The 54771-nt window shown below is 67.2% G+C and carries 58 protein-coding genes (2 of these 58 cut by a window edge); 18 read left to right on the forward strand and 40 right to left on the reverse strand.

Features of this window, described 5'->3' with window-relative positions; all coding sequences use genetic code 11:
• From ACIGFL_RS19340 to ACIGFL_RS19360, 5 genes are all read right to left on the reverse strand, one after another.
• Window positions 1–477: the 5' end (the start) of an FUSC family protein gene (locus ACIGFL_RS19340; RefSeq protein WP_397498232.1), read on the reverse strand. 1509 nt of this gene lie to the left of the window's left edge; 477 of the gene's 1986 nt are visible here — the first part of the coding sequence; the start codon lies at window positions 475–477; the stop codon falls past the left edge of the window.
• 177 nt (window positions 478–654) lie between these two features.
• Window positions 655–771: a cytochrome c oxidase subunit CcoM gene (ccoM, locus tag ACIGFL_RS19345; protein WP_397498233.1), complete on the reverse strand. Its 117-nt coding sequence runs from the start codon at window positions 769–771 to the stop codon at window positions 655–657.
• Between the two features lie 200 nt (window positions 772–971).
• Complete coding sequence (locus ACIGFL_RS19350) at window positions 972–1133, reverse strand: hypothetical protein (protein ID WP_021445693.1); 162 nt, start codon at window positions 1131–1133, stop codon at window positions 972–974.
• Complete coding sequence (locus ACIGFL_RS19355) at window positions 1130–1729, reverse strand: alpha-ketoglutarate-dependent dioxygenase AlkB family protein (protein ID WP_397498234.1); 600 nt, start codon at window positions 1727–1729, stop codon at window positions 1130–1132. The genes ACIGFL_RS19350 and ACIGFL_RS19355 overlap by 4 nt, the downstream gene beginning before the upstream one ends.
• A gap of 36 nt (window positions 1730–1765) precedes the next feature.
• On the reverse strand, window positions 1766–2059 hold the full coding sequence (locus ACIGFL_RS19360) for a hypothetical protein (RefSeq protein ID WP_021445691.1): 294 nt from the start codon (window positions 2057–2059) through the stop codon (window positions 1766–1768).
• 163 nt (window positions 2060–2222) lie between these two features.
• On the opposite strand from ACIGFL_RS19360, the gene rapA reads away from it, so the two are divergent.
• Window positions 2223–5063, forward strand: coding sequence for an RNA polymerase-associated protein RapA (rapA, locus tag ACIGFL_RS19365; RefSeq protein ID WP_122107510.1), 2841 nt, complete (start codon window positions 2223–2225; stop codon window positions 5061–5063).
• A gap of 116 nt (window positions 5064–5179) precedes the next feature.
• Here the strand turns inward: rapA and ACIGFL_RS19370 are convergent, their stop codons facing one another.
• The gene (locus ACIGFL_RS19370) at window positions 5180–6433 is read right to left on the reverse strand and encodes an RNA polymerase sigma factor (protein WP_397498235.1); all 1254 of its coding nucleotides are present in this window, start codon (window positions 6431–6433) and stop codon (window positions 5180–5182) included.
• Between the two features lie 163 nt (window positions 6434–6596).
• On the opposite strand from ACIGFL_RS19370, the gene ACIGFL_RS19375 reads away from it, so the two are divergent.
• The 4 genes from ACIGFL_RS19375 (at window position 6597) to cmoB (ending at window position 9662) form a co-directional block, all read left to right on the forward strand.
• Entirely contained in the window at window positions 6597–7232 is a 636-nt protein-coding gene (locus ACIGFL_RS19375; RefSeq protein ID WP_397498236.1) for a lysoplasmalogenase, read from the forward strand.
• An 80-nt stretch (window positions 7233–7312) separates the two neighbouring features.
• Entirely contained in the window at window positions 7313–7885 is a 573-nt protein-coding gene (locus ACIGFL_RS19380) for a hypothetical protein (RefSeq protein WP_397498237.1), read from the forward strand.
• Window positions 7886–7953: 68 nt separating this feature from the next.
• Entirely contained in the window at window positions 7954–8697 is a 744-nt protein-coding gene (cmoA, locus tag ACIGFL_RS19385) for a carboxy-S-adenosyl-L-methionine synthase CmoA (protein ID WP_397498238.1), read from the forward strand.
• Window positions 8694–9662 (forward strand): tRNA 5-methoxyuridine(34)/uridine 5-oxyacetic acid(34) synthase CmoB, encoded by a 969-nt coding sequence (cmoB, locus tag ACIGFL_RS19390; protein ID WP_397498239.1) that lies wholly within the window; start codon window positions 8694–8696, stop codon window positions 9660–9662. The genes cmoA and cmoB overlap by 4 nt, the downstream gene beginning before the upstream one ends.
• Before the next feature lie 33 nt (window positions 9663–9695).
• Here cmoB and ACIGFL_RS19395 read toward each other — a convergent pair whose 3' ends face one another.
• Entirely contained in the window at window positions 9696–9959 is a 264-nt protein-coding gene (locus ACIGFL_RS19395) for a hypothetical protein (protein ID WP_397498240.1), read from the reverse strand.
• A gap of 117 nt (window positions 9960–10076) precedes the next feature.
• Here ACIGFL_RS19395 and ACIGFL_RS19400 point away from each other — a divergent pair, with 117 nt between their 5' ends.
• Window positions 10077–10961, forward strand: a complete 885-nt coding sequence (locus tag ACIGFL_RS19400) for a LysR substrate-binding domain-containing protein (protein ID WP_397498241.1) — start codon at window positions 10077–10079, stop codon at window positions 10959–10961.
• 64 nt (window positions 10962–11025) lie between these two features.
• Here ACIGFL_RS19400 and pdxJ read toward each other — a convergent pair whose 3' ends face one another.
• From pdxJ to rpoE, 12 genes are all read right to left on the reverse strand, one after another.
• A complete protein-coding gene (gene pdxJ / locus ACIGFL_RS19405; RefSeq protein ID WP_397498242.1) occupies window positions 11026–11772 on the reverse strand; it encodes a pyridoxine 5'-phosphate synthase in 747 nt (248 codons plus the stop codon).
• On the reverse strand, window positions 11765–12454 hold the full coding sequence (recO, locus tag ACIGFL_RS19410) for a DNA repair protein RecO (RefSeq protein ID WP_397498243.1): 690 nt from the start codon (window positions 12452–12454) through the stop codon (window positions 11765–11767). The genes pdxJ and recO overlap by 8 nt, the downstream gene beginning before the upstream one ends.
• A gap of 55 nt (window positions 12455–12509) precedes the next feature.
• A complete protein-coding gene (era, locus tag ACIGFL_RS19415; RefSeq protein ID WP_397498244.1) occupies window positions 12510–13409 on the reverse strand; it encodes a GTPase Era in 900 nt (299 codons plus the stop codon).
• On the reverse strand, window positions 13402–14091 hold the full coding sequence (rnc, locus tag ACIGFL_RS19420) for a ribonuclease III (RefSeq protein ID WP_021444828.1): 690 nt from the start codon (window positions 14089–14091) through the stop codon (window positions 13402–13404). The genes era and rnc overlap by 8 nt, the downstream gene beginning before the upstream one ends.
• Window positions 14088–14465, reverse strand: a complete 378-nt coding sequence (locus ACIGFL_RS19425; RefSeq protein ID WP_397498245.1) for a DUF4845 domain-containing protein — start codon at window positions 14463–14465, stop codon at window positions 14088–14090. The genes rnc and ACIGFL_RS19425 overlap by 4 nt, the downstream gene beginning before the upstream one ends.
• An 87-nt stretch (window positions 14466–14552) precedes the next feature.
• Entirely contained in the window at window positions 14553–15407 is an 855-nt protein-coding gene (gene lepB, locus ACIGFL_RS19430; RefSeq protein WP_122108661.1) for a signal peptidase I, read from the reverse strand.
• A 6-nt stretch (window positions 15408–15413) separates the two neighbouring features.
• Entirely contained in the window at window positions 15414–17213 is a 1800-nt protein-coding gene (gene lepA / locus ACIGFL_RS19435) for a translation elongation factor 4 (protein ID WP_021444825.1), read from the reverse strand.
• Between the two features lie 150 nt (window positions 17214–17363).
• On the reverse strand, window positions 17364–18788 hold the full coding sequence (locus ACIGFL_RS19440; protein WP_397498246.1) for a DegQ family serine endoprotease: 1425 nt from the start codon (window positions 18786–18788) through the stop codon (window positions 17364–17366).
• 34 nt (window positions 18789–18822) lie between these two features.
• The gene (locus ACIGFL_RS19445) at window positions 18823–19278 is read right to left on the reverse strand and encodes a SoxR reducing system RseC family protein (RefSeq protein ID WP_397498247.1); all 456 of its coding nucleotides are present in this window, start codon (window positions 19276–19278) and stop codon (window positions 18823–18825) included.
• Window positions 19275–20222: a MucB/RseB C-terminal domain-containing protein gene (locus ACIGFL_RS19450; protein WP_397498248.1), complete on the reverse strand. Its 948-nt coding sequence runs from the start codon at window positions 20220–20222 to the stop codon at window positions 19275–19277. Before ACIGFL_RS19450 ends, ACIGFL_RS19445 begins: the two co-directional genes overlap by 4 nt.
• A gap of 8 nt (window positions 20223–20230) precedes the next feature.
• A complete protein-coding gene (locus ACIGFL_RS19455) occupies window positions 20231–20803 on the reverse strand; it encodes a sigma-E factor negative regulatory protein (RefSeq protein WP_021444821.1) in 573 nt (190 codons plus the stop codon).
• A gap of 30 nt (window positions 20804–20833) precedes the next feature.
• Complete coding sequence (rpoE, locus tag ACIGFL_RS19460) at window positions 20834–21415, reverse strand: RNA polymerase sigma factor RpoE (protein WP_003245473.1); 582 nt, start codon at window positions 21413–21415, stop codon at window positions 20834–20836.
• 376 nt (window positions 21416–21791) lie between these two features.
• On the opposite strand from rpoE, the gene nadB reads away from it, so the two are divergent.
• Window positions 21792–23414: an L-aspartate oxidase gene (gene nadB / locus ACIGFL_RS19465; protein WP_397498249.1), complete on the forward strand. Its 1623-nt coding sequence runs from the start codon at window positions 21792–21794 to the stop codon at window positions 23412–23414.
• Here nadB and ACIGFL_RS19470 read toward each other — a convergent pair.
• Window positions 23377–23835, reverse strand: a complete 459-nt coding sequence (locus ACIGFL_RS19470; RefSeq protein WP_397498250.1) for a protein YgfX — start codon at window positions 23833–23835, stop codon at window positions 23377–23379. The two genes, nadB and ACIGFL_RS19470, sit on opposite strands and share 38 nt — an antisense overlap.
• Window positions 23819–24073, reverse strand: coding sequence for a succinate dehydrogenase assembly factor 2 (locus ACIGFL_RS19475; RefSeq protein WP_021444818.1), 255 nt, complete (start codon window positions 24071–24073; stop codon window positions 23819–23821). The genes ACIGFL_RS19470 and ACIGFL_RS19475 overlap by 17 nt, the downstream gene beginning before the upstream one ends.
• A 145-nt stretch (window positions 24074–24218) precedes the next feature.
• Here ACIGFL_RS19475 and ACIGFL_RS19480 point away from each other — a divergent pair, with 145 nt between their 5' ends.
• The 3 genes from ACIGFL_RS19480 to ACIGFL_RS19490 all read left to right on the forward strand — a co-directional run bounded on the left by ACIGFL_RS19480 (window position 24219) and on the right by ACIGFL_RS19490 (window position 26868).
• Entirely contained in the window at window positions 24219–25160 is a 942-nt protein-coding gene (locus ACIGFL_RS19480) for a YgfZ/GcvT domain-containing protein (RefSeq protein WP_397498251.1), read from the forward strand.
• A 46-nt stretch (window positions 25161–25206) separates the two neighbouring features.
• On the forward strand, window positions 25207–26043 hold the full coding sequence (locus ACIGFL_RS19485) for an HDOD domain-containing protein (protein ID WP_397498252.1): 837 nt from the start codon (window positions 25207–25209) through the stop codon (window positions 26041–26043).
• Window positions 26044–26112: 69 nt separating this feature from the next.
• Window positions 26113–26868, forward strand: a complete 756-nt coding sequence (locus ACIGFL_RS19490; protein WP_397498253.1) for a substrate-binding periplasmic protein — start codon at window positions 26113–26115, stop codon at window positions 26866–26868.
• On the opposite strand, the gene ACIGFL_RS19495 is transcribed toward ACIGFL_RS19490, so the two are convergent.
• The gene (locus tag ACIGFL_RS19495) at window positions 26851–28245 is read right to left on the reverse strand and encodes a sensor histidine kinase (RefSeq protein WP_397498254.1); all 1395 of its coding nucleotides are present in this window, start codon (window positions 28243–28245) and stop codon (window positions 26851–26853) included. The two genes, ACIGFL_RS19490 and ACIGFL_RS19495, sit on opposite strands and share 18 nt — an antisense overlap.
• Entirely contained in the window at window positions 28242–28913 is a 672-nt protein-coding gene (locus ACIGFL_RS19500) for a response regulator (protein ID WP_397498255.1), read from the reverse strand. The genes ACIGFL_RS19495 and ACIGFL_RS19500 overlap by 4 nt, the downstream gene beginning before the upstream one ends.
• A gap of 261 nt (window positions 28914–29174) precedes the next feature.
• Between ACIGFL_RS19500 and ACIGFL_RS19505 the strand changes: the two genes are divergently transcribed.
• The 5 genes from ACIGFL_RS19505 (at window position 29175) to ACIGFL_RS19525 (ending at window position 34488) form a co-directional block, all read left to right on the forward strand.
• Window positions 29175–30440 carry an OprD family porin gene (locus ACIGFL_RS19505; protein ID WP_397498256.1) on the forward strand — a complete coding sequence of 422 codons (1266 nt, stop codon included), beginning with the start codon at window positions 29175–29177 and terminating at the stop codon, window positions 30438–30440.
• Between the two features lie 31 nt (window positions 30441–30471).
• A complete protein-coding gene (locus tag ACIGFL_RS19510) occupies window positions 30472–31449 on the forward strand; it encodes a tripartite tricarboxylate transporter substrate binding protein (RefSeq protein ID WP_021443499.1) in 978 nt (325 codons plus the stop codon).
• A 67-nt stretch (window positions 31450–31516) separates the two neighbouring features.
• The gene (locus tag ACIGFL_RS19515; protein ID WP_021443498.1) at window positions 31517–31960 is read left to right on the forward strand and encodes a tripartite tricarboxylate transporter TctB family protein; all 444 of its coding nucleotides are present in this window, start codon (window positions 31517–31519) and stop codon (window positions 31958–31960) included.
• A gap of 1 nt (window position 31961) precedes the next feature.
• On the forward strand, window positions 31962–33482 hold the full coding sequence (locus tag ACIGFL_RS19520; RefSeq protein ID WP_021443497.1) for a tripartite tricarboxylate transporter permease: 1521 nt from the start codon (window positions 31962–31964) through the stop codon (window positions 33480–33482).
• The gene (locus ACIGFL_RS19525; RefSeq protein WP_397498257.1) at window positions 33466–34488 is read left to right on the forward strand and encodes an AbrB family transcriptional regulator; all 1023 of its coding nucleotides are present in this window, start codon (window positions 33466–33468) and stop codon (window positions 34486–34488) included. The genes ACIGFL_RS19520 and ACIGFL_RS19525 overlap by 17 nt, the downstream gene beginning before the upstream one ends.
• Before the next feature lie 94 nt (window positions 34489–34582).
• Here ACIGFL_RS19525 and ACIGFL_RS19530 read toward each other — a convergent pair whose 3' ends face one another.
• Entirely contained in the window at window positions 34583–35464 is an 882-nt protein-coding gene (locus ACIGFL_RS19530) for a pseudouridine synthase (RefSeq protein WP_397498258.1), read from the reverse strand.
• Between the two features lie 129 nt (window positions 35465–35593).
• Between ACIGFL_RS19530 and ACIGFL_RS19535 the strand changes: the two genes are divergently transcribed.
• The 3 genes from ACIGFL_RS19535 (at window position 35594) to ACIGFL_RS19545 (ending at window position 39282) form a co-directional block, all read left to right on the forward strand.
• Complete coding sequence (locus ACIGFL_RS19535; protein ID WP_397498259.1) at window positions 35594–36265, forward strand: COG3650 family protein; 672 nt, start codon at window positions 35594–35596, stop codon at window positions 36263–36265.
• A gap of 314 nt (window positions 36266–36579) precedes the next feature.
• Complete coding sequence (gene gap / locus ACIGFL_RS19540; RefSeq protein WP_397498260.1) at window positions 36580–37587, forward strand: type I glyceraldehyde-3-phosphate dehydrogenase; 1008 nt, start codon at window positions 36580–36582, stop codon at window positions 37585–37587.
• Window positions 37588–37668: 81 nt separating this feature from the next.
• Window positions 37669–39282, forward strand: a complete 1614-nt coding sequence (locus tag ACIGFL_RS19545; protein ID WP_397498261.1) for an NAD(P)/FAD-dependent oxidoreductase — start codon at window positions 37669–37671, stop codon at window positions 39280–39282.
• 123 nt (window positions 39283–39405) lie between these two features.
• Here the strand turns inward: ACIGFL_RS19545 and ACIGFL_RS19550 are convergent, their stop codons facing one another.
• From ACIGFL_RS19550 to ACIGFL_RS19625, 16 genes are all read right to left on the reverse strand, one after another.
• The gene (locus ACIGFL_RS19550) at window positions 39406–39738 is read right to left on the reverse strand and encodes a Na+/H+ antiporter subunit G (RefSeq protein ID WP_021442606.1); all 333 of its coding nucleotides are present in this window, start codon (window positions 39736–39738) and stop codon (window positions 39406–39408) included.
• Window positions 39739–39761: 23 nt separating this feature from the next.
• Entirely contained in the window at window positions 39762–40031 is a 270-nt protein-coding gene (locus ACIGFL_RS19555; RefSeq protein WP_021442607.1) for a K+/H+ antiporter subunit F, read from the reverse strand.
• The gene (locus tag ACIGFL_RS19560) at window positions 40016–40519 is read right to left on the reverse strand and encodes a Na+/H+ antiporter subunit E (RefSeq protein ID WP_021442608.1); all 504 of its coding nucleotides are present in this window, start codon (window positions 40517–40519) and stop codon (window positions 40016–40018) included. Before ACIGFL_RS19560 ends, ACIGFL_RS19555 begins: the two co-directional genes overlap by 16 nt.
• The gene (locus ACIGFL_RS19565; RefSeq protein WP_021442609.1) at window positions 40516–42021 is read right to left on the reverse strand and encodes a monovalent cation/H+ antiporter subunit D; all 1506 of its coding nucleotides are present in this window, start codon (window positions 42019–42021) and stop codon (window positions 40516–40518) included. The genes ACIGFL_RS19560 and ACIGFL_RS19565 overlap by 4 nt, the downstream gene beginning before the upstream one ends.
• Window positions 42018–42347, reverse strand: a complete 330-nt coding sequence (locus ACIGFL_RS19570; RefSeq protein ID WP_021442610.1) for a Na+/H+ antiporter subunit C — start codon at window positions 42345–42347, stop codon at window positions 42018–42020. The genes ACIGFL_RS19565 and ACIGFL_RS19570 overlap by 4 nt, the downstream gene beginning before the upstream one ends.
• Before the next feature lies 1 nt (window position 42348).
• Entirely contained in the window at window positions 42349–45141 is a 2793-nt protein-coding gene (locus tag ACIGFL_RS19575) for a monovalent cation/H+ antiporter subunit A (protein ID WP_397498262.1), read from the reverse strand.
• 287 nt (window positions 45142–45428) lie between these two features.
• Window positions 45429–45890 (reverse strand): hypothetical protein, encoded by a 462-nt coding sequence (locus ACIGFL_RS19580; protein ID WP_122108679.1) that lies wholly within the window; start codon window positions 45888–45890, stop codon window positions 45429–45431.
• 96 nt (window positions 45891–45986) lie between these two features.
• Window positions 45987–47114, reverse strand: coding sequence for a glycerate kinase (locus ACIGFL_RS19585; RefSeq protein ID WP_397498263.1), 1128 nt, complete (start codon window positions 47112–47114; stop codon window positions 45987–45989).
• 55 nt (window positions 47115–47169) lie between these two features.
• Window positions 47170–48537 carry a GntP family permease gene (locus tag ACIGFL_RS19590; protein ID WP_397498264.1) on the reverse strand — a complete coding sequence of 456 codons (1368 nt, stop codon included), beginning with the start codon at window positions 48535–48537 and terminating at the stop codon, window positions 47170–47172.
• A 209-nt stretch (window positions 48538–48746) separates the two neighbouring features.
• Window positions 48747–49859: a CdaR family transcriptional regulator gene (locus ACIGFL_RS19595; RefSeq protein WP_397498265.1), complete on the reverse strand. Its 1113-nt coding sequence runs from the start codon at window positions 49857–49859 to the stop codon at window positions 48747–48749.
• A gap of 107 nt (window positions 49860–49966) precedes the next feature.
• On the reverse strand, window positions 49967–50476 hold the full coding sequence (locus ACIGFL_RS19600) for a ProQ/FINO family protein (RefSeq protein WP_021442373.1): 510 nt from the start codon (window positions 50474–50476) through the stop codon (window positions 49967–49969).
• A gap of 161 nt (window positions 50477–50637) precedes the next feature.
• Window positions 50638–51534: an EamA family transporter RarD gene (gene rarD, locus ACIGFL_RS19605; RefSeq protein ID WP_397498266.1), complete on the reverse strand. Its 897-nt coding sequence runs from the start codon at window positions 51532–51534 to the stop codon at window positions 50638–50640.
• Between the two features lie 36 nt (window positions 51535–51570).
• Window positions 51571–52506 carry a LysR family transcriptional regulator gene (locus ACIGFL_RS19610; RefSeq protein WP_397498267.1) on the reverse strand — a complete coding sequence of 312 codons (936 nt, stop codon included), beginning with the start codon at window positions 52504–52506 and terminating at the stop codon, window positions 51571–51573.
• A gap of 256 nt (window positions 52507–52762) precedes the next feature.
• The gene (pdxH, locus tag ACIGFL_RS19615; protein ID WP_021442376.1) at window positions 52763–53410 is read right to left on the reverse strand and encodes a pyridoxamine 5'-phosphate oxidase; all 648 of its coding nucleotides are present in this window, start codon (window positions 53408–53410) and stop codon (window positions 52763–52765) included.
• Window positions 53411–53444: 34 nt separating this feature from the next.
• On the reverse strand, window positions 53445–54098 hold the full coding sequence (locus tag ACIGFL_RS19620; RefSeq protein WP_122108685.1) for an OmpA family protein: 654 nt from the start codon (window positions 54096–54098) through the stop codon (window positions 53445–53447).
• A gap of 72 nt (window positions 54099–54170) precedes the next feature.
• On the reverse strand, window positions 54171–54771 hold the 3' portion of the coding sequence (locus ACIGFL_RS19625) for a serine hydrolase domain-containing protein (protein WP_397498268.1). It continues 545 nt past the right edge of the window; only the last 601 of its 1146 coding nucleotides appear in the window; the start codon falls outside the window, past its right edge; the stop codon is at window positions 54171–54173.

Consider the following 54771-nt stretch of genomic DNA (forward strand, 5'->3'; position numbering starts at 1 on the left):
GACTGCGGTGGCGCAGACAATCCCCAGGCAGATTTCCGTGCAGCGCGCCACCGCCTGATCGAACACCGTCAGCGGCGCGTCGATGGCCGGCAGGCCGATGATCGCCACGGTGTAGCCGGCCAGCACGAAGGCATAGCTCCAGGCGCTGTGCAGCATGCTCGAGGCGGCAGTGCACAGCCCCAGCCAGAACGCCAGGGCGAGCAGGAACAACCAGGGCGCCTGGGCGAACAGCGCCATCAGCAGCACCGCCATGACGGTGCCGACCAGGGTGCCGAGCAGGCGCGCCAGGCCCTTCTGCACCACCATGCCGGACAGCGGCTGGGCGACGATAAAGGCGGTCATCAACGCCCACTGCGGCTGCGGCAGATCGAAACGGAAGGCGAACCACAGCGCCAGGCCGCCGCCCAGCAGGGTCTTGATCGCAAACTGAAGGGCCTGGGTACTGGGCGCCACGAAGGCCAGCAGGGCATCGCGCATGGAATCGGCTTCAAGGACTGGGCGAGGAAAGCGTAGACGAGCGTCATAGCGCCCTACGAAACAAGCTAATTATTAGCTAGCTACGTAGTTTGCGTCCAGCCCCGCCCGACGCACGCCCATAAAAAAGGGCGACCGAAGTCGCCCGAATTGCCTTGCGTGCCCTGTAAACCGAAAAGATCAGCTCGGCTTGCGCTTGTGCGAATCCTTCCAGATGAAGTAACCGACCCCGCCGAAAAAGGCGAACATCAGAACAACCGTGCCGACTCCGGCGAGAACCACTGTATCGACGAACATGGCTGCCTCCTGTTGTGCCTGTCTGTCTGGGATGGCTTCACGTTACCAGCGGCGGCGGGAGGACAATTGATCTGGGTCAATGCGCGACGGCGGCCGCCGCCCCGGAGGCGGCAACACTGATCCAGGTCAAGCAATCGAGGGGCACGGAGCGAGCGGACACGCCAGTAGCGCCGCCCAGGGCGGCAAAGGGGCAGGAGGCTTCAGCGCTTCTTCGGTTTGTGCTTGGGCTTCTTCTTCGCCTTGGCCAGCGGCAGGGCCTGCTCGAAGGCCTGGCGCATCTCGTCGAGACGCTTGTCATTGAGGTCGTGGATGCGCTTGCCGCGTTCGGCGGCGAAGTCGATCAGCTTGTCGTCGTTGCTCATAGCGGAAACCGGATCAGGCGAAAGGTCAGGTTCAGACGCGGCGCGCAGGGCTGGCGCGTCTTCGCCACTTGGTGCTGCCAATGATGCTGGGTCGGCCCGCGCATGACCAGTAGCGAGCCGTGTTCCAGGGTCAGCGAATGGCCGATGCGCGTGCTGCCGACCCGGCGCAGGTCGAAGCGCCGGCTGCCGCCGAGGTTGAGCGAGGCGATCAGCGGATTGCGCCCCAGCTCGGCTTCGGCATCGCTGTGCCAGCCCATGGAATCCTGGCCATCGCGGTAATAGTTGAGCAGCACGGCATTAAGCGGCTGGCCTACGGCCTTCACGATCTGCCGGCGAATCTCATCGAGCAACGGCGTCCAGGGCAGCGGCTGGTGAAGCTTGCCGGAATAGCGATAGCGCGCCTCGGGCTCGCCGTACCAGGCGGTCAGGCGCGGCACCCGGTGGTAATGGCCATGGATGAACAGCTCCGGCTGCTGCCAGGGCGTCTCGTCCACCAAGGCGGCGAGCCAGGCATCGGCCACGGCGGCGTCGACCCAGCCCGGCTGGTAGTCCAGCTCGGCATCGGCCAGCTCGGGCAAGGAATCGGCAAACAGCATGATCAGACTCGGAGAAAGACACAGGCGGCCAGTCTGTCAGACTTCCACATCCACCCATAATCCCTGGCGCGGCAGATCGCCCAGCGCCTGCTCCACCTCCTCCGGCTCGGCCGCGGCCAGCTGTTCGGGGGTGTAGCCGCGGCGCTGACGGCGGCGCTGCTCTTCGCGCAGCAGTTCCTCGGTTTCCTGCGGGTGGCGCTTGTCCAGGTTCAGCGCGCTTTCCTTGGCGCTGGCCTCGGCTGGCGTCACCGGCGGAATCTCGGGCTTGGGCTTGATCACGTCTTGCGAGGCAGTGACCGGCACCAGGCTGTGGGGGATAGGTGGTAACACGTAATCGCACCTCCTTTGGTCAGGCTGTCGGCCCCGCAAGCCGCGACTTTAGGCGGTGCTCGCTACACTTTCGACTGAGTCGAACGGCATAAGTGCCATGGCCGCTTTGGCCCGGGCAGCGCATCCGTTACCATAGCCGGCTTTTTCACGCGGGGAGACAGGCATGCAGTATCAACCGGGGCAACGCTGGATCAGTGACAGCGAGGCGGAATTGGGGCTGGGCACCATCCTCGCCGAGGACGGCCGCCTGCTCACCGTGCTCTACCCGGCCACCGGCGAGACGCGCCAGTACGCCACCCGCAACGCCCCGCTGACCCGCGTGCGCTTCGCCCCGGGCGACGAGATCACCCATTTCGAGGGCTGGAAGCTCACCGTGCAGGAGGTCGAGGACATCGACGGCCTGCTGGTCTATCACGGCCTCAACGGTCAGCACCAGAGCGTCACCCTGCCGGAGACGCAGCTGTCGAACTTCATCCAGTTCCGTCTGGCCAGCGACCGCCTGTTCGCCGGGCAGATCGACCCGCTGGCCTGGTTCGCCTTGCGCTACCACAGCCTGGAACACAACAGCCGCCTGCTGCAATCCTCGCTGTGGGGCCTGGGCGGCGCGCGCGCCCAGCCGATCGCCCACCAGCTGCACATCGCCCGCGAAGTCGCCGACCGCATCGCCCCGCGCGTGCTGCTTGCCGACGAGGTGGGCCTGGGCAAGACCATCGAGGCCGGCCTGGTGATCCACCGCCAGTTACTCTCCGGCCGTGCCGGCCGCGTGCTGATCCTGGTACCGGAGAACCTGCAGCACCAGTGGCTGGTCGAGATGCGCCGGCGCTTCAACCTGGACGTGGCGCTGTTCGACGCCGAGCGCTTCATGGAAAGCGACGCCAGCAACCCCTTCGAGGATTGCCAGCTGGCGCTGGTCGCCCTGGAGTGGCTGAAGGACGACGAGAAGGCCCAGGACGCGCTGTTCGCCGCCGGCTGGGACCTGTTGGTGGTCGATGAAGCCCACCACCTGGTCTGGCACCCGGAGCAGGCAAGCGCCGAGTATTCACTGGTCGAGCAACTGGCCGAGGTCATCCCCGGCGTGCTGCTGCTCACCGCCACCCCCGAGCAACTCGGCCAGGACAGCCACTTCGCCCGCCTGCGCCTGCTCGATCCGGCGCGCTTCCATGATCTGGATGCCTTCCGCGCCGAGAGCGGCCAGTACCGCCCGGTGGCCGAGGCGGTGCAGGAACTGCTCGACCACGGCAAGCTCAGCGCCCAGGCGCGCGACGCCATCGGCGGTTTCCTCGGCGACGAGGGCCGCGAGCTGCTGGACGCCATCGACGGCGGCGACGAAGCCGCCCGCGCGCGCCTGGTGCGCGAGCTGCTGGACCGCCACGGCACCGGTCGTCTGCTGTTTCGCAACACCCGCGCCGCGGTGCAGGGCTTCCCCGAGCGCGAGCTGCACCCCTACCCGCTGCCCTGCCCGATCGAGTACCTGGAATTGCCGGTCGGCGAGCATGCCGAGCTGTACCCGGAAGTCGGCTACCAGGCCCAGGACGAGGTGGACGAGGAGCAGCGCTGGTGGCGCTTCGACCCGCGCGTCGAGTGGCTGATCGACACCCTGAAGATGCTCAAGAAATACAAGGTGCTGGTGATCTGCGCCCACGCCGAGACCGCCCTGGACCTGGAAGACGCCCTGCGCGTGCGCTCCGGCATTCCGGCCACGGTGTTCCACGAAGGCATGAGCATCCTCGAGCGCGACCGCGCCGCCGCTTACTTCGCCGACGAAGAATTCGGCGCCCAGGTGCTGATCTGCTCGGAGATCGGCTCCGAAGGCCGCAACTTCCAGTTCGCCCATCACCTGGTGCTGTTCGACCTGCCGGCCCACCCGGACCTGCTCGAACAGCGCATCGGCCGTCTCGACCGCATCGGTCAGAAGCACCGTATCCAGCTCCATGTGCCCTACCTGGAGAACAGTCCGCAGGAGCGCCTGTTCCAGTGGTATCACCAGGCGCTGAATGCCTTCCTCGCCACCTGCCCCACCGGCAACGCCCTGCAGCACCAGTTCGGCCCGCGCCTGCTGCCGCTGCTGGAAAGCGGCGACGACGGCCAGTGGCAACAGTTGATCGACGAGGCAACCGCCGAGCGCATTCGCCTGGAAGGCGAGCTGCACAGCGGCCGCGACCGTCTGCTGGAACTCAACTCCGGTGGCGCTGGTGAAGGCGAGGCGCTGGTCGAAGCCATCCTCGAGCAGGACGACCAGTTCAGCCTGCCGATCTACATGGAAGAGCTGTTCAACGCCTTCGGCATCGACAGCGAAGACCACTCCGACAACGCCCTGATCCTGCGCCCCAGCGAGAAGATGCTGGACGCCAGCTTCCCGCTCGGCGACGACGAGGCGGTGACCGTGACCTACGACCGCGACCAGGCCCTGGCCCGCGAGGACATGCAGTTCCTCACCTGGGAACACCCCATGGTGCAGGGCGGCATGGACCTGGTGCTGTCCGGCTCGATGGGCAACACCGCGGTGGCGCTGATCAAGAACAAGGCGCTCAAGCCCGGCACCGTGCTGCTGGAGCTGCTCTACGTCAGCGAAGTGGTCGGCCCACGCAAACTGCAACTGGGCCGCTTCCTGCCCCCGGCCGCCTTGCGCTGCCTGTTCGACGCCAATGGCAACGACCTGGCCGCCAAGGTCGGCTTCGAAACCCTCAACGACCAGCTGGAAAGCGTGCCGCGCGCCAGCGCCAACAAGTTCGTCCAGGCCCAGCGCGACGTGCTGACCAAGCAGCTCAACGACGCCGAAGCCAAGGTCATGCCGCGCCACGTCGAGCGCGTGGCCGAGGCCAAGCGCCGCCTGATCGCCGAGCTGGACGAGGAACTGGCGCGCCTGGTCGCCCTGCAGGCGGTCAACCCCAGCGTGCGCGACAGCGAGATCGAGGCCCTGCGCCAGCAGCGCGAGCAGAGCCTGGCGATGTTCGACAAGGCTGCCCTGCGTCTGGAAGCGATTCGCGTGCTGGTGGCCGGTTAAGTGCTGAAAAGCCCCTCTCCCTCAGGGAGAGGGTTCAATGCCGGCCCCCTGTTATGCCTGTCCGGGCGACGAACTGTGGCAAATGGTGCGCACAGCCTAGGCGGCCCCGCGACCCCCTAGGGCTTGTCGTCCGCCTCGCGTGCCTCCAACTCCTCCAGCCTCTTCTGCAGAAACTGCCGATCCGGCCCCTGCTGCGCCAGCGCCAGGGCCTGGCGGTAGGCGGCACGCGCCTGTTCGCGGCGGCCCAGGCGGCGCAGCAGGTCGGCGCGCGCGGCATGGGCCAGGTGGTAATTGTCCAGCTCGCCGGCCGCCAGCAGCCGGTCGACCTGCGCCAGCCCCGCCTCGGGGCCGTCGCGCATGGCCAGGGCCACCGCGCGATTGAGCTCGATCACCGGCGAGGGCGTCAGGCGCAGCAGTTCATCGTACAGGCCGACGATCTGCGCCCAGTCGGTCGCCTCCAGGCTCGGCGCCTCGGCATGCACCGCAGCAATGGCCGCCTGCAGGCTGTAGGGGCCGAAGCGTCGCGAATGCAGCGCCTGCAGCACCAGCGCCTCGCCCTCGGCGATCAGCTCGGGGTTCCACAGACCGCGATCCTGCGCCTCGAGCAGAATCACCTCGCCATCGACGCCGCTGCGCGCGGCGCGGCGCGACTCGTGCAGCAGCATCAGCGCCAGCAACCCCTGCACCTCCGGCTCGGGCAGCAACTCCGCCAGCAACCGCCCCAGGCGAATGGCCTCGTCGGACAGCTGACTGCGGGTCAGCGAATCGCCGGAGCTGGCGAAGTAGCCCTCGTTGAACACCAGGTAGACCACCCGCAACACCGCCTCCAGGCGCTCGGGTAGCTCGCTGCGCCCCGGCACCTCGTAGGGAATCCGCGCCTCGCGGATCTTGCTCTTGGCGCGAACGATGCGCTGGGCCAGGGTCGCGGGGCTGGCAAGAAAGGCGCGGGCGATCTCCTCGGTGGTCAGGTCGCACACCTCGCGCAGGGTCAGCGCCACCTGGGCATCGCTGGCCAGCGCCGGGTGGCAGCAGGTGAAGATCAGGCGCAGACGGTCGTCTTCGAGCAGCTCGCCCTCCTCCAGCGGCGCCTCGTCGGGCAGCTCGGCCTGCTCGTCGAGCGGCTGGAAACGACGCTGGCGGCGCAGGTTGTCGATCGCCTTGAAGCGCCCGGTCGACACCAGCCAGGCACGCGGATTGGCCGGCACGCCCTCCTGCGGCCACTGTTCCACCGCCACGCGAAAGGCCTCGTGCAGCGCCTCCTCGGCCAGGTCGAAGTCGCCCAGCAGGCGGATCAGGGTCGCCAGCACGCGGCGCGACTCCTCGCGATACAGGCGTTCGATCAGGGCGCCGATCTCGCTGGGTGTATCCATTGCAACGGCCTCCATGGCGACGACGAGGCTCAACAATGCCCGCTAAGCGGGCAATGGTCGAGAGGCGGCACGATCCGCCACTCAGCCTGGCACGCTGCGCATTGGCAGCGCCACGCCTGCCCGGCATAGTGCCGGCCATTCGATCATTGGATGGAGCCTCACTATGCGCTGGTTGTTGCTCGGCTTGGCGGGAGCCGCGATCTTTCTCTACGGCCGGATCAGCGGCGATGCGCAACTGAGCCTGCTGACCAAGGGCATTCCGGTGATCGCCCTGCTGCTCTGGCTGCGCCAGGCGCCGGCCGGCACTTACCGGCGCTGGATCGGCATCGGCCTGCTGTGCTCCCTGGCCGGCGACATCCTGCTGGACTGGCCGGGCGATCTGTTCGTGTTCGGCCTCGGCGCCTTCCTCCTCGGCCACCTGGCCTACCTGCGCGCCTACTTCTCCGACACCCGCCGCCCGGCCCTGCCCGCCCTGCTGCTGGCGCTCGGCGCCGGCGGCGCGATGTTCGCCGTGCTGGCCGGCAGCGGCCTGGGCCCGCTGTTGATTCCGGTGGCCTGCTACGCCCTGGTCATCAGCCTGATGCTGTGGCGCGCCCTGGCCCGCCTCGGCAACCCCGAGCTGCAGCCGCGCTCGACTTATCTGGCCGCCGCCGGCGCGGCGCTGTTCGTGCTGTCCGACAGTCTGATCGGCATCGATCGCTTCGTCGCCAGCTTCGCCGCCGCGCCCTACGCCATCATCCTCAGCTACTGGGCCGGCCAATGGGGCATCACCGCCTCGGCCTTCGCCCGCCGCGCCTGAGCTGTTACGCCGATGAAACAGCAGGACGGCGATAAATCGACTATAGGAGTTACAGGGCAGTCCACTTCAGGGTGAGCGATATGGCAGGGTGCGTGCGGGTAGTCGGCCTGGTGTTGGTATCGGTTGCGCTGGTGGGCTGCGGCAGCCTATTGCCCAGCGAGCGGGCCGAATCGCTGTCGCCCTTCGGCGACTACCTCGACGCCGAGATGCGTTACTCGCAGGCGGTGCCGGGGCTGACCGACCGCGCCGACCTGTTCTCCCTGGGCTTCGACCCGCTGGCCCATGGCAACGGCAAGATGCTCTCGTTCATCGATGTGCGGCTGATGTTCGTCCAGCCCAACGTGCCCATCGCCTACCTGCCGGACGGCCTGGTGCGCTGCCTGGAGGCCAAGGACCGCTGCGTCGGCTACGCCTTCGAGTTCACCAAGACCGATACCCAGCGGGTCGGCAGCTTCTGGGCCGACGTGCTGAACTTTCGCAAGAACCGCGAGCTGCAGGGTTGGGTGTTCCGCGCGGTGTTCGTGCTGGTCGACGACAAGCTGGTGCACAAGGTCAGCAACGGCGAGCCGAACATCCGCCGCCTGGAGGTCAAGCGCAATCCGCTGGGCCCGCTGCAGGGCGCCGGCGAATTCTTTTCCGACCAGTTGAAGTAGTGCCTGTTCAGCCCGGCCGCGCTCTTGGCTAAAATGCCGGCCTTTTCCGCTGCCCGTTGCGACCGCCCGTGAGCCAAGAACCCGACCGTCTATTCGCCCAGCCGCTAGCCGAGGTGCCCGATTTCGTCTTCAACGAGGACGTGGTGCGGGTGTTCCCCGACATGATCAAGCGCTCGGTGCCCGGCTACCCGACCATAGTCGAGAACATCGGCGTGCTCGCCGGCCAGTTCGCCCAGCCACAAACTGTGCTGTACGACCTCGGCGCCTCGCTCGGCGCGGTGACCCAGGCGCTGCGCCGCCACGTGCGCGTCGATGGCTGCAGGGTGATCGCGGTGGACAACTCGCCGGCCATGGTCGCCCGCTGCAGCGAGTACCTGCACGCGCAGGACGCCATGTTCCAGGAACTGCTGCCGGCGGAAGTGATCGAGGCGGACATTCTTGCCTTCGAGCTGCAATCCGCCTCGCTGGTCACGCTCAACTTCACCCTGCAGTTCATCCCGCCGGAGCGGCGCCTGGAGCTGCTCACGCGCATCCGCCAGGCGCTGCTGCCGGGCGGCGCGCTGATCCTCTCGGAAAAGCTGCGCTTCGAGGACGCCGCCGAGCACGAGCTGCTCACCGAGCTGCACGTCGCCTTCAAGCGCGCCAACGGCTACAGCGAACTGGAAATCGCGCAGAAGCGCAGCGCCATCGAGAAGGTGATGCTGCCGGACAGCCTCCAGCAGCACCGCGAGCGCCTGCTGGCCGCCGGTTTCAGCCAGGTGGTGCCCTGGTTCCAGTGCCTGAACTTCGCCTCGCTGGTGGCCCTGCCATGATGCGCGATCTGGACCTCGACGCCCTGCAGGCGCAACTGGCCGGCACCCCGCTGCAGGACTGGGCGGCCGATCTACCCGGCCAGCTCGACGCCAAGCTGGCCATCGGTCACGGCGACCTAACGCGCTGGTACGGCGCCGTGCAGGCGCTGCCGTCACTGACAGTGAGCGAAGTGGAGCTGGCGCAGCGCTTCGCCCTCGGCGGCGCCTGCGACGAGGCCTGCCGCGCGCAATTGAAGACTGCACTGCAGGGGTTGATTCCCTGGCGCAAGGGGCCGTTCGAGCTGTTCGGCGTGCACATCGACACCGAGTGGCGCTCGGACTGGAAATGGCAGCGCGTCGCCCCCCACCTGGATCTGGCCGGCAAACGCATCCTCGACGTCGGCTGCGGCAACGGCTACTACATGTGGCGCATGCTCGGCGCCGGGGCTGGCAGCGTGGTCGGCATCGACCCCAACTGGCTGTTCCTCTGCCAGTTCCTGGCGATGAAGCGCTACCTGCCGGAGCAGCCGGTGTGGCACCTGCCGCTGGCCTTCGAGGAACTGCCGGCCAAGCTGCAGGGCTTCGACACGGTGTTCTCCATGGGCGTGCTCTATCACCGCCGCTCGCCCATCGACCACATGCTGGATCTCAAGGACGCGCTGGTCAAGGGCGGCGAACTGGTGCTGGAAACCCTGGTGGTCGAGGGCGACGCCGAACAGGTGCTGGTCCCCGAGGATCGCTACGCGCAGATGCGCAACGTCTGGTTCCTGCCCTCGGTCCCGGCGCTGCAGCGCTGGCTGCGCCGCGCCGGCTTCGAGGACGTGCGCTGCGTGGACGTCAGCACCACCTCGGTGGACGAACAACGCGCCACCGAGTGGATGCGCTTCCAGTCGCTACCGGAATTCCTCGACCCGGCCGACCACAGCCGCACCGTAGAAGGCCTGCCGGCGCCGACCCGCGCCGTGCTGATCGCGCGCAAGCCGTAGCCCCGGTGCGCCACGCGCACCGCCAGCTAGGCCCTACCGACCACGCAACCAGCACGCCCGCCGCTGCGCGATCAGCCGTAGCGGTTCGCTCGCCCCCTGCTCCACCACGCCGCGGGCACTGCCCAGGCGAATCCACCCCTCGGCATCCTGCGCCAGCAGACGGCGCATGCGCCGACGCCAGCACCAGGCGCCGATCCTGTCGGCGATGGCGTTCTGCAGATCCAGCGGCCACATGGCCGGCAGATAGAACTCGGGCATGGCTGGACGCGACTTGTCGCACTCGTTCGAACCTTTCATGGCCTTTCCTCCTGTTCAGTGCCGGCTTCTGGCCGGGCTTGCGAGCAGGATGAAACGCGCCTATCGTTCAAACAAACGACAAATATCAAACCATGAGTTAATTATTATTTAACGATCATGAACACGGCAGCCCCCATCTCCCTACCGCTGCTGGAAAGCGATGTGCTGCGTACCTTCGTCGCCATCGCCGACAGCGGCAGTTTCACCCGCACCGCGGCGCAGGTGTTTCGCAGCACGGCGGCCGTCAGCCTGCAGATCAAACGCCTGGAGGAAAGCCTCGGCCAGCGCCTGTTCGTCCGCGAGGCCAGGCGCGTGCGCCTGACCGCCGAGGGTGAGCTGCTGCTGGGTTATGCCAGGCGCCTGCTCAGGCTCAACGAGGAGGCGGTGGCGCAGTTTCTCCAGCCGGCGCTGAGCGGCCGGGTCTGCCTGGGCATCCCGAACGATCTGAGCACCCGCGTGCTGCCTGGCGTGCTGACCAGCTTCGCCCGCAGCCATCCGGCCGTGCAGGTGGACGTCTGCGTGGGACGCAGCGTGGATCTGGTGGCCAAACTGGAGCTGGGCGAACTCGACCTGTGCCTGATCGAGACCGGCAATCAGGGCCTGGACGATACGCTCGGCGTGGTGGTCCATACCGAGCCGCTGGTCTGGGCAGGTCGCGACGGCGGCCTGGCGGTACAGCGCTCACCGCTGCCGCTGGCCCTGGCCAATCCCGGCTGCGCCTGGCGCCGTGCGGCGCTGGACGCCCTCGACCGGATTGGCCTGGACTATCGCGTGGCGTACTCCTGCGATCAAAGTGCGGGGCAGGAAGCGGCGATGATCGCCGATCTGGCGATAGCCCCCTTCCCGCGCGGTATGGTCCGGCCGCCGCTACGTCGCCTGGGCGAGGAGCACGGCCTGCCGCCGCTGGACGACTACCAGATCAGGCTACTGCGCGGCACTCAGGCCAACGACACCATCGAGGCACTCGCCACGCAGGTGATTCAGGCGTTTACGCAAAGCTGAACGGCGCGCATCGGATACGGGGCGGTGCGCATGGCCTAGGCGGCGCCGCGACGCCCTGCAGCGGCTAACCGCGATTGGCCGCCGCGACGATCAGCGCCTTCATCTCCGCCACCGCCTGCTTGAAGCCGACGAACAGCGCGTGGGCGACGATGGCGTGGCCGATGTTCAGCTCGTTGATCCCGGCAATCGCCGCCACCGCCTCGGCGTTATGGTAGTGCAGGCCATGCCCGGCGTTGACGATCAGGCCATGCTGCAGGCCGCAGGCGACGCCGTCGCGGATACGCGCCAGTTCGCGGGCGGCTTCCTCGGGGGTATGGGCATCGGCGTAGCGCCCGGTGTGCAGTTCGATGGCCGGCGCACCGACGCGCCGGGAAGCCTCGATCTGCCGCGCCTCGGCGTCGATGAACAGCGACACCTCGCAGCCGGCGCGGGAAAGCCGCTCGACCGCGGCGGCGATGCGCGCCTCCTGGCCGGCCACGTCGAGGCCGCCTTCGGTGGTCAGCTCCTGACGGGTTTCCGGCACCAGGCAGACGTGCGCCGGGCGGATCTGCTCGGCGAAGTCGAGCATGAAGTCGGTGACGCCCATCTCGAAGTTCATCCGCGTCTGCAGCACCTCGGCGAGGATCCTCACGTCGCGATCCTGGATATGCCGGCGATCCTCGCGCAGGTGCACGGTGATACCGTCGGCGCCGGCCTCCTCGGCATCCAGCGCGGCTTTCACCGGATCGGGGTAGCGGGTGCCACGGGCCTGGCGCAGGGTGGCGACGTGATCGATGTTCACGCCTAGCAGGATTCGGTTGGCGTCAGTCACGCTTGGGCTCCTTGAGCGTCATGAAGAGTTCGCGGCTGACCAGCGGTCGGCCGCCCAGATGGGGTGCCAGCGCCTGACGCATCAGGCGCTTGGCCGCGGCCAGGGCGCCGGGGGCGCTCCAGTCGGCCTCGGCCATGGCCAGCAGGTCGCGACCGTGGAACACCCCGGGCTGCAATTGCGCCACCGGCACCAGGCCGGCGTCCAGCTGCCAGCGGTACAGGCCGTCGGGCGCGACCGGCGCGCCCTGCTGGTCGCGATCCAGGGCGAAACCATAGCCCAACTCGTCCAGCAGGCGCCATTCGAAGGCACGCAGCAAGGGCTCCAGCGGCCGGCCGGCAGCCAGCGCCTGCAGCGTCAGGGCGTAGTGATCGAGCATCCGCGGGTGCGGGTCTTCGGCCGGCAGCAGGCGGATCAGCAATTCGTTGAGGTAGAGCCCGGAGAACAGCGCCTCGCCGCTCAGCAGCAGCGGAATGCCGGCGCTTTCCAGACGCCCGACCGTCTTCAGCTCGCCACGCCCGCGCAGCTCCAGCTCCAACGGGGCGAACGGCCGGGCGATGCTGCCGGCCTTGCCGCGCGCGGCGCGCAGCACGGCGCGCAGGCGCCCCTGGGGGGTGAAGAAATCCACCAGGGCGCTGCTTTCCTTGTACGGACGGCTATGCAGGACGTAGGCGGCGTGGCTCATCGGCGTGGCCGCCTGGGTACTCTATGACGGGCACCGATGGTGCGCACGGCGCGGTCTACTCCAGGTAGCCCAGCGAGCGCAGCGCGCGCTCGTCGTCGGACCAGCCACCCTTGACCTTGACCCAGAGGTTGAGCATGACCTTGGAGTCGAACAGCACCTCCATGTCCTTGCGCGCCTCCTGGCCGATGCGTTTGATGCGCTCGCCCTTGTCGCCGATGATGATCTTCTTCTGCCCGTCGCGCTCCACCAGGATCAGCGCATGGATATGCAGAATGCGCCCTTCCTGCTTGAACTCCTCGATCTCCACGGTGATCTGGTAGGGCAGTTCGGCGCCGAGCTGACGCATGATCTTCTCGCGCACCAGTTCGGCGGCGAGGAAACGGCTGGAGCGGTCGGTGATCTGGTCTTCCGGGAAGAAGTGCTCGCCTTCCGGCAGGCGCTCGGCCACCAGCTGCTCCAGGGTGTCGAGGTTGCTGCCCTGCTGCGCCGAGATCGGCACCACTTCGGCGTTCGGCAGCTGCTGCTGCAGCCATTGCAGGTGCGGGATCAGCTCGGCCTTTCCCTCGAGGCGGTCGACCTTGTTCACCGCCAGGATCACCGGTCCCTGCACGTACTGAACGCGCTCGAGCACCATCTGGTCTTCGTCGGTCCAGCGCGCGCGGTCGACCACGAAGATCACCACGTCGACGTCCTTGAGCGCCGAGGCCGCGGTCTTGTTCATGTAGCGGTTGAGCGCCTTGTCGCTGTTCTTGTGCAGGCCGGGGGTGTCGACGTAGACCGCCTGGATCTCGCCCTCGGTCTTGATCCCGAGCATGTTGTGGCGCGTGGTCTGCGGCTTGCGCGAGGTGATCGCCAGCTTCTGCCCGAGGATATGGTTGAGCAGCGTCGATTTGCCCACGTTGGGGCGACCGACGATGGCGACATAGCCGCAGCGGCTCACAGGTGCATCAGTCATTGCCGTTCTCCACCCCGAGGGCGATCAGTGCCGCAGCCGCGGCGACCTGCTCGGCGATACGCCGGCTGCCGCCCTGGCCCAGGGTCTTTTCATTGAGCAGGGCCACCTGGCACTCGACCATGAAGGTACGGCAGTGCGGCTCGCCCTGAATGTCCACCACCTCGTAACGGGGCAGTTCGCAGGCGCGCGATTGCAGAAACTCCTGCAGGCGCGTCTTCGGGTCCTTGTTGGTGTCGACCAGCGTCAGGCCATCGAGCTCGCCGGTCAACCAGTCCAGCACGCGCTCGCGCGCCGCCTCCATGCCGGCATCCAGGTAGATGGCGCCGATCAGCGCCTCCAGGGCATCGGCGAGGATCGACTCGCGGCGGAAACCACCGCTTTTCAGCTCGCCCGAGCCCAGGCGCAGGTACTCGCCCAGCTCGAAGCCGCGCGCCAGCACGGCCAGGGTCTCGCCCTTGACCAGGCGCGCGCGCAGGCGCGACAACTGGCCCTCGCGCGCCTGCGGGAAGCGCTCGAACAGCGCCTCGCCGGCGACGAAGTTGAGGATGGCATCACCGAGGAATTCCAGGCGTTCGTTGTTGCGCCCGGCGAAACTGCGATGGGTCAGGGCCAGGACCATCAGGTCCTGGTCCTTGAAGCTGTAACCGAGCTTGCGCTCGAGGCGGGACAGGTTGGAACTCACGGCATGCGTACACGAAATTCTTTGTCGAAGTTCGCCACCAGATCGAGGTTCTCGATCAGCGGCTCGCGTTTCTCATACTTCAGGTGGACCAGGAACTCGTTGTTCTCCACCTTGACCTTGACCGCGTCGCGCAGGTTCAGGTCGCGGATGTTGTTGACCTGCATGCCCTTGCTGACATGGTTGTAGAAATCGCCGACGGTGCGCACTTCCTGCGCGGCGTCGGTTTCCACCGAGGTGATGATCTTTTCCATCGACATGTAGTCGAGGTAGTGCGGCATCATCTTGAAGGCCGTGCTGGCGAAAAACGCCACCACGGCCAGTACCATCAGCCAGCCCAGAATGGACAGGCCCTGCTGCGAACGCGCGAAAGTCATGTGTATCCCCAATAGACGGTCTTGTTTGGAGCCTTGCGGCAAGACTATTTATAGCCTGCGGCGCAGCCGAAAGCAGCGCGCCAGTGCTCAATGAATCAGGCCGACACGGGAGAAATTGGGCAGGTTGCTGGTCTTGGGCTCCGGCCAGCTCATCCAGATGGCGAAGGCCTTGCCGACGATATGATCGTCCGGGACCATGCCCCACAGCGCCTGCGGGATCTTGCGGTCGCGCCAGTAGCGGCTGTCGTTGGAGTTGTCGCGGTTGTCGCCCATCATGAAATAGTGCCCTTGCGGCACCACCCACTCGCCGCCGGGTTCGCGGCGCATGCGGCTCATTTCCTTGCGGATGGTGTGCTGCACCTGGCCCAGGCGTTCCTGATAGAGCATCGCGCTGCCCAGGCTGCCGGCTTCTTCGCCGAGCAGCTTCTCCGCGACCGGCTCGCCGTTGATCAGCAGACGCTTGCCCTGGGTGTACTGGATGCGGTCGCCGGGCAGGCCGACCACACGCTTGATGTAGTTGATGGTCGGGTCGCTGGGATAGCGGAACACCATGACGTCGCCGCGCAGCGGGTTGTCCACCTCGATCACCTTGGTGTCGAGTACCGGCAGGCGGATGCCGTAGGCGAACTTGTTGACCAGGATGAAATCGCCCACTTCCAGGGTCGGCTTCATCGAGCCGGAGGGAATCTGGAACGGCTCGACCAGAAAGGAGCGCAGCACCAGGACGATGGCCAGCACCGGGAAGAACGACTTGCCGTACTCGACCAGCAAGGGCTCCTTGCTCAACCGCTCCAGCACGCGCTCGTCGGGCTCGTCGACGCGCCCCTGATAGGCGGCGATGGCCGAACGCCGGCGCGGCGCCAGCAGAACCAGGTCGACCAGAGCCAGAAAGCCGCAAACGGCGACCGCGATAACCAACAGGAGCGGGAAATTGATCGACATAGAGCCTTAGCTATCCAACCTGAGCACGGCAAGGAAGGCTTCCTGTGGGATTTCCACGTTACCGACCTGCTTCATGCGTTTCTTACCAGCCTTCTGCTTCTCCAGCAGCTTTTTCTTACGGCTGACGTCGCCGCCGTAACACTTGGCCAGTACGTTCTTTCTGAGCGCCTTGACCGTGGTTCGCGCGATGATCTGGCCGCCAATGGCGGCCTGGATCGCCACGTCGAACATCTGCCGCGGGATCAGTTCCTTCATTTTCTCGGTCAGTGCACGGCCCTTGTAGGCCGCGTTGTCGCGATGCACGATCAAGGCCAGGGCATCGACCTTGTCGCCGTTGATCAGCACGTCCAGCTTGACCAGGTTGGCCGACTGGTAGCGATCGAAATGATAGTCCAGTGACGCATAGCCGCGGCTGGTCGACTTGAGCTTGTCGAAGAAGTCCAGCACCACCTCGTTCATTGGCAGGTCGTAACGAACCTGAACCTGAGAACCGAGGAACTGCATGTCGCGCTGCACGCCGCGCTTCTCGATGCACAGGGTGATGACGTTGCCCAGGTGCTCCTGCGGCACCAGGATGGTCGCGGTGACGATCGGCTCGCGGAAGTCGGCGACGGCCGAGACATCTGGCAGCTTGGACGGGTTGTCGACGGTGATGGTTTCCCCGGTCTTGAGCTCAAGCTCATAGATCACGCTCGGCGCGGTGGTGATCAGGTCCAGGTCGTATTCGCGCTCCAGGCGCTCCTGGATGATCTCCATGTGCAGCATGCCGAGGAAGCCGCAACGGAAGCCGAAGCCCAGCGCGTCGGAGCTTTCCGGCGCGTACTGCAGCGACGAGTCGTTGAGGGTCAGCTTCTGCAGGGCATCGCGGAAGTCCTCGAAGTCGTCGGAGCTGACCGGGAACAGGCCGGCGTAGACCTGCGGCTGGATTCTCTTGAAGCCTGGCAGCACCTCGACCTCGGGGGTCGAGGACAGGGTCAGGGTGTCGCCCACCGGCGCACCATGAATGTCCTTGATGCTGGCGATGATGAAGCCCACTTCACCGGCTTTCAGATCGGCAGTGGCGGTGTGTTTCGGGGTGAAGACGCCGACGCTGTCGACCAGGTGCACCTTGCCGGTGGACTTGACCAGGATCTTGTCACCTTTCTTGACGCGGCCCTGACGCACGCGCACCAGCGAGACCACGCCGAGGTAGTTGTCGAACCAGGAGTCGATGATCAGCGCCTGCAACGGCGCTTCGATATCCCCGGTCGGCGCCGGAATGGTCTGCACCAGGCGCTCGAGCACCTCGTCCACGCCCATGCCGCTCTTCGCGCTGCAGGCCACAGCGTCGGTGGCGTCGATGCCGATGATCTTCTCGATCTCGTCCTTGACGCGATCAGGGTCGGCCTGGGGCAGGTCCATCTTGTTCAGCACCGGCATGACCTCGAGGCCCTGCTCGATGGCGGTGTAGCAGTTGGCCACCGACTGCGCCTCGACGCCCTGACCGGCATCGACCACCAGCAGCGCGCCCTCGCAGGCCGCCAGGGAGCGGCTGACCTCATAGGTGAAGTCGACGTGACCGGGGGTATCGATGAAGTTCAGCTGGTAGGTCTTACCGTCCCGCGCCTTGTAGTGAAGGGTAACGCTGTGGGCCTTGATGGTGATGCCGCGCTCACGCTCCAGATCCATGGAGTCCAGGACCTGAGCCTCCATTTCACGTGCGGCGAGGCCGCCGCACATCTGGATGAAACGGTCAGCCAAGGTGGACTTGCCGTGATCGATGTGGGCAATGATGGAAAAATTGCGGATATGACTCAGGTCACTCACAGATCAACACTCGAAGAAGGCACAGGCAAGACGCTTGCCGAAATAGCCGCGGATTGTACCCGATCCCTCACGACCGCGTCACGCCCGCACCGCGCTGGTGCAGATACGCAGAAGGGCGCCCGAAAGCGCCCTTCTTCAGCGTTGCCCGGATTACTCTGCCAACTTGAAGGTGATAAAGCTGGCGCGCCCCTGGCGTAGCACGCGCATCGACACCGAACGGTTCTTCGGCAGCGCCTGCGCAACCTTGGCGAAGGTGGCGGTGGAGTCGATGGCCTGGTTGTTCAGGTGGGTGATCACGTCGCCCGGACGCAGGCCGATCATCGCCGCCGGGCCGTTGAGCACCTCCTTGACCACCACTCCCCCCTTGAGGTCGAGACCCTTCTTCTGCTCGGCGGTCAGCTCCACCACGCTCACGCCCAGGCGGTTGTTGCTGCGTTCGCCGCCCGGCGTGCCGGCGGCCGCCAGCTCCTGCCCCTCTTCCGGCAGGGTGCCGATGGTGAGCCTGAGCTTCTTGCGCGAGCCTTCGCGCACCACGTCCATCTCGGCCTTCTCGCCCGGCTTGAGACCGCCGACCAGATGCGGCAGGTCGGCCGACATGACGATGGGCTTGCCGTTGAGGCTGAGGATCACGTCACCGACCTGCAACCCACCCTTGTCCGCCGGGCCGTCTTCCAGCACCTGGGCGACCAGCGCGCCGGCCGGCTTGTCCAGGCCGAAGGATTCGGCCAGGTCCTTGTTCACTTCCTGAATCACCACGCCGAGCCAGCCGCGGGTGACCTTGCCGTCCGCCTTGAGCTGGTCTGCCACCTGCAGCGCCACTTCCATGGGAATGGCGAAGGACAGCCCCATGAAGCCACCGGAGCGGGTGAAGATCTGCGAATTGATGCCGACCACTTCGCCCTGCAGGTTGAACAGCGGACCGCCGGAGTTGCCGGGGTTGATCGCCACGTCGGTCTGGATGAACGGCACGTAGCTATCGCTCGGCAGGTTGCGGCCCTTGGCGCTGACGATGCCGGCGGTCACCGAGTGGTCGAAGCCGAAGGGCGAGCCGATGGCCAGCACCCACTCGCCGACCTTGAGTTCGTCGGACTTGCCCAGGCGCACGGTGGGCAGATTCTCGCCCTCGACCTTGAGCAGGGCCACGTCGCTGCGCGGGTCGGCGCCGATCAGTTTGGCCTCCAGCTCGCTACGATCGGACAGGCGCACGATGATCTCGTCGGCGTCGGCGACCACATGGTTGTTGGTCAGCACATACCCGTCGGCGGAGATGATGAAGCCCGAGCCGAGCGACTGCGCCTCGCGCTGGCGACCGCCGCCGGGGCCGCGCGGCACTTGGGGAATGTTGCGCTCGAAGAACTCACGAAACATTGGCGGCAGGCCTTCCAGGTCGGGCATGCCCGGCTGGATGCCGGCCACCCGCTCCGGCACCTTCTGCCGGGTGCTGATATTGACCACCGCCGGCGAAGCTTCCTCCACCAGTTCGGTGAAGTCGGGCAGGCTGGCCTGGGCCAGCAGACTCTGCCCCCAGAGCAGGGCAACCGCCAACAGCGGCGCAACGGATCTGAGCTTTCTCATCGACTACGACTCCCCATATGGAACGCAAACACTCTCAACTCGCCGCCGGCCCACCGGCCAGCAGCGCACGCAGGACAACGGGTTGCAAGGTCGGATCGTCGGCGACGCGCGACGCGCGCCAGCGCACCAGCAGCCAGGTGGCGAACAGACCGACAAGAGCACCGAGGATGACCCAGGGCTCGCTCAGGCCAAGGCCGTCGGCCAGCAGGGCGGCGCCCAACAGGCCGAGCAACGGCAACAGATAGACCAGCAGCGAGCTGCGCACCAGCAGGTCTTCGCGCACGCCGATCACCACGGCGTCGCCCACCGCGAGCTGCAACTGACAGAGGGCGCGCACATAACCACGCTGGCGGCCGACACCGAGACGCTCCATCAGCCCTTGGCCGCAGGCAGCATTGGCCGAACAGCTGGAACAGGTGCTCTTGCGCAGTGTCTCGACCCAGACCGCGCCGGGCTCGACCGCCACCACGCGACCCTGTTCTTCGATCATTGACTGACCTGTTCGGAGGCCCCGGCACGCATGGACAGGGCGATACGTTCGGCGGTACCCAGGGGGATCTCGCCGACCACGGTGACCATCACGTCGCCGGCCTCGGTGGCCATGCGCCGCGACACCGCGACGGTAGGACCGAGCTGGCTGCGTGCGTCTTCCACCACCGCTCCCTGCAGGGGCTCGAGAAAGACCGAGAAACGCGCCAGGCCGTCGCCGTACATCAGGCAGGCGACCGCCTCGTCGGAGGCAGGACTGCGCCGCAGCTGGGCGGCGTTGAGGGTGAAACCGGGGGGCAACCAGTCCGAACGCCAGCTGCCTTCGGCCACCTGATCGACCGAACGCAAGCGTACCGGACGGCAGCGCGAACTGGGTTGCAGGGCGCCTGCCTCGGGGGCCGCGGTCTGCAGCTGGGTGAACTGGAAGCGCTCCAGCAACTGACCCTTTTCGTTGAGCAGCAGGGATTTCAGCGGCAGACCGGTTTCCTGGTCCAGGTGCAATTCGAAGCCGTAGCGATGCTGATCCTTGGGTGCCAACACCAGCACCACGGCGTTGCGTCCGGCGATGCGCGACTGGCCGGCGACGCGGATGTCGTACCAGTTGCCCAGTTGCTCGGCGTCCAGATGCCGTGCCGGCCAGGCCTGGGCGTCGCCGACCTGGTCGGCCAGCGCGCCGCTGACGCATTGGGTCTGGCCGTCGACCTTGAGCACTTCCTGGGCCGGGCCGTCGAGCTGCAGCAGGCGTTCGCGGATCGAACCGCCCTCCTCTACCCGATGCCACACGCTGTGGGTGGAGAAACTGCCGTTGCGTTCGTAAACGAAGGTGCCCTGAAAGCTCTGCCCACGCTCGGCTTCGGCGAGGCGCTTGAGCCAATCTTGTGCATCAGCGGCATGAACCGGCAACGCCAGCCAGCCGCTGAGAAGAAAGAGAGGGATCGCGCGCATGTGACTCCTTAGCGGTTTTCCAGGCTGGCGGCTCGCGCATAAGGCAATGCGGTCTCACCGGCACTCATCGCCGCCTGCTGCGTGTGCTGGCGCAGGTAGGTCGGCAGACGCTGCTCATGCCAGCCGGCGGTGCCGGGCTTGGCGGCTTCGCTCGACGCCTCGCCGCTGCTGTATCCAGCCAGCAGCGCCGGCCCTTGCACCTGCGGCACAGACAGCGTCGGCGCAGCGTCCTGCTGGGCCAACTGGCTGCCACTCAGTTCGTCCTGGTTGTACAGGCGCACGCCGGCAAGCACTGCAACGGTCACCGAAGCGGCCACCGCGAGACGACCGACACTGCGCCACAGCGGCGCCTTGCGCACCGGCACGACCTCGTCGGCCAGCGCCGCCGAGACCGCCGCGGCGATATCCAGGCGCGGCTCCAGCAATTCCCTGTGCATGGCCGCACGGGCGATCTGGTAACGCGACCAGGTGCCACGCAGCTCGCCATCCTCACTGGCCGCGAGCACACGCCGCAGCTCCAGTTCGTCCGCTTCGTTATCCATCACCGCGGACAGCGATTCCTGCAGGGTTTCACGACTCATGGTGTTCCTCTCTTGGCTGTCGCCGCTGCCTCAGGCTTCCTGCAACAAAGGTTGCAGAGATTTATCAATGGCCTCACGCGCACGGAAGATCCGCGAACGCACGGTACCCACCGGACACTGCATGACACTGGCAATGTCCTCGTAACTCAGACCCTCGAACTCGCGCAGGGTCAAAGCCGTGCGCAAGTCGTCCGGTAGCTGGGCGATGGTTCGATGCACCGTGGCCTCGATCTCATCGCGCAGCAATGCCCGTTCCGGTGACTCGATGTCCTTGAGGGCGTGGTCGCCATCGTAGAACTCCGCGTCATCGCTACTGACATCACTATCTGGCGGCCGCCGACCGCGGGACACCAGATAATTCTTCGCCGTGTTGATGGCGATGCGGTACAGCCAGGTATAGAACGCGCTGTCACCGCGAAAGTTTCCAAGCGCCCGGTACGCCTTGACGAAGGCTTCCTGGGCAACGTCCTGAGCCTCGTGGGTGTCGTGCACGAATCGCACGATCAAACCGAGGATCTTGTGCTGATACTTCAGCACCAACAGATCGAAGGCGCGCTTGTCGCCGCGCTGCACTCGTTCGACCAGTTGCTGATCATCTTCCTGGGTTAGCATGCACTCTCCTCATGATGCTTGGAGGAGGCTTGCGCCCCTGAGCGAATCAGCCTGCCAAGATAGACTCGGGCCTCGCGCAAAAGTTCTCCCCTCCAAGCAAGCTTCCCGCAGAGTCTGTTTTTCCCTCTGCCGGAGCGGCGCCAACGGGACGCATCCCGCTCGCGCGAATAATTTATCGCCACACGTTTTCCCAATTGATCGACGGTTTGACCGAAGATCGAGCGGGCACGCGCCGGCGCTCTCCCTTATATGGGCGACCCTGTATGGAACCTTAACGACTAAGAAAGTTCCCGAGCACTGCGGTCGGTCATAAGCTGGCTATTGTGCCGCCGACCCTCTCTATATACTAGGGCTCGCATTCCCGCGGAATTCGGACATGAACCAACACTTCCAGCACGACGTTCTGGTCATCGGCAGCGGCGCCGCCGGCCTGACTCTCGCCCTCACCCTGCCCGCCCGGCTGCGCATCGCCGTGCTGAGCAAGGGCAACCTGGCCAATGGCTCGACCTACTGGGCACAGGGCGGCGTGGCGGCGGTGCTGGACGACACCGACACCGTCGAATCCCACGTCGCCGACACCCTCAATGCCGGCGCCGGCCTGTGCCGTGAAGACGCCGCGCGCTTCACCGTGGAACACAGCCGCGAAGCCATCCAGTGGCTGATCGACCAAGGCGTGCCCTTTACCCGCGACGACCAGACCGCGCGCGAGGACGGCGGCTTCGAATTCCACCTGACCCGCGAGGGCGGCCACAGCCACCGGCGCATCATCCACGCCGCCGACGCCACCGGCGCGGCGATCTTCAACACCCTGCTGGAACGGGCTCGCCAACGGCCCAACATCGAGCTGCTGGAACAGCGCGTGGCGGTCGACCTGATCACCGAGCGCAAGCTCGGCCTGCCTGGCGAACGCTGCCTGGGCGCCTACGTGCTCGATCGCGCACGCGGCGAGGTGGACACCTTCAGCGCGCGCTTCGTGATTCTCGCCACCGGCGGCGCGGCCAAGGTCTACCTCTACACCAGCAACTCCGACGGCGCCTGCGGCGACGGCATCGCCATGGCCTGGCGCGCCGGCTGCCGGGTGGGCAACCTGGAATTCAACCAGTTCCACCCCACCTGCCTCTACCACCCGCAGGCGAAGAACTTCCTGATCACCGAGGCGCTGCGCGGCGAAGGCGCCCTGCTCCGCCTGCCCAGCGGCGAGCGCTTCATGCCGCGCTTCGACGAACGCGGCGAGCTGGCCCCGCGCGACATAGTCGCGCGCGCCATCGACCACGAGATGAAGCGTCTCGGTATCGACTGCGTCTACCTGGACATCAGCCACAAGCCGGCTGAGTTCATCAAGAATCACTTCCCCACCGTCTACGAACGCTGCCTGGGCTTCGGCATCGACATCACCCAGGAGCCGATCCCGGTGGTGCCGGCGGCGCACTACACCTGCGGCGGCGTGGTGGTCGACCAGCACGGGCGCACCGATGTACCCGGCCTGTACGCCATCGGCGAAACCAGCTTCACCGGCCTGCACGGCGCCAACCGCCTGGCCAGCAACTCGCTGCTGGAATGCTTCGTCTACGCCCGTTCGGCCTGCGCCGATATCGTAGACCAGCTCGACCAGGTCGCGATGCCGGCCGACCTGCCCGGCTGGGACGCCAGCCAGGTCACCGACTCGGACGAGGATGTGATCATCGCGCACAACTGGGACGAGCTGCGGCGCTTCATGTGGGACTACGTCGGCATCGTGCGCACCAACAAACGCCTGCAGCGCGCCGAGCACCGCGTGCGCCTGCTGCAGGGCGAGATCAACGAGTTCTACAGCAACTACAAGGTCAGCCGCGACCTGATCGAGCTGCGCAACCTGGCGCTGGTCGCCGAACTGATGATCGAGTCGGCGATGCGCCGCCACGAGAGCCGCGGCCTGCACTACACCCTGGATTACCCCGAGCAGTTGGCCGAGGCGCGCGACACTATCCTGACCCCGGCGCAGCCCAGCGCCGGCGGCTGAACTTCAGGCGCAGACGCAGGCGCCTGTGCAGCTCGCGCGGCAGCGCATCGCGGGGAATGCACAGACCGCGGCCGAAACGCTCGCCCGGCCGACGAAAGCGCAGCACCACCGCCAGCGGCAAGGCCAGGCTATCTGGGCGCAACTGCACCGGCTGCCAGCCCTGCGCGGCGCTCCACAGCTGCCAGCCGAGGGCATCGCGACGCAACCCGCGCACGGCATGGGGCGAAGACAGCAGGATATGCCGCGGCAGCACCCAGGCGGCATGCGCCAGGCACAACGCCAGCGCCAGAACCTTGCCCCACAGGGGCACGGCGGCCAGCCAGGGCGCCAGCAGAGCCAGCGCCAAAGCGGCCAGATAGAGCCTCAGCAGCCAGCGCGAGGGCTGCCAATGGCATTCGAACACCTCACTGAGGTTGGACACGGTCCAGGATCATGCGCACCATGCGCTTGAGGTCGGCGTCTTCCGGCTCGCCGCGCTGCATGAACCAGCCGAACATGTCCTGATCCTCGCACTCCAGCAGCTTGCGGTAGCGCGCCCGGTCGTCGGCATCCAGGTTGGGGTAGACCTCCTTGACGAAGGGCACCAGCAGTACGTCCAGCTCCAGCATGCCGCGACGGCTGTGCCAGAACAGGCGGTTGAGTTCGGTTGCGTCGACCATGGAACGGCTCCTTGAAAGAGGCCGGCAGTATAACGGCGAAAAGTCTCGCTGTTGACCCGAAGCGACGACCGCGCCCGCTGACAAGCGCCTATCGCGCCCTCTATGATGACGCCCCTGTCTTTTCTCCAGCGACTCGATTCCCACCATGGCCGATAGCGCGTACTTCACCCTCCTCGACCACGAAGGCCTGCTCGCCGTGCGCGGCGCGGATGCCGGCAAGTTTCTCCAGGGCCAGCTGACCTGCAACCTCGACTACCTGTCCGCCACCCAGTCCAGCCTGGGCGCCCGCTGCACGCCCAAGGGGCGCATGCTGTCGAGCTTTCGCATCGTCCCGGTGGACGGCGGCTACCTGCTGGCCATGGCGCGCGAGCTGGTCGCGGCGCAACTGGCCGACCTGCAGAAGTACGCGGTGTTCTCCAAATCCAAACTGAGCGACGAAAGCGCCGCCTGGGTGCGCTTCGGCCTGGCCGGCGGCGACGCCCTGCTGGCCGAGCTGGGCCTGGAGCTGGGCGCCGAGCGCGATGCCCTGGCCAGCGCCGGCGAGCTGCTGGCCGTGCGCCTCGGCGACGGCCGCGCCGAGCTCTGGGCGCCGGCCGCTGCCGCCGAAGGCCTGCACAGCCGACTGGCCGCCGCGCTGCCGCAGGCGCCGCTCAACGACTGGCTGCTGGCCCAGGTGCGCGCTGGCGTCGGCCAGGTGTTCGGCGCCAGCCGCGAGCTGTTCATTCCGCAGATGCTCAACCTGCAGGCCCTCGGCGGCGTCAGCTTCAAGAAGGGCTGCTACACCGGCCAGGAAATCGTTGCGCGCATGCAGTACCTGGGCAAGCTCAAGCGGCGCCTGTACCGCCTGCGCCTGAGCGGCACGGACACCCCGGCCGTCGGCGTCGAGCTGTTCTCGCCGGTGCACGGCTCCAGCGTCGGCGAAGTGGTGCTGGCCGCCCAGGCGGGCGATACCGTTGAGCTGCTCGCCGTGTTGCAGGAAGATGCCGTCAACGATGGCCGTCTCCATCTCGGCAGCGGCGAAGGCCCAACGCTGACTTTGCTCGATCTGCCTTATCAGCTGGATGCCGACCAGGAAATCCAGCGCTGACTAAACTGCCCTGGCGCCGCATCGGATCGCCTAAGAGAGCCCATTGATGAGCAAGCTTGCCGAAAGAGTCCAACAGGAACTGATCCACGCCATCGAGAACGACGAGCTGGTGCTGCCCACCCTGCCCGAGGTGGCGCTGAAGGTGCGCGAAGCCGCGGAAGATCCGGATATCGGCATCCCGCAGATCAGCAAGGTGATCGGCAACGACGCCGCGCTCACCGCGCGCATCATCAAGGTGGTCAACAGCCCGCTGCTGCGCACCAACAAGGAAATCACCGACCTGCAGATGGCGGTCAGCCGCCTGGGCATCAACTACACCTGCAACCTGGCCACCGGCCTGGCCATGGAGCAGATGTTCCAGGCCACCAGCGACGTGGTCGACCGCAAGATGCGCGAGGTGTGGAACAAGAGCACCGAGATCGCCGGCATCTGCCATGTGCTGTGCCGCCACTACACCCGCCTGATGCCGGACCAGGCCACCCTCGCCGGCCTGGTGCACCAGATCGGCGTGCTGCCGATCCTCACCTACGCCGAGGAACACAACGAACTGCTGGCCGACTCCATCAGCCTCAACCACGTGATCGAACAGATCCACCCGATCATCGGCGACAAGATCCTGCGCACCTGGGAGTTTCCCGAGCCGATCGCCATGGTGCCCAGCCAGTACCTGAACTTCGCCCGCGACTCGGCCAAGGTCGATTACGTCGACATCGTCCAGGTCGCCACCCTGCAGAGCTACCTGGGCAGCGAGCACCCCTACACCCAGCTGGACTGGAGCACGGTGCCGGCCTTCGCCAAGCTCGGCCTCGACCCCAAGGTCGACATGCAGGCCGACGAAGACCTCTCCGCCGCCATGGAAGCGGCCATGAGCATGCTGCAATAAAAGCGTCGCGGCGCGGCTGACAATCTGCCTCTAGACTCAAGCCCACAGGTTCGTCGGAAGCCGTCACGCATGCGCCTCGTCCTTCTCCTCTGCACCCTACTGCTGGGTAGCCTGCAGGCTGCCGAGCCGCTGCGCCTGACCAACGGCGAGTGGCCGCCCTACCTGGGCGAGCGCCTGCCGCATCACGGCGTGGCCTCGCGCATCGTCGCCGAGGCCTTCGCCCTGCAAGGCATCGAGGTGCAGTGGGAATTCCACCCCTGGGCACGCTCGCTGAAACTGGCCGAACAGGGCCAGCGCGACGGCAGCGCGGTGTGGCTGTACAGCGCCGAGCGCGCGCAGCGCTTCCATATCAGCGACCCGGTGGTGGAAAGCGGCTACTACCTGTTTCACCGCAAGAGCCGCACCTTCGACTGGAACGCGATCGACGACCTGCGCGGCCTGCGCATCGCCGGCACGCGCGGCTACGACTACGGCGCGGCCTTCCAGCAGGCGGAGGCGGCGGGCGAACTGCAGGTGACCCGCATGACCAGCGACGAACAGGGTTTTCGCCAGCTGCTGGCCGGCCGCGTCGAGCTGTTTCCGATGGACAAGGTGGTCGGCTTCGACATGCTCTACCAGCACTTCAGCGCCGCCGACCGCGCCCGCCTGAGCTTCCACCCCATACCGCTGCGCAGCGACAGCCTGCACCTGCTGCTGTCGCGCGAGGTGCCCGGCAACGCCGAGCGCATCGCGCGCTTCAACCGCGGCCTGGCGCAGCTGCGCGACAGCGGCAAGGTCGCGCAGTACCTGCTGGAGATCCAGCAGCCGTTAAGCCTCACCCCCTAACGGGAACTCCACCCGCACCCGCAACCCATGCGGCTGCACCTGGTGCAGGCTGATCTGCGCCTGGTGCGCGCGGCAGATCTCACCGACTATGGCCAGCCCCAGGCCGGCGCCGCTGCTCTGCGCGCCGCGCCGGTAGAAGCGCTCGAAGACCTTCTGATGCTCGTCCTCGGGAATCCCCGGGCCGTCGTCCTCCACCTCCAGCAGCGCCGGGGCCAGCACCCGCAGGATCAGGTTGCCGCCGGCCGGGGTGTGCGCCAGGGCATTGTCGATCAGGTTGTTGAGCAGCTCGTTGAGCAGGGTCGGCTCGCCGTCGATCCACACCGGCTGCTCGGCCTCCAGGGCCAGGGCGACGCCGCGGGCATGGGCCAGCGGCGCCATCGCCAGGCCCAGCTCGCGCGCCAGCTGGCTGAGGTCGATGCGCTGCGCGCCACCCTCGGCGATGGCCCGCGCGCCGCTTTCGATACGCGCCAGCGACAGCAGCTGGTTAGCCAGCTGGGTCAGGCGATCGCCCTGCTGCGCCACCTGCTCCAGGGTGTCGCGCCACGCCTGCGGTTGCTCGGCGCGCAGGCCCAGGGCGATGCGCGCCTTGAGCGCCGCCAGCGGCGTGCGCAGCTCGTGGGCGGCGTCGGCGATAAACTGCGACTGGCGCTCGAACAGCCCGCGCAGGCGCTCGTTGAACTGGTTGAGCGCCTCCACCAGCGGCAGCACCTCGCGCGGCAAGCCGGCATCGGGCAGCGGCTGCAGGTCGTCGCTGGCGCGTTCGGCTACCACCCGGCGCAGGGTCTCCAGCGGGCGCAGGGCCAGGCTCACCGCCAGCCACACCAACAGCAGCGCGCTGACCGATAGCAGGCCCATGCGCCACAGGGTGCCGACCAGCAGTTCGCGGGCCATGCGCTCGCGCGCGCCCTGGGTCTCGGCCACGCGAATTTCCGCCATACCGTTGAGCTGCGGCTCGCTGACCGGCTGCAGCAGGCTGACCACGCGCACACCCTGGCCGCGGTACTCGGCGTCGTAGAAATGCGCCAGCGCCGGGTAGTCGTCGGTGCGCCGGGTGCCGGGCGGCGCCGGCGGCAGGTCCTCGTAGCCGGAGACCTGCTCACCGCGATGACCGAGCACCTGGTAGTAGATACGCCCGGCGCTGTCGTAGGCGAAGGTGTCCAACGCCACGTAGGGGATATTGGCCCTGAGCCTGCCATCCTCGGCGTACAGGCCGTCGGCCACCGCCCGCGCCGAGGCCAGCAGGGTGCGGTCGTAGGCGGTGTCGGCGGCGCGCCGGGCGCTCCAGTAGGCGCTCAGGCTGCTCAGTAGCAGGATCAGCGCCAGCAGCAGCGCCAGGCGCCGCAGCAGGCGGCCGCGCAGGCTGGCGCCGCGGCTCATGCCTCGATCGCCTCCAGCAGGTAGCCGAGGCCACGGAAGGTGACGATGCGCACCGCACGCCCTTCGAGCTTCTTGCGCAGGCGGTGGACGTAGATCTCGATGGCGTCGGCGCTGGCCTCCTCGTCCAGGCCGAACACCTGAGCGGCCAGCTGTTCCTTGCTCATCACCCGTCCGGGGCGGGCGATCATCGCCTCCAGCACCGCCTGCTCGCGAGCGGTCAGGCTCAGCGCCTCGCCGTCCAGGCTGAAGCGCCGCGCGCCGAGGTCGTAGACCAGCGTGCCGCAGCGCTGCAGCTGTTCGCCGCCGAGCACGCTACGGCGCAGCAGGGCCTTGACCCGTGCCTCCAACTCGGACAGCTCGAAGGGCTTGGCCAGGTAGTCGTCGGCGCCCAGGTTGAGGCCGTGCACCCGGTCCTTGACCTCGCCGCGCGCGGTGAGCATCAGCACCGGCAGGGTCTGGCCGCGGTCGCGCAGGCGCGCCAGCACGGCGAAGCCGTCGAGCCGGGGCAGGCCGATATCGAGAATCGCCAGGGCGTAGTCCTCGCTGGACAAGGCCAGGTCGGCGGCCACCCCGTCGTGCAGCACGTCCACCGTCCAGCCGGCGCCCTTGAGCGCCTGGGCCACGCTTTCCGCCAACTGCGGATGGTCTTCGACCAGCAGAATCCGCACCGCCACCTCCGCCTGCAGCATCGTTCGAGGCGCGCAGTGTAGCGCCGTTGCGGCTGCTGTGAATTGCCGAGATGCCAGCAGGAGGCCCGCCTGCGGACCGTCGCAGGCGACGTCAAAAAACGCTCCAGGCGTTTTTTTCAGTGCTGAAAGCCTGGCGAAAGCTTGCCTCTCTAGCATCGCCTCATGGTGGCTCGATCCACCTGCTCGAGCGACCCTGCAGTGGTGCGAGGTCGCGACAAAAACAAGAATGGAGACCACAAGATGCACGCAGCCTCACGTCAGGCCCTGCCACCTGTCCGCCTGCTCTGCCTGGCCATCGCCGCTGCCGGCGCCGCCCCTCTCGCCAACGCCGCCTTTATCGACGACAGCACGGCCAGCCTGACCGCCACCAACATCTACCTCAACCGCGATTTCCGTGAAGGCACCGGGCAGAACAAGCGCGAGGAATGGGGCCAGGGTTTCTGGCTCGACGTGCAGTCCGGCTACACCGACGGCAGCGTCGGCTTCGGCGTCGACGCCATGGGCCTGCTCGGCGTCAAGCTCGACTCCGGCGGCGGCCGCACCGGCACCGACCTGCTGCCGGTGCAGGACGACGGCGGCACCCCGGACGAGTTCAGCCGCCTGAGCCTGACCGCCAAGGTCAAGGTCTCCGCCACCGAGCTGCGCTACGGCTCGCATGTGCCCGAGCTGCCGGTGGTCAAGGCCAGCGACAGCCGCCTGCTGCCGCAGGTGTTCGAGGGTGGTCTGCTGACCTCCTCCGAGCTGGACGGCCTGACCTTCACCGGTGGCCGCCTGGACAAGGTGATCGACCGCGCCTCGACCAACTCCGAAGACCTGCTGCTCAACAGCAAGAACCGCCGCTTCGCCGCCGGCATCGCTGCCGATCACCTGGATCTGCTCGGCTTCGACTACGACTTCGGCCAGGGTTTCAGCGGCCGCTACTTCTACGCCGAGCTGGACGACATCTACCGCCAGCACTTCGTCGGCCTGTTGAGCAAACACCCGCTCGGCGCCGGCACCCTGAGCAGCGACGTACGCCTGATGCTCAGCGACGACACCGGTGCGGCCAACGCCGGCAAGGTCAACAACCGCGCCTTCAACGCCATGCTCAGCTACGGCATCGGCAGCCACAAGTTCGGCCTGGGTTTCCAGGACATGAGCGGCGACACCGGCTATGCCTATATCGACGGCAGCGACCCCTACCTGGTCAACTTCGTGCAGATCAACGACTTCGCCAACGCCGACGAGCGCTCCTGGCAGGCCCGTTACGACTTCAGCTTCACCAACCTCGGCCTGCCCGGGCTGAGTTTCATGACCCGCTATATCAAAGGCAGCGACGCGCAGATCGCCGGCTCGGACGACACCGGCGGCGAATGGGAACGCGACATCGAGTTCAAGTACGTAGTGCAGAGCGGCCCGCTCAAGGACCTCTACCTGCGCCTGCGCAACGCCAGCTTCCGCTCCGATTTCGCCCGCGATGCGGACGAGAACCGTGTCATCGTCGGCTACACCCTGCCGATCTGGTAACCCACAATAAGATTCGCGAGGAGAACCCATCATGAAATCTGCCCTGACCCGTGCCGCCCTGACGGTTTCCTGCCTGGCCTTCGCCGGCCAGCTGCTGGCCGCCGAGCCCAAGCGCCCCGAATGCATCGCCCCGGCCAAGCCCGGCGGCGGTTTCGACCTGACCTGCAAGCTGGCCCAGAGCGGCCTGAAAGACAGCGGCCTGCTCAAGGCGCCGATGCGCGTCACCTACATGCCCGGCGGCGTCGGCGCGGTGGCCTACAACGCCGTGGTCGCCCAGCGCGCCAAGGACCCGGGCACCATCACCGCCTTCTCCTCAGGCTCCCTGCTCAACCTGGCCCAGGGCAAGTTCGGCCGCTACGACGAGAACGCCGTGCGCTGGCTGGCCGCCATCGGCACCGACTACGGCGCCATCACCGTGCGCGCCGACTCGCCCTGGCAGAACCTCGGCGACCTGGTCGCGGCGCTGAAGAAAGATCCGACCAGCGTGGTGTTCGGTGCCGGTGCCACCATCGGCGGCCAGGACTGGATGCAGACCGCGCTGATCGCCCGCGCCGCCGGCATCGATCCGCAGACCCTGCGCTACGTGGCCTTCGAGGGCGGCGGCGAAACCCTCACCGCCATGCTCGGCGGCCACGTCCAGGTCACCTCCAGCGGCCTCGGCGAAGTCACCCCGCAGCTGGCCGCCGGCAAGGTGCGCATCCTCGCCGTGCTGTCCGACGAGCGTCTGCCGGGCAAGCTGGGCGACATCCCCACCGCCAAGGAGCAGGGCTTCGACATCAGCTGGCCGGTGATCCGCGGCTTCTACATGGGCCCGCAGGTCAGCGACGAGCAGTTTGCCTGGTGGCAGGGCCAGTTCGAGCAGATGCTCGCCCGCGACGACTTCGCCACCCTGCGCGAGCAGCGCGACCTGTTCCCGCTGGCGCTGACCGGCGACGAGCTCAACGCCTTCGTGCTCAAGCAGGTGCAGGAGTACAAGGCGCTGGCCGGCGAGTTCGGCCTGGTTCAGTAATCCGCCTGCACAACCCGCCCCCGGCCCGTCCGCTCCCCAGGCCGGGGCGCTCCCGAGGTAACCCACCATGTACGTTCGTCTGTTCTCCGCGATCTGGCTGCTGCTGTGCGCCTGGCTCGCCGTCCTCGCCTGGGGTTTCCAGGCCCCCTTCGCCTACGACCCGGTCGGCCCGCGCGCCTACCCGCTGCTGCTGCTGGCCCTGATGGGCGTCGGCAGCCTGTGGCTGGTGTACAAGCCGGGCATGCTCGAGCAACGCCTGAACCTTTCCGCCGCGGCGCGCAGCGCCCTGTGCGTGCTGGTGCTGCTGGCCTATGCGCTGACCTTCGAGTCGCTCGGCTTCGTGCTCAGCACCGCCCTGGCCACCTTCGCCCTCGGCCTGCTGTTCACCGGCCGCCCCCTGCCCTGCGCCGTCAGCGCAGTGCTGATGGGCGTGCTGCTGTACGTGTTGTTCGATCTGCTGCTGGACGTGCCCCTGCCGCTCGGCCTGCTTGAAGCCTTCGTGGAGAGCTGAAATGGAAACCCTTAACTTCCTCATGCAGGGCTTCGACGTCGCCACCCGCCCGACCAACCTGCTGGTGGCGCTGTTCGGCGCCTTCGTCGGCACCGTTGTCGGCCTGCTGCCCGGTCTCGGCCCGATCAACGGCGTGGCGTTGCTGCTGCCGCTGGCCTTCGCCCTCGGCCTGCCGCCGGAAACCGCGCTGATCCTGCTCGCCGCCGTCTACCTGGGCTGCGAGTACGGCGGACGCATCTCCGCCATCCTGCTCAACGTGCCGGGCGACGCCGCGGCGATCATGACCACCCTCGACGGCTACCCGCTGGCGCGTCAGGGCAAGGCCGGCATCGCCCTGTCGCTGTCGGCGGTCAGCTCCTTCATCGGCAGCATCATCGCCACCTGCGGCGTGGTGCTGTTCGCCCCGCTGCTGGCGAAATGGGCGGTGGCCTTCGGTCCGGCCGAGTACTTCGTGCTGATGATCTTCGCCATCGCCTGCCTCGGCGGCATGGTCGGCGACAAACCGGTCAAGACCCTGATGGCGGCGCTGATCGGCCTGGCCCTGGCCACGGTCGGGGTGGACTCGACCACCGGCGTGTACCGCTTCACCTTCGACAGCGTCAGCCTGTCCGACGGCATCCAGTTCGTCATCGTGGTGATCGGCTTCTTCAGCGTCAGCGAGATCCTGCTGATGCTGGAGAAGACCCATGGCGGGCAGAAGGCGGTCAAGGCCAGCGGTCGTCTGCTGTTCAACTTCAAGGAGTTCTGCCTGAGCTTCTGGACCATGATCCGCAGCGCCCTGGCCGGCTTCGTCATCGGCACCTTGCCCGGCGCCGGGGCGACCATCGCCAGCGCCATGACCTACATGACCGAGAAGCGCCTGGCCGGCAGCAAGGGCCGTTTCGGCGACGGCGACCTGCGCGGCCTGGCCGCCCCGGAAGCGGCCAACAACGCCTCGGCCTGCGGCTCCCTGATCCCCATGCTGACCCTCGGCGTGCCGGGCTCGGGCACCACCGCGGTGATGATCGGCGCGCTGACCCTGTACAACATCACCCCCGGCCCGCTGCTGTTCGAGCAGCAGCCGGACGTGGTCTGGGGCCTGATCGCCTCGCTGTTCATCGGCAACGTCATCCTGCTGGTGATGAACATCCCGATGGTCGGCCTGTTCTCGCGCATGCTCAGCGTGCCGAACTGGGTGCTGGTGCCGGCGATCACCGTGGTCAGCATGGTCGGCGTCTACGCGGTGCACAGCACCACCTTCGACCTGGTGCTGATGATCGTGCTCGGCGTGTTCGGCTACATCCTGCGCAAGCTGGACTTCCCCCTGTCGGCGCTGATCCTCGGCTTCGTCCTCGGCGAGCTGATGGAAGACAACCTGCGCCGCGCGCTGTCGATCTCCGCCGGCGACCTGGGCATCCTCTGGGGCAGCCCGATCACCCTGGTGCTCTGGGCGCTGGTGGTGCTGATGCTGGCCCTGCCGGGCATCCGCTGGCTGCGCCGGCGCAAGCAGGTCAAGGCGCAAGCCGATGCGGCTACCGCCTGATCTGTGGGTGACGCCGCTGGCCGGTGCGGCCGGCGGCTACCTGGCCAGCCTCGCCGGCTGGCCTTTGCCGTGGATGGTCGGATCCTTGCTGGCGGTGATCGCCCTGCGCTGCATCAGCAACCGCGCCTTCAGCGAACTGCCCGGCGGGCGCAAGGTCGGCCAGTGGCTGGTGGCCAGCGGCATCGGCCTGCACTTCACCAGCGAGGTGCTGGCGCAGGTCGTCAGCCACCTGCCGATCATAGTCGGCGGCGCCTGCGTCACCCTGCTGCTGAGCCTGATCGGCATCGCCATCCTGCGCCGCGGCGGCGTCGACCGCGCCACCGCGTTCTTCGCCAGCATGCCCGGCGGCGCCAGCGAGATGGTCAACCTGGCGCTGCGCCACGACGCCCAGCCGGCGCGCGTGGCCGCCGCCCACAGCCTGCGCCTGCTGCTGGTAGTGCTGCTGATTCCGGCGCTGTTCACCTGGAGCCTGCCGGCCGTCGACGCCCCGCCGGCGGCACAGGTGGACTGGGCCTGGCTACTCGTCCTGCTGGCCGCCGGCGCGGTGCTGGCGCTGCTGTGGACGCGGCTGAAACAGCCCAACCCCTGGATGCTCGGCCCGCTGACCGCCTGCGCCGTGGCCAGCGCCAGCTTCGATCTGCACCTGGGACTGCCGCCGGGCTTCGGTCAGTTCGGCCAGTGGCTGATCGGCTGCGCCCTGGGCTGTCACTTCGACCGCGCCTTCTTTCGCAGCGCGCCGGGCTTTCTCGCCCGTGTACTGCTGTTCACCCTGCTGGCCATGCTCGCCGCCGCTCTGCTCGGCGAAGCGCTGGGCTGGCTGGCCGGCGAGGATCGCCTGTCGCTGATGCTGGGCATGATGCCCGGCGGCATCACCGAACTGTGCCTGACCGCCGAGGCGCTGCAGCTGGCGGTGGCGCTGGTCACCGCCCTGCAGGTGCTGCGGCTGTTTCTGGTGATGTTTCTCGCCGAGCCCTTATTCAAGCTCTGGTGCAAGAGCCACGCTTAGCCCGCCTTGTGCGGGCTTTTTTTATGATGCTTCTGGTGCGCACGGCGCACCCTACGACTACACCGTTCCGTAGGGTGCGCCCTGCGCACCAGGGCTACCACTGCAACTGCAATTGGCTCTCGAATTCACGTACTTGCCCGCTGAGCGGGTCGACGAAGCGCAGGCCGCGTGCCAGCAGCTTGAGCGGCTTGGCGTAGTCGTCCGGCTGGCCGCGGCTGTCGTGCAGCTCGGGGTAGAAATCGTCGCCGACGATGGGCGCGCCGAGCCCGGCCAGGTGCACGCGCAGCTGGTGCTTGCGCCCGGTCACCGGCGACAGGCCGTAGCGCCACAGCGCGCCGCGGCGCTCCAGCACCTCGATACGCGTCTCGCTGTTGGCCTCGCCCGCCACTTCCTGCATGCGAAAGAACGGCTCGCCCTCGATCATGCGCGAGCGATGCACATGGGGAAACTGCAGCTGCGGCAAGGCCGGGGCTATGGCCTCGTAGCGCTTTTCCACCGCACGCTGGCGAAACAGCGCCTGGTAGCGGCCGCGGCTGCTCGGCTCGACCGAGAACAGCACCAGCCCGGCGGTGAGGCGGTCGATGCGATGGATCGGCACCAGCTCGGCATTGCCGGTCAGCCTGACCAGCCGCGCCAGCAGGGTCTGCTCGACGTACTCGCCGGCCGGCATCACCGGCAGGAAATGCGGCTTGTCCGCCACCAGCAGCTGTGCGTCCTGCCACAGCACGCGCGCCTCGAAGGGAATCGGCGTCTCCTGCGCCACCTCGCGGAAGTAGCGCACCTTGAGCCCGACCCGATAGGGATGCTGCGGGCCCAGCGGCGCACCTGCCGCATCCAGCACGCGGCCGCGGGCCATGCGCTGCAGCCAGGTGGCGCGGTCGATGGCGGGAAAGTGATCGCACAGACAGTCGAGCACCGTCGCCCACTCGCCCTCAGGCAGGTGCAGGGTACTGGGGCGCATGGCGGGGCTGGACATGGCAGAACGAACTCGGGGCAACGGCTGATCCGGCGCATTAGGCCGCAGCCCGCGCGCGCCGTCAAAAGCAAACGGCTTGAGCCGGCGCACGCCTGTGGCTAAGGTGGCGGCTTCCGTTCGGAGGCCTTCATGTCGATCACCCGCACCCTGCTCGCCAGCTTCGCCCTGCTGCCCCTGCTCACCGCCTGCCAGGTCTACACCGGCAAACCCGAAGGCCCGCCGCCGGCCACGCGCCTGCAGGGCCAGTTGCAGGCTCAGGGCGGCCAGCTGTTCTTCACCCCCTGCCAGGAGCAGCGCCGCTTCGCCCTGGTCGACACGGGCAATACCGGCGTCACCCGCGCAGCCGCCGAATTGCTGGCCGACGGCCAGGCTGCGCTGTTCGCCGACCTCGCCGGCCGGCTGGGCGGCAGCCAGGGCAACGGCAGCGACGGTCGTTTCGAGGTCAGCCAGCTGTACCGCATCCAGGGCGAAGGCCATGGCTGCGACGACCTCAACTTCAAGCGCCTGACCCTGCGTGCCAGCGGCAACGAGCCGTTCTGGCAGGTGGAGGTCGGCGGCAAGGGCCTGGTGCTCAACCGCCCCGACCAGCCGCCGCTGGCCCTGCCCTACCTGGAAGAGCAGCTGCCCGAAGGCCGCCTGAATTTCAGCAGCGAGGCCAACGGCCGCCGCCTGGAGCTGTGGGTGGCGCCGCAACGTTGCGTCGACGGCATGAGCGGCGCGGTCAGCCACCTCAGCGCCGAACTGCGCCTGGACGGCCAGGTGCAGCGCGGCTGCGCCCACTTCGGCGGCGCGCGCAACTGAGCCCCGCCGCGTAGGCGCCGGCTTGCCGGCGATGCCTGGCGGTATCCCGCGGGCCGTCGCCAGCGAGGTCAAAAATCACTCCCGGCGATTTTTGGTGGCCTGCCATCCCTGGCGGCCACCCTGTGGGCCCTCGCAGGCGACGTCAAAAACTTCTCCCGGAAGTTTTTTGTCACCTGCCGTCCCTGGCGGTGCCCCTTTGGGCCGTCGCAAGCGACGTCAAACATCACTCCCGGTGATTTTTTGCCACAGTCCTGCGCGGCAGGCTCGCCAACTGGCTCCTAAGCTGCACAGAGCAAAGCCGGAAGGAGACCGCCATGCTACGAGTAGCCCTGAACGGATACGGGCGCATCGGCCGCGCCCTGCTGCGCGCCCTGGTGCAGCGCGATCTGCAGCAACGCATCCGCCTGATCGCGATCAACGATCTCGGCGACCACGCCACCCTCGCCCACCTGACCCGCTTCGATTCGACCTTCGGCCGCTTCCCCGGCGAGGTCGAGCTGCAGGGCGACCAGTTGCACCTGACCGGCCAGTCGATCCACCTGCTCTGCGAGCGCGAGGCCTTCAACCTGCCGTGGAACCACCTTGGCGTCGACCTGGTGCTGGAGTGCTCGGGCAAGTTCAAGAAACGCGCACAGGTCGAACAACACCTGACCGCCGGGGCCCAGCGCGTGCTGCTCTCGCACCCGCTGGAAAGCGCCGACCTGACCGTGGTCTACGGCGTCAACCATGAGCTGCTGGGCAATCAGCAGATCGTCTCCAACGCCTCCTGCACCACCAACTGCCTGGCGCCGCTGGCCAAGGTGCTGCACCAGGCCGTGGGCATCCGCCAGGGCCTGATCAACACGGTGCACGCCTACACCAACGACCAGAACCTGCTGGACAAGGCGCACAAGGACCTCTACCGCGCCCGCGCCGCGGCGCTGTCGATGATTCCCACCAGCACCGGCGCGGCCAAGACCATCGGCCTAGTGCTGCCGGAGCTGGCCGGGCGCCTGGACGGCCTGTCGGTGCGGGTGCCGACGCCCAACGTATCGCTGCTCGACCTGACCTTCACCGCCGAGCGGCCGGCCAGCCGCGAGGCGATCAACGCCGCGCTGCAGGCCGGGGCGGCGGCGCTGCCGGCCGGGGTGATGGAGTGCAACGCGCTGCCGCTGGTGTCCAGCGACTTCAACGGCTACCCGCTGTCCTGCGTGGTCGACCTCAACCACACCCGGGTGCAGGACGAGCTGGTCAAGGTGCTGGCCTGGTACGACAACGAATGGGCCTTCGCCAACCGCATGCTCGACGTGCTGCTGGCCTGGCCGCTGCCGCAGGCCGGTTGACGACCTGCGGGCGGCGATCCTGTACAATCGCCGGCCTTTTTCACTCTGCCGGATCGCCACCGGCCCTGCGGGATACTCGCCATGATTCGCCTGACCGAACTGAAACTGCCCCTCGACCACGCCGACGACGCCCTGCGCCCGGCCATCGTCCAGCGCCTGGGCATAGACGACGCCGAGCTGCTCGATTTCAGCGTATTCAAGCGCAGCTACGATGCGCGTAAGAAATTCGGCGAGATGCCGTTCATCTACACCCTCGATTGCGAGGTGAAGGACGAAGCCGCCCTGCTCGCCCGCCTGGCGCACGACAAGCAGGTCGGCGCGGCGCCGGATATCGCCTACAAGCCGGTCGGCCAGGCCAAGGCGCCGCTGGATGAGCGCCCCATCGTCGTCGGCTTCGGCCCCTGCGGCATCTTCGCCGCGCTGATCCTGGCCCAGGCCGGTTTGCGCCCCATAGTGCTGGAGCGCGGCAAGGAAGTGCGCCAGCGCACCAAGGACACCTGGGGCCTGTGGCGCAAGAACCAGCTCGACCCCGAGTCCAACGTGCAGTTCGGCGAGGGCGGCGCCGGCACCTTCTCCGACGGCAAGCTCTACAGCCAGATCAAGGACCCGCACCACCACGGGCGCAAGGTGCTGCAGGAGTTCGTCAAGGCCGGCGCGCCGGACGAGATTCTCTACGTCAGCAAGCCGCATATCGGCACCTTCCGCCTCACCGGCGTGGTCGCCACCATGCGCGAGGAGATCAAGGCCCTGGGCGGCGAGGTGCGCTTCCAGCAGCGCGTCAGCGACCTGCTGATGGAAGACGGCCAGCTCACCGGCGTGGTGCTGGACAGCGGCGAGCAGATCCTCAGCCGCCACGTGATCCTCGCCCTCGGCCACAGCTCGCGCGACACCTTCCGCATGCTGCATGCCCGCGGCGTGTACCTGGAGGCCAAGCCCTTCTCGGTGGGCTTCCGCATCGAGCACCCGCAGTCCTTGATCGACCGCGCGCGCCTGGGCAAGTACGCCGGCCATCCCAAGCTCGGCGCCGCCGACTACAAGCTGGTGCACCACGCCAGCAACGGCCGCTCGGTGTACAGCTTCTGCATGTGCCCGGGCGGCACCGTGGTCGCCGCCACCTCAGAGCCGGAGCGGGTGGTCACCAACGGCATGAGCCAGTATTCGCGCAACGAGCGCAACGCCAACGCCGGCATAGTCGTCGGCATCACCCCCGAGCAGGACTATCCGGGCGGCCCGCTGGCCGGCGTCGAACTGCAGGAGCGTCTGGAATCCCACGCCTACGTGCTCGGCGGGCGCAACTACGAGGCGCCGGGGCAACTGGTCGGCGACTTCATCAAAGGCCAGCCGTCGACCGCCCTGGGCGAGGTCACACCCTCGTACAAACCGGGGGTCAAGCTGGGCGACCTGGCGCCGTCGCTGCCGGACTTCGCCATCGAAGCCATCCGCGAGGCGCTGCCGGCCTTCGCCAAGCAGATCAAGGGCTTCGACCTGGCTGACGCGGTGCTCACCGGCATCGAGACGCGCACCTCCTCGCCGGTGCGCATCACCCGCGGCGACGACCTGCAGAGCCTCAATCTCAAGGGCCTGTACCCGGCCGGCGAAGGCGCGGGCTATGCCGGCGGCATTCTTTCCGCCGGGGTCGACGGCATCCGCGTGGCCGAAGCGGTGGCGCGCGATATGCTCGGGCTAAAGCCTTAACGCCTCCGGCAGCACAGGGTCGCACCGCGGCGATGGCCGCGAGGTGACTGCGTACGGGCAAATGGTTCCAGGCATTGGGCCCGTGCGCGAGGCGCGGGCCGCTCGGCTATGGATCCCGCTCAACTACTGTTCCCAGGGCCGCCCGCGGGTCTGCTCGCTGAGCGGCAGCTTCTGCTGCAGCGCCGCCTTGGCCAGCATATGGGCGCTGACCGGGGCGGTGATGAAGAGGAACAGGGTGATCAGCAGTTCGTGCAGGCTGAGGCCATTGCCGCGGCTGCCGAAGTAGATCAGCGAGGCGATGACCATGCCGCCGACGCCCAGGGTGGTGGCCTTGGTCGGCCCGTGCAGGCGCATGAAGAAATCCGGCAGGCGGTACAGGCCGATGGCGCCGACCAGGGCGAACAGGCTGCCGAGCAGCAGGAACAGGGCGACCAGGCCTTCGATCAGGGTGTCCATGCAGCAGTCTCCATAGCAGGTCGTTATTCGATGATATCGCCGCGCAGCAGGTACTTGGCCACTGCCACGGTGCCGATAAAGCCCATCACCGCGATCAGCAGCGCCGCCTCGAAGTAGAGGTCGGAACCGAGCCAGATGCCGAACAGCACGATCAGGGCGATGGCGTTGATGTACAGGGTGTCCAGGGCGAGGATGCGGTCCGGCATGTCCGGGCCCTTGATCAGGCGCGCCAGGGTCAGCACCAGGGCCAGGCCCATGATGGTCAGGCAGATCGGGATCACGTAGGCGAGCATGCGAACACCTCCAGCAGCGGCGCTTCGTAACGGGTCTGGATGCTGCGCACCAGCTCTTGTTCGTCGTCGACATCGAGGCTGTGCACCAGCAGCATGCGCTTGTCGTCGCTGAGGTCGGCCGACACCGTGCCGGGGGTCAGCGAGACGATGCTGGCGAGCATGGTCAGCGCCAGCTCGTCGCTCAGCTGCAGCGGCACCTCGACGAAGGCCGGACGCAGGCGGCTGATCGGGCCGAGGATCAGCTTGGCCACCTGCAGGTTGGCGACCACGATGTCGAGCAGCACGCGCAGCAGGAACAGGCTCAGCTTGAGCGGCTTGCGCACCCGCGGCGGGTTGATCCAGAACACCTGGGTGACCAGCGGGATCAGCCAGCCGAGGAAGGCGCCGAGCAGCCAGTGGCCGAGGCCGAAATCGTTGACCAGCAGCAACCAGACGAACAGCAGGCACAGGCTCAGCAGGGGGTGGGGCAACCAGCGGCGCGCCTTCATGACGCACCTCCGCTCTGCAGGATCATGCGGTAGCTCTCCAGGTCGTGCAGTTGCGCCACGGTGGCGGCGAGGTACGTCAGCACCGGCTGCGCCAGAGCCACCAGCAGCGGCCCGGTCAGCAGCAGGCCGGTGGCGGCCAGCAGACGGCCCTTGTCCAGTTCGGCACTGTCCAGCTGGCTCAGGCCCACGCGCCAGAACAGCGTGCTGCCGGCGCGGCTGAGGCTGACCAGGGTGACCAGGCCGCCGATCAGCACCAGCGGCCAGAGGAACAGCCCCTGCCAGCCGGGGCCGACCGCCTGCAGCAGCAGCAGCTTGCCGAGGAAACCGGACAGCGGCGGCAGACCGGCCACGGCGATGGCGCCGACGAAGAACAGCGCGCCGAGCAGATGCGGGTTCTGCAGTGCCGCGCCCTGCACCAGCTGGCCGCCCTTGACGCCGCGCTGGCGGGCGATCAGGTCGGCGATCAAAAACAGCGCGCCGGCCATCCAGGTGCTGTGGATCAGGTAGAACAGCGCGGCCTGCAGCGCCTCCGCGGTGCCCAGGGCGATGCCGGCCAGCAGGGTGCCCACCGACACCACCACCAGGTAGGCCAGCAGCCCCTGCAGGCTGGTGGCGGCGAAGGCGCCGATCACCCCCAGACCCAGGGTCAGCAGGGCCAGCGGCCACAGCCACTGCAGCGCCATGTCGGCCAGTTCGCCGGCGTTGTCCCCGAAGATCAGGGTGTACACCCGCAGGATCGAATACAGGCCGACCTTGGTCATGATCGCGAACAGCGCCGCCACCGGCGCCGTGGCCGCGGCGTAGGCCTTCGGCAGCCAGAAATACAGCGGCAGGAAGGCCGCCTTGAGGCCGAACACCACCAGCAGCAGCATGCCGGCGGCGCCGATCAGCGCCGCCTGGTCGTGGTCGGCCGCCGCCACCCGCTCGGCCATGTCGACCATGTTGAGGGTGCCGGTGATGCCGTAGAGCACGCCGACGGCGATCAGGAAGAAGGCCGAGCCGACCAGGTTGAGCACCACGTAGTGCAGGCCGGCGCGTACCCGGTCCTTGCCGCCGCCGTGCAGCAGCAGCGAGTAGGAGGCGATCAGCAGGATCTCGAAGAACACGAACAGGTTGAACAGGTCGCCGGTGAGGAAGGCGCCGTTGATGCCCAGCAGCTGGAACTGGAACAGCGCGTGGAAGTTGCGCCCGCGCTCGTCGTCGCCGCGCATGGCGTAGAGCACGGCGAACAGCGCCAGCACCGCGGTGACCAGCAGCATCAGCGCGCTGAGGCGGTCGAGCACGAGGATGATGCCGAACGGCGGCTGCCAGTTGCCCAGGGCGTAGAACTGGATGGCGCCCTGGTCGGCCTGCAGCAGCAGGTACAGGCTGACCGGCACCAGCAAGGCGGTGGCGCTCACCGAGGCCAGGCGCTTGAGCGGCATGCTCAGGCGCGCGGCGAACAGCAGCAGGCTGCCGACGAACAGCGGCAGCAGAACGGGCAGGATCAACGCATGGTTCATCGATGAGGCTCCCGGCCATCGACATGGTCGGTGCTCAGCTCGCCGACGCTACGCAGCGCCAGGACCACGACGAAGGCGGTCATGGCGAAGCCGATGACGATGGCGGTGAGCACCAGCGCCTGCGGCAGCGGGTCGGCGTAGTGGCTGCCCTGGCCGATCACCGTGGAGGCGCCGCCCTGCAGGCGGCCCATGGCGAAGAGGAACAGGTTGACCGCATAGGAAATCAGGGTCAGGCCCATCACCACCGGAAAGGTGCGGGCGCGCAGCAGCAGGTAGACGCCGCTGGCGGTGAGGATGCCGAGCGCTACGGCAAACAGTGCTTCCATCTCAGAGTACCTCCTGTCCGGGCTTTTCCTGGGTCAGCTTGCCCAGGTTGGCGAGGATGAGCAGGGTCGCCCCGACCACGGTCAGGTACACGCCCAGGTCGAACAGCATGGCGGTGGCCAGTTCGATCTCCCCCACCAAGGGAATGTGGAAATGGCCGAAGGCCGAGGTTAGGAACGGCCGGCCGAACAGCCAGCTGCCAAGGCCGGTGGCGGCGGCGATCAGCACCCCGGCGCCGGCCATGCGGTGGTAGTTCAGCGGCAGGCGCGACTGGGTCCACTGCACGCCGCTGGCGACGTACTGCAGGATCAGCGCCACGGCGGTGACCAGACCGGCGATGAAGCCGCCGCCGGGCAGGTTGTGGCCGCGCAGGAAGATGAACACCGAAATCAGCAGCGCCATCGGCAGCAGCACCCGCGACAGGGTGGCGAGGATCAGCGGGTGGCGGTCGCGCGCCCAGCTGCGCCCCTGGGCGTCGGCATTGGGCTGGAACAGGCGCAGGCCGTCGAGCATGGCGTAGATGCCGACGCCGGCGATGGCCAGCACGCTGATCTCGCCGAGGGTGTCGAAGCCGCGGAAGTCCACCAGGATGACGTTGACCACATTGGTACCGCCGCCGCCGGGCACGCTGTTCGCCAGGAAGTAGCTGGCGATGCTGTCGTAGGGACGGGTGAGCACGGCGAAGGCGAGCATGGCGATCATCACCCCGCTGCCGATGGCCAGACTGAAGTCGCGCAACGCGCGCAGGCTGCTGGACTCGACGCGGGTCTGCGCCGGCAGGAAGAACAGCGCCAGCATCAGCAGGATGATGGTCACCACCTCCACCGACAGCTGGGTCAGCGCCAGGTCCGGCGCCGAGTAGCGGGCGAAGGCCAGCGCCACCATCAGGCCGACCACGCTGAGCATCAGCAGCGAGACCAGGCGCTGGCGGTGGAAGATCACCGTGACCAGCGCGGCCAGGGAGAGGATACCCAGGCCGAGCGCGGTGATGCCGTCCACCGGGCTCAGCGCCACCGAACCGCTCAGCTGCGGCAGCGGGCCGAGGCCGAGCACCACCACCAGCACGCCGGCGCCGAGCAGGCAGGCCAGGTAGCGCTGCAGCGAACCGTTCTCCAGCCACTGGGTCAGCGCCGTGGCGGCGGCGAACAGGCTGACCACCACGCGCTCGAACATCAGCTTGGCGTCGACGCTGGGCATCCCGGCGTACCAGCGGAACAGCGGCTGACGCAGGGTGTAGATGAGGATGCCGCCGACCGTGGCGATCAGGCTCATGATCAACGGCAGGTTGACTCCGTGCCAGATCGCCAGGCTGTACTCCGGCAGCGTGCCGCCGAGGGTGGCCGAGGCCGCCGTGGCCAGCAGCGGCGCCACGGTGTAGGCCGGCAGCATGCCCACCAGCAGGCAGAGGAACACCAGGATCTCCACCGGCACCTTCATGTAGCGCGGCGGTTCGTGCGGCGGGTACTTGGGCAGGTTGATCGGCTCGCCGTTGAAGAACACGTCGTGGATGAAGCGCAGCGAATAGGCCACCGAGAACACCCCGGCGAGGGTCGCCGCCGCCGGGATCACCCAGCTGAAGCTGCCCAGCAGGTGCTGGTGGAGGGTCTCGGTGAAGAACATCTCCTTGCTCAGGAAGCCGTTGAGCAAGGGCACCCCGGCCATCGCCGAGGCCGCCACCATGGCCAGCACCGCGGTATGCGGCATGTACTTCCACAGGCCGTTGATGCGCCGCATGTCGCGGCTGCCGGTCTCGTGGTCGATGATCCCCGCGGCCATGAACAGCGAGGCCTTGAAGGTGGCGTGGTTGATGATGTGGAACACCGCGGCGACCGCCGCCAGGTGCGAGTCGAGGCCGAACAGCAGGGTGATCAGGCCCAGGTGGCTGATGGTCGAGTAGGCCAGCAGGCCCTTGAGGTCGTGCTGGAACAGCGCCATGCCGGCACCCACCAGCAGGGTCGCCAGGCCGGTCAGGCTGACCAGGTAGAACCACCACTCGGAGCCGGCCAGCGCCGGATACAGGCGCGCCAGGAGGAACACCCCGGCCTTGACCATGGTCGCCGAGTGCAGATAGGCCGACACCGGGGTCGGCGCCGCCATCGCATGCGGCAGCCAGAAATGAAAGGGGAACTGCGCCGACTTGGTGAACACGCCGAGCAGCACCAGCACCAGCGCCAGCGGGTACAGCTCGTGGGCGCGGATCGCATAGCCGGCGGCGAGCACCTGCGACAGCTCGAAACTGCCGACGATATGGCCGATCAGCAGGATGCCGGCGAGCAGCGCCAGACCGCCGCCGCCGGTGATCGCCAGGGCCATGCGCGCACCCTTGCGCGCCTCCGAGCGCGAACCCCAGAAACCGATGAGGAGAAACGACGACAGGCTGGTCAGCTCCCAGAACACCAGCATCAGCAGCAGGTTTTCCGACAGCACCACGCCGAGCATGGCGCCCATGAACAGCAGCAGGAAGGCGAAGAAGCGCCCCATTGGCTCGCTCTTGGCCAGGTAATAGCGGGCGTAGAGGATCACCAGCAGGCCGATGCCAAGGATCAGCAGGGCGAACAGAAAGCCCAGGCCATCCAGGCGCAGGCTGAGGTTCAGCCCCAGTTGCGGCAGCCACTCCAGCTTGACCCGCAGCACCTCGCCGGCGAACACCGCCGGCTGCTGACTGAACAGCAGCACCAGGGCGAGCAGCGGCGCCAGGGCGGCGGCCACGGCACAGGCGGAACGCCCCAGGCGGTCAGCCAGCACCGGCAGAAACAGTCCAAGAAATGGCAAGGCGACAATCAGCGCAAGCGCCATCGGCAAAAACCCCTTATGCAAGCCCGCCGGGCTTGCAGAACCCGGCGGCGTGAATTGGAGTCGCAACTCCCCTGACGGTATTCGATTCCTGACCGAGCGGTCGAGCTAAGTCATTGTCGTGACACGAATAAGCGCCGATTATCCATACCTATCGACACATCGTCATGCATTGAATTATTACTAAATACACGCGCGGCGCGCCAATCGCCCAGCCTCGTGGCAGCGGCCCGTACGGGCCACAAAAAAGCCGGAGCAACCTGGGGCTGCTCCGGCTCGTACACTGCACCTCAGTGAGTGACGCGGCTGGTGCCGTTGACGGTCATGATGCGCACGCGCTCGCCGACGCGGAAGATCTGGTTCGGCTCGACCTCCTGCACATAGGCGCGCAGGGTGCCGTCGTCTTCGCGCACGGTGATCTCCACCCCCTGAGTGCGGGTGATGCCCTCCTCGGCCGCGGCGCCGAGCAGGCCGCCGGCCACCGCCCCGATCACCGCCGCCACCGCACTGCCGCGGCCGCCGCCGACCGTGCTGCCGCCGATACCGCCGATCACCGCACCGGCGCCGGCGCCGATCGGCGTCTTGGTGCCTTCGATCTTCACCGGACGCAGCGACTCGATGGTGCCCATGCGCACCGTCTGCACGGTCCGGGCCTCGTCGCGGCTGTAGGTGTCGCCGGTCAGGCTGGACGCACACCCGCCGAGGGCCAGCAACGCGGCCAGCGAGGTAATGAGCAGAGTGGGTTTACGCATAGCAGTTCCTCCAGAAGTTTCTCAATCCATTAGACGCCGCGTCCACGCGGCTGTCACGGCCGTGACTCAACAATAGCCGATTCGGACAGACGCAGTTCAGCTAAGACGCCACAGCCTGGCGATGTCCACCGCCCGCGCCTCGAGTTCCGCGGCGGCGCCGCGCATGGCCTGCTCCAGCGAGATCGGCCCCGGGGCGAGGCTGAAGGCCGCCTCGATACCGGCCTGGTACAGCGCCTGGTAGCCCTCGCCAAGGCTGCCGGCCAGGGCGATCACCGGCACCCCGGCGGCGCGTGCCACTCGCGCCACGCCCACCGGCGTCTTGCCGTGTAGGGTTTGCGCGTCCATCCGCCCTTCGCCGGTGATCACCAGGTCGGCGCCGAGCACCGCCTCAGCCAGCCCGGACAGCTCGGCGACCAGTTCGATGCCGGGGCGGAAGCTGGCCTTGAGCAAGGCGCGGGCGGCAAAGCCGAGGCCGCCGGCCGCGCCGACGCCGGGGAACTGCGCATGATCCTCGCCCAGGGTGGCGGCGACGATGCGCGCGTAGCGCCCCAGCGCGGCATCCAGCTCGGCGACCTGCGCCGGCGTCGCCCCCTTCTGCGGGCCGAACACCGCCGAGGCGCCGCGCGGTCCGCACAGTGGGTTGTCGACGTCGGCAGCGACCTCGACCTGCGCCTTCAGCAGGCGCGCGTCCAGGCCGCTCAGGTCGAGCTGATCGAGCGCCGCCAGGGCCGCGCCGCCGGGCGCCAGCTCGCGTCCGGCGACGTCGAGAAAGCGTACGCCGAGGGCCTGCAGCAGGCCGGCGCCGCCGTCGTTGGTGGCGCTGCCGCCGAGGCCGAGGATGATCCGCGTGGCGCCGGCGTCCAGCGCCTGCAGAATCAGCTCGCCGGTGCCGAAGCTGCTGGCCAGGCGCGCATCGCGCTGCTCGCGCGGCACCCAGTGCAGGCCGCTGGCGGCGGCCATTTCGATCACCGCGGTGCCCTGCCCGAGCCAGCCCCAGTGCGCCGCCACCGGCGCGCCCATGGGCCCGCGTACCCGGCACTCGCGGCGCTCGCCGCCGACCGCGGCGAGCAGCGCGTCCACCGTGCCCTCGCCGCCGTCGGCCATCGGCCGCAACAGGCATTCGGCGTCGGGGAACACCTGCTGCCAGCCGCGGGCGATGGCGACGGCCACTTCAGGTGCGCTGAGGCTCTCCTTGAAGGAGTCCGGGGCGATGACGATTTTCATGATGGCTAACCTCGACGGAGGCGGACGGCCGCCGGCCGTCCGCCGATAGAGCGGATTACAGCAGAACCAGGCTCAGCAGCCAGACGGTGAGCATGCCGGCCAGCCCCTGGATCAGGGTGGCCAGGGTCTGCGCACGGTAGGCGGTGGCCACCTTCATGCGGCTGAACTGGGTCACCACCCAGAAGAAGCTGTCGTTGGCATGGGACACGGTCATGGCGCCGGCGCCGATGGCCATCACGGTCAGCACCCGGCCCATCTCGCTGTCCAGGCCGAGGTTGGCCAGCAGCGGCGCGACCATCGCCGAGGTGGTGACCAGCGCCACGGTGGACGAGCCCTGCGCGGTCTTCAGCGCCGCCGCCACCAGGAACGGCATGAACAGGCCAATGCCCAGGGCCGACAGGCTGTCGCCCAGGTAGCCGGTCAGCGCGGTGGCCTTGAGCATGGCGCCGAAGGCACCGCCGGCACCAGTGATCAGCAGGATCGGCGCGGCGGCCTTGAGGCCGTCGGCCACCTGGTCGTGGAACTGCTGACGCTTGTCCTCGCCCTTGAGCAGGGTGCAGGCCAGCGCCAGGCCCACCAGCAATGCCGCCACCGGCTGGCCGAGGAAGCTCAGCAGGTCGAACAGCATACCCTCACCGAGCGGCTTGCTGGGGAAGGCGGCGAGCGAGCCGAGGCAGATCAGTGCGATCGGCACGAAGATCGGCGAGAACGCCTGCCAGGCGCTGGGCAGCTTGCCGTAGCGGGCCTTGAGCGCCTCGAAGTCGACGTCGTCGGCGAGCAGTTCGCTGGGCGCTTCCTCCAGCAGCTGATGGTCGTCCTGTTTGAGGTAGCGATTGGCCCAAAGCATGCCGGCGCAGGCGGTGACCGCGGCGACCAGCAGGCCGACCAGGATCACCAGGCCGAGCGAGGCCTCCAGGCCCAGGTTGCCGGCCGCAGCGATCGGCCCCGGGGTCGGCGGGACGAAGGTGTGGGTGGCGTACAGACCGGTGGCCAGGGCCACGCTCATGGCCACCACGGAGACCTTCATGCGCGCTGCCAGGGCGTTCTTCAGCGAGTTGAGGATGACGTAGCCGGAGTCGCAGAACACCGGGATCGACACCAGGTAGCCGATGATCGACAGGGTCAGGGTGGGAAAGCGCTGACCGAGCAGGCGGATCACCGTCTCGGCCATGGTGATGGCCGCGCCGCTGCGCTCGAGGATCACCCCGATGACGGTGCCGAGCACGATGACGATGCCGATGTAGCCGAGAATGCCGCCGAAGCCGGCAGCGATGGTCTTGAGAATTTCGCCGGCGGGCACCTGATAGGCGAAACCGGCGATCAGCGCGGCGGCCAGCAGGGCGAGAAAGGGATGCAGTTTCAAACGGGTGGTGGACAGCACGATGAACGCGATCAGTGCCACCAGGATCAGGACCAGGCCCATGACCAGTCTCCTCATTGTTGTTATGGCGGGCGCGAGGCCCGGACGGGAATGCCGACAGGCGCGCCATTGTGGCTCAGCCCGCCCCGCCCAGACCCTGTGCGCAAGCACCAAAAGCCCGACCAGCAAACACCCCGATCTGTGCAGGCGCACAAGAGCGGTTCCCTGACTACCTCGCCCAGCAGCCTAGCAGCGGCGCCGGCACGGCGCTGTCAGCCCTCGTCCGGCTCCAGCAGCCCGAGGCCGAGCGACAGTTGCAGGCGCTGGTCGAAGCGGTTGAGGTCCAGGCCGCTGAGCTCGCCGATGCGCTCCAGGCGATAGCGCAGGGTGTTGCGGTGAATGCCCAGGGCCTGGGCGCAGGTCTGCACCTGACCGTCGTGGGCGCACCAGGCCTCCAGGGTGGCGCGCAGCGTGCCCTGGGCGTCCTGCGCCAGCACCCGGCGCAGCGGCGCCAGCCAGCCCTGCAGCAGCCAGCTGTGGCGCTGGGCGTAGAGCAGAGTCGGCAGGCGCAGTTCGTCCAGGCGCAGCAGACGCCTCTCGGGAAAGCGCGCCTGACCGTAGGCCTGCAGGTCGCGCAGCGCCAGGCTGGCCTGGCGCAGGGCCGCCAGGTCCTGCAGCGGATCGCTGAGCGCCAGCGATTGCACGCCCCACTCGCGCTCGTCGGCCTGGACCAGCCAGGCGCGGTCGTCGCGGCTGGCGCTATGGGGCCGGCACCAGAGCAGTTCGCGCCGCCCCAGCGGCGCCACCAGGTGCTCGCCCTTGCCGCCCAGGGCGGCGAGCAGACGCGCCTGGCGCGGCAGCGGGTCGCCCTCCTCGCTCAACCGCAGCAGGCACATCTGCCGCGGCCAGGCGAGCTGCAGCGCCAGGCGCTCGGCCTCGACCTCGAGGCTGGCCAGGCTCTGCTGCGGATCGAGCAACTGGCGCAGCCAGGCCTCCTGCTGGTGGCGCTGCCAGTGGCGCTCGGCCTGCAGCACGCGGTGCTCGACCAGCATCTCGGCGGCCATGCGCACCAGCTCGGCGTAGGGCCGCACGAGCTCAGGGTCGCCGGTGATGCCGAGCACGCCAATCAGCCGTTCGCCATGCAGCAGCGGCAGATTGACCCCGGGTTTGACGCCACGCAGGCAGGCGGCGGCCTGGGCGTCGATCTCCACCACGCGGCGGTTGGCCAGCACCAGCTGCGCGCCTTCGTGACGGGTGTGCAGGCGACTGGGATCGCCGCTGCCGATGATCATGCCCTGGGCATCCATCACATTGATGTTGTGCGGCAGGATGGCCATGGCGCGGTCGACTATGTGCTGCGCCAGGGTGGAGTCGAGTTCGAGCATGCGGGCGGCCTCGCGGGGAAGGCCGCCATTGTAGGCCGATCAGCGGCCCTCACGATGCGGCCATCGAGACGCAAGTGAGTCGAAAAGCCATCAGGCTGCCAGAGGGCTTACTCCGCGCTTGGCTGCGCAACGCTCTCGACGGCCTTGTCGTCCGCTGGCGCTTTCGCCTTGGCCTGATTGCGCCGTGCTTCGGCACGTTGCCGCCTGGCCTGCTGCCTGGCATGCAGCGCCTGCGCCGCCGTCACCACGCCAGCAGGCTGACCTTGCAGATCCAGACGCGGCGCATTTTCCGTCATGGCAGCCCAGTAGCGACCGCCCCGGCACCAGGCGGCAATGCCCAGCTTGAGCTGCTCACCGGTGATGCCGAGCAACTGCAGATGCTGCTCGGCATCCTTGAGAATGCCCTCTTTCAGCGGCACCTTGGGTGCCGGATTGACCGGGAAAGCCAAGGGGAAGTGCTTCTGCAACCTCCAGATCGCCTCGACGGTAGGATCCTGCTCGCGTGGCTTGGCTTTCTGCGGCGCCTTGCGCTTTTGCGGCTTCGCGCTTGCGGTCTTTATCTGCTCTTTTTCAGCCCGCAGGCGGTCACGTAGCTCAGCTAATTGTTCAAAACCCATCGTTCGGTTCGCATTGTCCTGGTTGATTCGTGGCGCAAAGGTATCTTATGTGCTCGTTTCTTACAGCCTTATTGGCGGCTGGCGTGCCCGGCGGTAGGTGATGGACAGGCCGCAGAGACTTATGGAGGGCGGTTTTCGGCCAGAAGCGGACGTAACGCCGGTCAGCGTTCAATCTCGCGTCGAATCACCACAGCTCGCAGATGTTGAATACCCTCGACAACCAGCAAGGCAACCGCAATCCAGATAGGTATGTAGGTCAGCCATTGCTGGCTCTGAATCTGTTCACCAATGAGCAACGCAGCCACCACCATAAGCACAGGTTCTACATACCCCAATAGACCGAACAGGCTGAAGGACAGCACCCGACTGGCGACTGTATAGGCCATAAAAGCCGCCGCACTCAAAGCTGCCAGGATCGGGATCAAGAGATACAGCCGGGGCGTTTGGGCTAGGTGAGCGAGTGTCGATTGCTGGCCGGCAATAAACCAGCAGGCGACGGGCAGCGTCAGGCACATGTCGAACCACAAGCCACCTAAGTGACCCGTTGCAAGTTTGCGCCGCAGCATGAAGTACACAGGGAAACCCAGAGCCACCAGCAGGGCCTCCCATGAAAAGCCACCCACCTGATATAGCTCATGCCCGACACCGACCGCTGCGGTCATGGCTGCCGCTTTCTGTAATGCGGTTAATCGCTCGCCGTAAAGCACGCGACCTACCAGTAGCATGATCAGGGGGAGCAGGAAGTAACCCAGGGACACCTGCAAGCCACGACCGTTGACCGGAGCCCAGAGAAACAACCACTGTTGAATCCCCAGCAGCGCACTGCTGCAAAGCAGTCCGACTATCAGGACAGGGCGACGAAGAATACGTTGGAAGATATCCACCACATGGTGCCATTCCCGGCCAAGAAGCATGAATAGCGTGACGCAGGGCAGCGTCAACAACATCCTCCACGCGAAGATTTCCTCGCCATTCAACGGCTTCAGCAACGTGGCGTAGAAGTACAGGCCGGCAAATATGCAGGACGAGCCAAGGGACAAGACAACACCTTTGAACACGGGTGCCTCCAGTTCTAGTAATGGGGACTATTTATGTCAGAGAGAAGCGGACTTCCAGGGCGGCCCTTGGGCAAACTCACCCTCGACCCATTCCTTGAATGCCAATGTGCTGGCCGCCGCAAAGCGTGCCGAGGGGCGTAACAGATAGATGCCCCCCTGTTCGTCCAGACTCCAGCCGGGCAACACCTGTACCAGTCGTCCCGCTGCAATTTCACGTGCCATCAACCACTCGCCACCGGCGACGATTCCAGCACCTTGCAGCGCCGCTGCCAGAAGCGATTCGCCGTCATTACTTGTCAGGTTGCCGTTGACCAGCACTCTTTCCCCACGACCATTGCGCGACAGACACCACTCAGGGAATGACGCAAAACCGCTGAAGCGAAGGCAGTTGTGTTCAACCAAGTCCTTGGGCTGAGCTGGCTCGCCGTAACGGGCAAGATAGTCGGGAGACGCGCAGAGAATCCGGCGGTGTTCGCTGAGCTTTTTGGCAATCAGTCTGTTGTCGTTCAGCTCGCCTATGCGTACTGCTGCATCAAAGCCTTCGGCGATGATGTCGACGTAGCGGTCGCTGTAATCGATTACTACGGTGATATGCGGATGGCGCTGTAAAAACTGGGGTAACAAGGGTGCCAGCCACATTCGCCCCATGGCCGAAGGCAAGGCCACACGCAATTGCCCACGGGCCTCTGCTGCCCCCAGCGAAGCCTCCTGTTGTGCCTCGGTAATGGCATCCAGGGCGCCTCTCAGTCGCTGGGTCAACTGAGCACCAGCCGGAGTGAGTCGCACCTGGCGCGTGGAGCGTTCTATAAGCCGTACCCCCAAACGCATTTCCATCGCAGCCACCCGCTTGGACACTATGGAAGGGTGTCTTTGCAAAGCTCGCCCAGCGGCCACGAAGGAACCGTTTTCGGCAACTGCGAGCAGGGCTGCGATTTCATCGCTATGGCGGGTTTCCAAGGGCTCAGGACTCATGGCGCACAACGGAGTTGAGGATGGTGAGCCAAGTATGTGGGTGCATTAGAATCTGAGCAATCTGGTACTCATGCACTTCATTGATGCATTGTATGCACCAATGAAGTAGTAGTTGACTGTCCGTTATTGGCCGAAAGCAGCCATCCTCAAAACAACCTCAAAGCATCCCGCCCCAAGGCGAGCGGGTTGCTGTTCAGAAGGCGCTTTAGAAACCAGCAAGCCATTGCCCGGCGCGCTCGCCATACCGGCCTGCCTATCAGGGCGCCAGGCGCTCGCGCAGCCAACCCTCGCCCTGCAGGCGGTAGTTGAGGCGGTCGTGCAGGCGGCTCGGGCGGCCCTGCCAGAATTCGATGCGCTCGGGTAGCAGGCGGTAGCCGCCCCAGTACGGCGGGCAGTGCGGCGCCTGGTCATGAAAGCGCCGCTCGGTCTCGGCCAGCAGCCCTTCGAGCTCGTCGCGCCCGGCGATCACCCGGCTCTGCGGCGAGGCCCAGGCGCCAATGCGGCTGCCCAGCGGACGGACCTGGTAGTAGGCGTCGGACTCGCCGGGGGTGACCCGTTCCACCCGCCCTTCAATGCGCACCTGGCGCTCCAGGCTGGGCCAGAAGAAGGTCATCGCGGCGAACGGACGCGCCGCCAGCTGGCGCCCCTTGGCGCTGTCGTAGTTGCTGAAGAAGGTGAAGCCGCGCTCGTCGAGGCCCTTGAGCAGCAGCACCCGGCAGTGCGGGCGGCCCTCCTCGTCCACCGTGGCCAGAGTCATGGCATTGGGTTCGACCGGCAGTTGCTCGGTCTTCACCGCCTCGGCGAACCATTGGTGGAACAGGGCGAAGGGTTCCAGCGGGGCCTGGGCTTCGCTCAGGCCGTCGCGGGTGTAGTCGCGGCGCATATCGGCCAGCGTCTGGGTCATGGCAGTTCCTCACGATGGGGAAATGCCGCCAAGCTTACTCCGACTTGCTGCTTTTTCCTTGATCTACGGCAGCCACCTTGGGTCCGGCGGCGGGGTCTGCCTTGGCCGGCCGGCTGTACTTGGCGATCAGCCCATGCATGGTGTCGCGCGAGGTCAAGAGGATTTCCACGCGGCGGTTGAGGGCACGGCCGGCGGCGCTGTCGTTGGCCGCACGCGGCGCATCGGAACCGAGGCCCAGCACCTGCAGGCGGTTCTGCTTGAGGCCGCTCAGGCGGAAGATCGAGGTCACGGCGCGCGCACGCTGGTCGCTCAGCTCGCGGTTGCGGCTGGCATCGCCGCTGCTGTCGGCATGCCCGAGCACCACCACCGCGACGTCTTCGTCGGCTTCCAGCAGCTTGGCCACGCGGGTGATCGGGCCGAGGCTCACTGGCAGCAGCATGTGCGGGCGGTCCGGGTTGAACGAGCCCTGCACCGGGGCGGTGACCACCAGCAGGTTCTCGCGCCGTTCGAACTCGAAGTGGCTACCCTTGACCGCCTCGCGCAGGCGCGGTTCGTACTCGTCGAGCCAGGCGCGGGTCACCTGCGGCGGCGGCATGACCGCCGCTTTGGCGACCTCCTTCTTTTCCGAGCCGGCGCAACCGGCGATCAGCAGGCAGCAGGTGAAAGCGAAGATCTTATTGGCGCGCATGAAGCCCCCAGGTTCTAACAGTCAAAGCGGATTTATTCACAACTTATGTTGCCGGGCAGTGTAGACCGGCCGTTACAGGCATTGCGCCAACTCGCGCGCAAGTTTCTGCGCACGTGGGTCCATCAAGACGAACGGTCCCAGATTGTTGGTGACGAAGCCGAATGCCACGTCGCGCTCCGGGTCGGCGAAACCGCTGGAGCCGCCCGCGCCGGGATGGCCGAAGGCGTAGGGCCCCATGCCGTAGGTGGCGTTGGCCAGTTGGGCCTGGTCGAGCATGCAGCCGAGGCCGAAGCGGGTACTGGTGAGCAGCGTGCGGTCCTCGCCGACACAGTGCTCACGGGTCATTTCTCCGAGCAGCTCGCCATCGAGCAGGCTGCCGTCGAGCAAGCCGGCGTAGAAGCCGGCCAGGCTGCGCGCGTTGCCGTGGCCATTGGCCGCCGGCTGCTGCATGCGCCGCCACTCGGGCTTGTTGGTGCTGGTCATGATCGACGGCGGGTTGGTGAAGGCGCGCGTGCTCAGCGCCGTCGGCTCGCTCATCATCACCTTGAGCAGGCGCTGCGCCGCGGCATCGCCGAGGTTGCCCTTGCCGCGGGCGATATGGGCGACGCGATCGAATTCGCTGTCAGCCAGGCCGACATGAAAATCCAGCCCCAGCGGGCGGGCGATGCGCGCG

Origin of the sequence: Pseudomonas sp. NPDC077649, from assembly GCF_044542855.1 — a bacterium.
Classification (GTDB): Bacteria; Pseudomonadota; Gammaproteobacteria; order Pseudomonadales; family Pseudomonadaceae; genus Aquipseudomonas.

What these genes read in the sequence shown, in the direction of transcription:
- ccoM (WP_397498233.1), bottom strand. Translation starts at nt 771, where the DNA reads ATGTTCGTCGATACAGTGGTTCTCGCCGGAGTCGGCACGGTTGTTCTG.
- ACIGFL_RS19350 (WP_021445693.1), bottom strand. Translation starts at nt 1,133, where the DNA reads ATGAGCAACGACGACAAGCTGATCGACTTCGCCGCCGAACGCGGCAAG.
- ACIGFL_RS19355 (WP_397498234.1), bottom strand. Translation starts at nt 1,729, where the DNA reads ATGCTGTTTGCCGATTCCTTGCCCGAGCTGGCCGATGCCGAGCTGGAC.
- rapA (WP_122107510.1), top strand. Translation starts at nt 2,223, where the DNA reads ATGCAGTATCAACCGGGGCAACGCTGGATCAGTGACAGCGAGGCGGAA.
- ACIGFL_RS19370 (WP_397498235.1), bottom strand. Translation starts at nt 6,433, where the DNA reads ATGGATACACCCAGCGAGATCGGCGCCCTGATCGAACGCCTGTATCGC.
- ACIGFL_RS19375 (WP_397498236.1), top strand. Translation starts at nt 6,597, where the DNA reads ATGCGCTGGTTGTTGCTCGGCTTGGCGGGAGCCGCGATCTTTCTCTAC.
- ACIGFL_RS19380 (WP_397498237.1), top strand. Translation starts at nt 7,313, where the DNA reads ATGGCAGGGTGCGTGCGGGTAGTCGGCCTGGTGTTGGTATCGGTTGCG.
- cmoB (WP_397498239.1), top strand. Translation starts at nt 8,694, where the DNA reads ATGATGCGCGATCTGGACCTCGACGCCCTGCAGGCGCAACTGGCCGGC.
- ACIGFL_RS19395 (WP_397498240.1), bottom strand. Translation starts at nt 9,959, where the DNA reads ATGAAAGGTTCGAACGAGTGCGACAAGTCGCGTCCAGCCATGCCCGAG.
- ACIGFL_RS19400 (WP_397498241.1), top strand. Translation starts at nt 10,077, where the DNA reads ATGAACACGGCAGCCCCCATCTCCCTACCGCTGCTGGAAAGCGATGTG.
- recO (WP_397498243.1), bottom strand. Translation starts at nt 12,454, where the DNA reads ATGAGCCACGCCGCCTACGTCCTGCATAGCCGTCCGTACAAGGAAAGC.
- era (WP_397498244.1), bottom strand. Translation starts at nt 13,409, where the DNA reads ATGACTGATGCACCTGTGAGCCGCTGCGGCTATGTCGCCATCGTCGGT.
- ACIGFL_RS19425 (WP_397498245.1), bottom strand. Translation starts at nt 14,465, where the DNA reads ATGACTTTCGCGCGTTCGCAGCAGGGCCTGTCCATTCTGGGCTGGCTG.
- lepB (WP_122108661.1), bottom strand. Translation starts at nt 15,407, where the DNA reads ATGTCGATCAATTTCCCGCTCCTGTTGGTTATCGCGGTCGCCGTTTGC.
- ACIGFL_RS19440 (WP_397498246.1), bottom strand. Translation starts at nt 18,788, where the DNA reads ATGAGAAAGCTCAGATCCGTTGCGCCGCTGTTGGCGGTTGCCCTGCTC.
- ACIGFL_RS19445 (WP_397498247.1), bottom strand. Translation starts at nt 19,278, where the DNA reads ATGATCGAAGAACAGGGTCGCGTGGTGGCGGTCGAGCCCGGCGCGGTC.
- ACIGFL_RS19450 (WP_397498248.1), bottom strand. Translation starts at nt 20,222, where the DNA reads ATGCGCGCGATCCCTCTCTTTCTTCTCAGCGGCTGGCTGGCGTTGCCG.
- ACIGFL_RS19455 (WP_021444821.1), bottom strand. Translation starts at nt 20,803, where the DNA reads ATGAGTCGTGAAACCCTGCAGGAATCGCTGTCCGCGGTGATGGATAAC.
- rpoE (WP_003245473.1), bottom strand. Translation starts at nt 21,415, where the DNA reads ATGCTAACCCAGGAAGATGATCAGCAACTGGTCGAACGAGTGCAGCGC.
- nadB (WP_397498249.1), top strand. Translation starts at nt 21,792, where the DNA reads ATGAACCAACACTTCCAGCACGACGTTCTGGTCATCGGCAGCGGCGCC.
- ACIGFL_RS19475 (WP_021444818.1), bottom strand. Translation starts at nt 24,073, where the DNA reads ATGGTCGACGCAACCGAACTCAACCGCCTGTTCTGGCACAGCCGTCGC.
- ACIGFL_RS19480 (WP_397498251.1), top strand. Translation starts at nt 24,219, where the DNA reads ATGGCCGATAGCGCGTACTTCACCCTCCTCGACCACGAAGGCCTGCTC.
- ACIGFL_RS19485 (WP_397498252.1), top strand. Translation starts at nt 25,207, where the DNA reads ATGAGCAAGCTTGCCGAAAGAGTCCAACAGGAACTGATCCACGCCATC.
- ACIGFL_RS19490 (WP_397498253.1), top strand. Translation starts at nt 26,113, where the DNA reads ATGCGCCTCGTCCTTCTCCTCTGCACCCTACTGCTGGGTAGCCTGCAG.
- ACIGFL_RS19495 (WP_397498254.1), bottom strand. Translation starts at nt 28,245, where the DNA reads ATGAGCCGCGGCGCCAGCCTGCGCGGCCGCCTGCTGCGGCGCCTGGCG.
- ACIGFL_RS19505 (WP_397498256.1), top strand. Translation starts at nt 29,175, where the DNA reads ATGCACGCAGCCTCACGTCAGGCCCTGCCACCTGTCCGCCTGCTCTGC.
- ACIGFL_RS19510 (WP_021443499.1), top strand. Translation starts at nt 30,472, where the DNA reads ATGAAATCTGCCCTGACCCGTGCCGCCCTGACGGTTTCCTGCCTGGCC.
- ACIGFL_RS19515 (WP_021443498.1), top strand. Translation starts at nt 31,517, where the DNA reads ATGTACGTTCGTCTGTTCTCCGCGATCTGGCTGCTGCTGTGCGCCTGG.
- ACIGFL_RS19520 (WP_021443497.1), top strand. Translation starts at nt 31,962, where the DNA reads ATGGAAACCCTTAACTTCCTCATGCAGGGCTTCGACGTCGCCACCCGC.
- ACIGFL_RS19525 (WP_397498257.1), top strand. Translation starts at nt 33,466, where the DNA reads ATGCGGCTACCGCCTGATCTGTGGGTGACGCCGCTGGCCGGTGCGGCC.
- ACIGFL_RS19530 (WP_397498258.1), bottom strand. Translation starts at nt 35,464, where the DNA reads ATGTCCAGCCCCGCCATGCGCCCCAGTACCCTGCACCTGCCTGAGGGC.
- ACIGFL_RS19535 (WP_397498259.1), top strand. Translation starts at nt 35,594, where the DNA reads ATGTCGATCACCCGCACCCTGCTCGCCAGCTTCGCCCTGCTGCCCCTG.
- gap (WP_397498260.1), top strand. Translation starts at nt 36,580, where the DNA reads ATGCTACGAGTAGCCCTGAACGGATACGGGCGCATCGGCCGCGCCCTG.
- ACIGFL_RS19545 (WP_397498261.1), top strand. Translation starts at nt 37,669, where the DNA reads ATGATTCGCCTGACCGAACTGAAACTGCCCCTCGACCACGCCGACGAC.
- ACIGFL_RS19550 (WP_021442606.1), bottom strand. Translation starts at nt 39,738, where the DNA reads ATGGACACCCTGATCGAAGGCCTGGTCGCCCTGTTCCTGCTGCTCGGC.
- ACIGFL_RS19555 (WP_021442607.1), bottom strand. Translation starts at nt 40,031, where the DNA reads ATGCTCGCCTACGTGATCCCGATCTGCCTGACCATCATGGGCCTGGCC.
- ACIGFL_RS19560 (WP_021442608.1), bottom strand. Translation starts at nt 40,519, where the DNA reads ATGAAGGCGCGCCGCTGGTTGCCCCACCCCCTGCTGAGCCTGTGCCTG.
- ACIGFL_RS19565 (WP_021442609.1), bottom strand. Translation starts at nt 42,021, where the DNA reads ATGAACCATGCGTTGATCCTGCCCGTTCTGCTGCCGCTGTTCGTCGGC.
- ACIGFL_RS19570 (WP_021442610.1), bottom strand. Translation starts at nt 42,347, where the DNA reads ATGGAAGCACTGTTTGCCGTAGCGCTCGGCATCCTCACCGCCAGCGGC.
- ACIGFL_RS19575 (WP_397498262.1), bottom strand. Translation starts at nt 45,141, where the DNA reads ATGGCGCTTGCGCTGATTGTCGCCTTGCCATTTCTTGGACTGTTTCTG.
- ACIGFL_RS19580 (WP_122108679.1), bottom strand. Translation starts at nt 45,890, where the DNA reads ATGCGTAAACCCACTCTGCTCATTACCTCGCTGGCCGCGTTGCTGGCC.
- ACIGFL_RS19585 (WP_397498263.1), bottom strand. Translation starts at nt 47,114, where the DNA reads ATGAAAATCGTCATCGCCCCGGACTCCTTCAAGGAGAGCCTCAGCGCA.
- ACIGFL_RS19590 (WP_397498264.1), bottom strand. Translation starts at nt 48,537, where the DNA reads ATGGGCCTGGTCCTGATCCTGGTGGCACTGATCGCGTTCATCGTGCTG.
- ACIGFL_RS19595 (WP_397498265.1), bottom strand. Translation starts at nt 49,859, where the DNA reads ATGCTCGAACTCGACTCCACCCTGGCGCAGCACATAGTCGACCGCGCC.
- ACIGFL_RS19600 (WP_021442373.1), bottom strand. Translation starts at nt 50,476, where the DNA reads ATGGGTTTTGAACAATTAGCTGAGCTACGTGACCGCCTGCGGGCTGAA.
- ACIGFL_RS19610 (WP_397498267.1), bottom strand. Translation starts at nt 52,506, where the DNA reads ATGAGTCCTGAGCCCTTGGAAACCCGCCATAGCGATGAAATCGCAGCC.
- pdxH (WP_021442376.1), bottom strand. Translation starts at nt 53,410, where the DNA reads ATGACCCAGACGCTGGCCGATATGCGCCGCGACTACACCCGCGACGGC.
- ACIGFL_RS19620 (WP_122108685.1), bottom strand. Translation starts at nt 54,098, where the DNA reads ATGCGCGCCAATAAGATCTTCGCTTTCACCTGCTGCCTGCTGATCGCC.